We start from the raw sequence: 55764 nt of genomic DNA, 5'->3' as shown, positions 1-55764 counted from the left end.
GCAGAGCTCGGAGAATTCCCAGCACCTCACCGACTGGTACACGTTCTCGCACATCATCCACGGCTTCCTGTTCTACGCCGGCACGTGGCTGCTGCTGCCGCGCTGGTCGTGGGCAACGCGGTTGATCGTGGCGGTGCTGATCGAGGGCGCCTGGGAGCTGACCGAGAATTCCAGCTTCATCATCGAACGCTACCGCGCCGGCACGATCTCGCTCGATTACTACGGCGACAGCATCGTCAACTCGGTCGCCGACACGCTGGCGATGATCGTCGGCTTCGTGCTGGCCTGGCGGCTGCCGATCGTCGCGACCATCTTCATCGCGGTGCTGTTCGAATTGGCGGTCGGGCTGCACATCCGCGACAACCTGACGCTCAACGTCATCATGCTGATCCATCCGTTCGACGCCATCCGGCAGTGGCAGGCGGGACCGCCCATCATCTGACTGTTTGCATCTGACCGCTTGCATCTCACCGCTTGCTCCTCACTCCGACCGACCCTACGTAGGCCCCATGACCGACTTCTCCCCCCGCGAAATCGTCTCCGAACTCGACCGCTTCATCGTCGGCCAGGCCGATGCCAAGCGCGCCGTCGCCATCGCGCTGCGCAACCGCTGGCGGCGGCTGCAGCTCGAAGGGTCCTTGCGCGAAGAAGTGCTGCCGAAGAACATCCTGATGATCGGCCCGACCGGCGTCGGCAAGACCGAGATCGCGCGGCGGCTCGCCAAGCTCGCCGGCGCCCCGTTCCTCAAGGTCGAGGCCACCAAGTTCACCGAGGTCGGCTATGTCGGCCGCGACGTCGAACAGATCATCCGCGACCTCGTCGAAGTCGCGATCGCGCAGGTGCGCGAGAAGAAGCGCAAGGACGTCCAGGCGCGCGCGCAGATCGCCGCCGAGGAGCGCGTACTCGATGCGCTGGTCGGGCCCGGATCGAGCCCGGCAACGCGCGATTCCTTCCGTCGCAAGCTGCGCGCCGGCGAACTCAACGACAAGGAAATCGAGGTCGAGACCCAGGCCGGCGGCAGCGGTTCGCCGATGTTCGAGATTCCCGGCATGCCCGGCGCCCAGATCGGCGCAATCTCGCTCGGCGACATTTTCGGCAAGATGGGCGGCCGCACCAAGACGCGGCGGCTGACGGTCGCCGACTCGCACGAGATCCTGGTCAACGAAGAGGCTGACAAGCTGCTCGACAACGATCAGCTGGTGCAGGAGGCAATCAGCGCGGTCGAGAACAACGGCATCGTGTTTCTCGACGAGATCGACAAGATCTGCGTGCGCGACGGCCGCAGCGGCGGTGAGGTGTCGCGCGAGGGCGTGCAGCGCGACCTGCTGCCGCTGATCGAGGGCACCACCGTGTCGACCAAGCACGGCGCGGTGAAGACCGAGCACATCCTGTTCATCGCGTCCGGCGCCTTCCACATCGCCAAGCCGTCCGACCTGCTACCCGAACTGCAAGGCCGCCTGCCGATCCGCGTCGAACTCAACGCGCTGTCGCGCGACGACATGCGCCGCATCCTGACCGAGCCGGAGGCGTCGCTGCTGAAGCAGTATGTGGCGCTGATGCAGACCGAAGGCGTGACGCTGGAATTCGGTGACGACGCCATCGACGCGCTCGCCGACGTCGCGGTGGCGGTCAACTCCACGGTCGAGAACATCGGCGCGCGGCGCCTGCAGACGGTGATGGAGCGCGTCCTCGACGAGATCTCCTTCGTGGCCCCCGACCGCGGCGGCGAAACCATCCGGATCGACGCCGCCTACGTCCAGAAGAACGTCGGCGATTTGGCGAAGAACACGGATCTGAGCCGGTTTATTCTGTAAGCAGGCGTCGAGCGCTTAGTTAGGAATTCGGACTGACGAAGGCGCGAGGTAGAGCGCCTTCCCCGAATACAAGCGCCATGCGCTTTCGAAGATGATGGATTGCCGGGTCAAGCCCGGCAATGACGGACGTGGTCGACGTGGTGCTATGCGCGCCAGCTGACAACGGTTTAGCGACAACCTTACTTCACCCTCCGACATCATCGCCCGGCTTGACCGGGCGACCCAGTATTCCAGAGCCTCTACGGCGAAGTAACAGCCGCTTGGGGATACTGGATCACCCGCTTTCGCGGGTGATGACGGTCAGGGTTGTTACTTCGCGAAGTTAAAGAGGCGACCAGGGCGTCAACGCACTACCCGCGCGCACGTCGCACCCGCACATACAGGGCGCCTTCGCCGCCGTGGCCGATTGCAGCTTCGTCGAAGCCGACCACGTAGGCGCGGAATTCCGGCAGGCTCAACCAGTGCGGCACCTGACGGCGCAGCACGCCGCGTTCGGGATCGCCGCCGAGCCGCGCGCCCTTGCCGGTAATCACCAGCACGAACGACAGCCCGTCGTGACTCGCGCGCTGCAGGAAACGCAGTAGCGCGTGATGGGCGCGCGCCTGGGTCATGCCGTGCAGGTCGATCCGCGCGTCGATATCCTTGCGGCCGCGCGACAGATGCGACCGCTCGCGGCGGCCGAGGCTCGCCAGCGGCGGCGGACTCATCGGCGTCGCGAGTTTCACCGAGCGCTTGACCGGCTGCGGTGACGGCGCCGGCGCGGGCGGTTTCGTGGCGGCGTCAGGGGGCGAGACGACCAGCTCGATCCGGGTCAGCCGCGGACGGCCGCGCAGCGGTTTGACCTGCTTGGCGACGCTGTCCCACAACGCGCGCTCGTCCTCGCTGAGGTGGCGTTTGCGACGCGGGGCGGGCGGATCGAGCGGGGGAATGACACGCTTCATCGCGGTCAGTGTACGTGGCGATGATGGTGGCGCCAGTGATGGCGACGATATTTCCGCTTCACCACGGCAGGGCCGGTGTCCGGCCGAGCCTGTGGGGTCGGCACCGCCTGCGCGGCTGCGCTGGTGGTGTCGTCGGGCTTGGACGCCTGCTTTGATGCGGCCGTGTCCTTGGCTGGCGCCTGCGGAAATTGCTTGGCGATCTTCGCCGACGGCCGCGGCTCGGGCAGCGGCATGGTACGACCACGCGCCAGCGGGTCGAGGCTGTTGGGCAGCAGCATCACGAACCGGATGGGATGCCGCATCCGGCCGGCGACCGCGCCCGCTTCCGCACCGGCGCCGAAATACAAATCGGCCCGCGCCGGCCCGACGATCGCCGAGCCGGTGTCTTGCGCCACCATCAGGCGGCGAAACTCCGTCCTGGCATCGACCGCCGCCACCGGCAGTTCGCCGGTGATGAAGAACGGCGTGCCGTAGACATGCAGCGCCTTGTCGACCGCGATCGAACGGCCCGGGGTCAGCGGCACGCCCTGCGCGCCGATCGCCTCGTCGTCGTCCTTGAGCTTGACCTCGCGGAAGAACACGTAGGAACGGTTGGCGCGGCGCAGCTCCTTGGCCCCGTCCGGATTGGCATCCATCCATTCGCGGATGCGTTGCATCGACATCTGCTCCTTGGGGATGATGCCGCGGTCGATCAGGATGCGGCCGACCGGCGTGTAGGGATAGCCGTTATGGGCATCGTAGTTGATGCGGATGAAGCTGCCGTCCTCCAGCTTCACGCGCGCCGAACCCTGGATCTGTGAGAACAACAAATCGGTCTGGCTCTTCAGCCAGCAGATCTCCAGCCCGCGCCCGGCGACCGCGCCGTCCTCGATCTCGGCCCGGTCGTAGTAAGGCACCAGCTTGCGACGGCCGATCTTGCGATACACCGGCCCGCCATTCGGCAGACTGGCGGTCTGGCTGTAGCCGCGCACGAACAGGTTCGACGGGCGCCGATACACCGGCACGTTATAGACGTCGGTCTGTACCCGGGAGCCTTCGACCACGGGCTCGTAGTAGCCGGTGACGAAGCCGGCATCCTCGCCGACCCGCGAGATCTGCAGCGGCACGAAGTGACGTTCGAAGAAGTGGCGAGCCTGTTCGGCGCTGGTGACATCGGCGGCGCGCGCCGCGCGGCACGGCTCGGTCAGCGACGCGCCGAGCGGCTTGCCATCTGCGCCGGGTTGAGGCCGCGCCAGAATCGGCCGGCAGCTGGCTCGGAACGTCTTGAAGGCGGCGAGATGATCGTCGGCGTCCCAGCCGGTGATCTGGTCCCAGCTCACCGGCGCGTACTGACCACCAGGAATCTCGATCGGCCAGACTGGTGTGACGTGCCGCTTGTGCGCTGCGTGATGATGCTTCGAGCCATGGTGGCGGGGCGCGGCCTCCGCCGATGCTCCCATCGCGACGGGAGTCGTCAGCAGCAAGGCGGCGGCGGCAACGCCGCGCGCCCAGGCGGCGCCCGATGCGCCGCGCGCCTCACTGACCGGCGCCGGTGCCAACCAGCTTCCAGTTCGGATCGCGCGAGCTGACGTCGCGGGCGAAAGTCCAGACGTCGGTGATGTCCGCCACCTTGTCGGGCGTGCCGTCGACGACCGCACCGGCCTTGTCGCGGGTGACCGAGATCATCTGCGACACGAACTTCACGGTGATCTGCGCGGTGTGATCACGCACCTCGGCGCTGATCAGCTCGGCCTTCTCGATCGCGACGAAACGGGTCTCGGTCTTCAGCTCGTTCTTCTCGCGCTCCTTGATGGCGGCGTCGAAGCTGTCATAGACCTCGCTCGACAGCAGGTCTTTCAGGGCGCGGCGATCGCCATTGGCGAACGCCATCACGATCATCTCGTAGGCGCTCTTGGCGCCGGTGAGGAAGTGGTTGGCGTCGAACGACGAGTCCTGGATCACCACGGCGTTGAGGCCGTGGGCCAGCGGCGAATCCGGCTCGGCGATGCCCTTCCAGCGATCCGACGGCGGCACGACATCGGCGCTCGGCGCACTCGGCACCGGGTCGATTACCGTACCGGGCATCGGCACCACGCTGCCGTCCTGCTTGCCGGACAGCACGTCCCGCGCCGCCGCACGATCGAACGGCGGCCGCTCGTTGCCGGTCTTTTGACCCAGCACATTGCGCAGACGCAGGAAAATGAACACCGCAAGCGCAAGAAAGATGATGGTGTAGATATCCACGTCGCTTCACTTTCTCATCGGCGCCGGCCGGGCGCGCTTGCGCCGGCGACCGGGGCCCAGAATCACGATGGGCCGGCCCTCAGATGTAGTGAGGAACTTGGCCCGTCCAATGGCGCGTTTTGGCACAGCCGGGCCGGTTGGCAAATGCCTCCCCGCCGCGTCCAGGCGTCGATCCGGCCGAATGTAAGCCCTTCGTCGCAGCGGGGAAACCGCATCATTGTAAGAAAGTTCATCGCGCCAGTGATTTAGGCAGGTCCGGACGCCGTATCGCGGATTTGGGTCGTGCGGGCCGGCGTGGCGCCGGCGGTTGCCGCTTCGGTCGACCTTGTGGACGGCGGCGGGCCTATGATAGCCACTCGCCGACACTTTCACCCCGCCTCTTCGCGTGAATGCCGCCGCCCCGGCCGCACCTTCCCGCGCTCGCCCAGGAGAGATTTCGATGACCAACGGCAACGGCGCTCCCCCGGAGGGCGCTCCTCCGCAGCTCAACGTGCTGGCGCAGTACACCAAGGACCTGTCGTTCGAGAACCCGAACGCGCCGGCCTCGCTGGCGCCGCAGCAGAACCAGCCGGCAATCAACATCCAGATCAATGTCGGCGCCAACAAGCTCGCCGACACCGAATATGAAGTGACGCTGTCGATCGAAGGCAAGGCCGAGTCTGGCAGCAACCTGATGTTCAGCTTCGAGCTGGCCTATGCGGGCGTGTTCCGGATCGTCAACATTCCGGAAGAAAACCTGCATCCGCTGATCATGATCGAATGCCCGCGGCTGCTGTTTCCGTTCGCCCGCGAGATTATCGCATCTGCGGTGCGCGACGGCGGCTTCCCGCCCCTGATGCTCGATCCGGTCGACTTCGTCGGCCTCTATCGCCAGAATCTCGAGCGCGCTCAGCAGGGCCAGCCGAGCTGATTTCGGCTCCAGCGCACATCTGGATCGACGTCATGGCCGGGCTCGTCCCGGCCATTTTCGTTGGAGGCGTCGTTGCTTGATGGATGGGCCGGACCAGCCCCGGCCATGACGGCGAGGGCGCGTCCGCGTCGCTCAGGCGCCGGCCGTATACTCGTTCCAGATCGCCTTCTCGCCCATCAGTGCAATGAAGGCGCGGTGGGCTTCGAGGTCGGCATCGCTGACGCGCGGTGTCAGCGCGATCGGCCGCTGCCGGCGCGGCGTGTCGCCACCCACGCCGCCGCGCTCCGAGGGGACTTCGGCCAGAATCAGCTGCGACTGCCGGGCGCCGATCAGGTCGATATAGACCTCGGCCAACAGCTCGGCGTCGAGCAACGCGCCATGCTTGGTCCGGCGCGAATTGTCGATGGCGTAGCGCGAACACAGATCGTCGAGCCGGTTCGACACGCCCGGATGCTTGCGCCGCGCCAGCAGCAGCGTATCGACCAGCCGCTCGCGCGGGATCGCGATCCGCGACAGCCGCGCCAGCTCGGCATTGATGAAGCCGATGTCGAACGAGGCGTTGTGGATCACCAGCGGCGCGTCGCCGATGAATTCGATGAACTCGTCGGCGATCTCGGCGAACAGCGGCTTGTCGGCGAGAAACTCGGTCGACAGGCCGTGCACCGCGAAGGCCTCGGCCGGCATGTCCCGCTCGGGATTGATATATTGATGATAGACCTGCCCGGTCGGCATCCGGTTGAAGATCTCGACACAGCCGATCTCAACCAGCCGATCGCCGCGCAGCGGATCGAGGCCGGTGGTTTCGGTATCGAGGACGATCTCACGCATCGGATGCCGGACAGTTCGATGGGAATGGATGCCGGCGAATCAGGGCCGGCGACGCGGCATTTTAGCAGTCGCGGCGAGGATTTCCTGGATCCGCGCCCGCACCGGGTCGAGCCCGTGCGAGGTATCCACCACGAAATCGGCGCGCTTGCGCTTTTCGGCATCCGGCATCTGCCGGGCCAGGATGGCGTCGAGTTTTTCCGGCGTCATGTTCTCGCGCGCCAGGATCCGCTCGCGCTGCACGGTCGGCGAGGTGGTGACCACCACCACGGCATCGACGCGTTTCTCGCCGCCGGTTTCGAACAACAGCGGCACATCCACCACCGCGACCGCGGCGCCGGAGGATTCGGCGTCATCGAGAAAGGTCTGGTGATGCGAGCGTAGCATCGGATGGACGATCTGCTCGAGCCGCTTCATCGCCGCGGCGTCGTGCACGACCTTGGCGGACAGCAGCGCGCGGTCGACCTTGCCGTTGACCACGGTGCCGGGAAACGTCGCCTCGATGGCGGGCACCGCCTCGCCTTCGTAGATTTTATGCACAGTGGCGTCGGCGTCGTAGACCGGCACGCCGGCCTCTTCGAACAGCTTGGCGGTGGTCGATTTCCCCATTCCGATCGACCCGGTCAGCCCAAGCACCAGCATGCTTCGCCCGCTCCCCTAAAACGTCAGCAATTTCTGGCTACGCAGAAATGCCAGCAGAGGCAACAGCGGCAGGCCCAGAATGGTGAAGTGATCACCGTGGATGCCGTCGAACAGATGCACACCCAGACCCTCGACCTGATAGCCACCGACGCTGGAGGTGGCGTTGTCGCCAGCCTGATCCAGATAGGCCGAGATCTCGTCGTCGGTCAGCGGCCGCATCGTCATCCGTGCGATCGCAACGTCGGAGAACAGCACCAGTCCGTTGCGCACCAGCGCGATCGCCGAATGCAGTTCGTGGCGGCGGCCGGCGAGTTCGCGCAGTTGTTTGGCGGCTTCGGCGCGATCCGCCGGCTTGTTGAAACCGCGGGCGCCGAGCGCCAGCGTTTGATCGGCGCCGAGCACGAGGCGGCCGGGATGACGATTTGAGACGAAGGCGGCTTTCTCGCGCGCCAGCAGGCCGGCGATCTCACCTGGCGCCGAGAGGCCCGACGCCTTGGCGATGCCGCGCTCGTCGATATCGGCGGGAATCGCATCGAACGGAATGCCCGCGTTGCCCAGCAAGGTCTGGCGCGCACGGCTCTGCGACGCCAGCACCAGCGGATGCGGCCCGAGCCACAGCGTCATTCCGAAACCCTCTGGCGCTGCCGGTCGGCGAGCAGCTTCATAATCGCCGCGGCGGTTTCCTCGATCGAACGGCGCGTGACGTCGAGCAGCGCCCAGCCATATTTGGCGCTGAGCTTGCGGGCCAGCAGCACTTCGTCGGTCACCGCCTGTTTGTCGATATAGGAGTCGTTGCCGGCGCCGGCGCCGAGACTGAGCAACCGGTTCTGCCGGACCTGGATCAAGCGTTCGGGCGATGCGTGCAGGCTGACCACCAGCGGCTTCTTCAAGGTCTCGAGCTGATGTGGAATCGGAATGCCGGCGACCAGCGGCACGTTGGCGGTGCGGATGCCGCGATTCGCCAGATAGATCGAGGTCGGCGTCTTCGAGGTCCGGGAAACCCCGACCAGCACCACGTCAGCCTCTTCCAGGCCTTCGACGTGCTGACCGTCATCATGCATCATCGAATAGTTCAGCGCGTCGATGCGCTGGAAATATTCGGCGTTGAGGGTGTGCTGGGCACCGACGCGGCCGGTGGTCGAGGCGCCCAGATAGGCTTCGAACAACTGCATCACCGGGCCGATGATCGACAGGCTCGGGCTGTTGATCTCCTGGCACTTGGCTTCGAGCCGGTTGACCAGCTCGCTTTCCAGCAAGGTGAACAGCACGATGCCGGGCGATTCCTCGATCTCCTGCAGCACGCGATCCAGCTGCTTCTGGCTTCGCACCAGCGGATAGACATGCTCGACCGGGGTGACATTGGCGTATTGCGCCGCGACCGCGCGGGACACCGTGATCAGAGTCTCGCCGGTCGAATCCGACACCAGGTGAAGGTGAAAATAGCTGCCGTCGGTCAGCATCATGACCCTGTGTATCCTGTGAACAGCGGGGCGAAAGCCGCCGGATTGCGGCGCCGCGGCCGACGCGGGCGGGATAACCCGGCGTTTTCTTCACAGGCCTCGGGTGAGGAAAGTGTCTCGGGATGAAGCCGAGGTTAACGGGTGAATGTGGATTTGTCTCTTGATAATGCGACAGGCGAGCGGCCCAAACAGCCGACGCCACAAGGCCCGGCGAGCTTTGGACAGCCATCGCCAGGAACTGTGCAAATGTGAATCATGCACGAACAAGCCGGGACATCTTCTGTGCCGGCGCTATCCCCTGTCACTACGACTCAAACCCTAAGAATCTATAAATATTGTTTAGAGGGGTGGAGCTTGCGGAAAACTCCGTCATCGCGCATTCGAGTAACGCGTGGTGAGGACGGCGAGTTCCGGTCCGGCACGCGAATTCCACGTGGTGGGCGCCCGCATGTTCGACTGGTCCGATGTCTATCTCTGGGTGAAGGCGCTGCACGTGATCGCTGTGATCTCGTGGATGGCCGGGATGCTCTACATGCCCCGCCTGTTCGTCTATCACTGCTCGGCCGAAGTCGGATCGGTGCAGTCCGAGACCTTCAAGGTGATGGAGCGCCGGCTGTATCGCGCCATCATGAACCCGGCCATGATGGTCGCGTGGGTGGCGGGTCTGGTGATCGCCTGGGAGCAGGGCTATTTCACCGTCGGCTGGTTCCACGCCAAGCTGGCCGCCGTCGTGCTGATGACCGTGATCCACGTGATGCTGGGCCGCTACGTGCGCGATTTCGCCGCAGACCGGAACACGCGATCGCATAAATTCTATCGTATCATCAATGAGGTACCGACGCTGTTGATGATCGGGGCGGTGATCTTCGTGGTGGTGAAGCCGTTCTGATGCCGCAAAATCGGGCGGCTCGGCGAGATTCAACGCCTTGCGAAGCACCCGGCGATTTTCTATAGTTCGTTTGTCCCACCTAAGCAGGCGAATGTGGTTGCGATCCGGTTGTGTTTTGAACCGGCCGCCGCATCGGGTTTGAAGCCTCTTCGCACCTTCCTTGCTCAAGACGTCGTCGACCTGAAGACCTGCGGACCCCCCGTATTTCCAGTCGCCGCTCTTCCGCTGACGAATCTCCCCTCTTGCTTTTCCACAGGACTATCCCAATGCGGGAAATGAAACTTCAGGACCTCAAGGCCAAGACACCGGCCGAGCTCGTCTCGTTTGCGGAGGAGCTGGGGGTCGAGAACGCCAGCACGATGCGCAAGCAGGAGCTGATGTTCGCCTGCCTCAAGCAGCTTTCGGCGAAAGAGACCGACATCATCGGCGAAGGCGTCGTCGAGGTTTTGTCCGACGGCTTCGGCTTTTTGCGCTCGCCCGATGCGAACTATCTGCCTGGCCCGGACGATATTTACGTCTCGCCCTCGCAGATCCGCCGCTTCGGCCTGCGCACCGGCGACACCATCGAGGGCCATATCCGCAGCCCGAAGGAAGGCGAACGCTACTTCGCGCTGCTCAAGGTCAATACGCTGAACTTCGAGGATCCCGAGAAGTCCAAGCACAAGGTCAATTTTGACAATCTGACGCCGCTGTTTCCGGACGAGCGCTTCCGGCTCGAGATCGACGATCCGACCCGCAAGGATCTGTCGGCCCGTGTCATCGACATCGTGGCGCCGATCGGCAAGGGCCAGCGCGCCCTGATCGTCGCGCCGCCGCGCACCGGCAAGACCGTGCTGATGCAGAACATCGCACACTCAATTACCGCTAATCATCCCGAGTGCTATCTGATCGTGCTGCTGATCGACGAGCGGCCCGAAGAAGTCACCGACATGCAGCGCTCGGTGAAGGGCGAGGTCGTGTCCTCGACCTTCGACGAACCGGCGGTGCGCCATGTTCAGGTCGCAGAGATGGTGATCGAAAAGGCCAAGCGCCTGGTCGAACACGGCCGCGACGTCGTCATCCTGCTCGACTCGATTACCCGCCTCGGCCGCGCCTACAACACCGTCGTGCCGTCCTCCGGCAAGGTGCTGACCGGCGGTGTCGACGCCAACGCCCTGCAGCGGCCGAAGCGGTTCTTCGGCGCCGCGCGCAACATCGAAGAGGGTGGCTCACTCACCATCATCGCCACCGCGCTGGTCGATACCGGCTCGCGCATGGACGAAGTGATCTTCGAAGAGTTCAAGGGCACGGGTAACAGCGAACTGATTCTCGACCGCAAGGTCTCCGACAAGCGCACCTTCCCGGCCATCGACATCTCGCGTTCCGGCACCCGCAAGGAAGAGCTGATTACCGATCCGCAGGTGTTGAAGAAGATGTACGTGCTGCGCCGCATCCTCAACCCGATGGGGACGATGGACGCGATCGACTTCCTGCTCGACAAGCTGCGCAACACCAAGAGCAATGCCGAGTTCTTCGAGTCGATGAATACCTGATCGGCGTCGAGACTGATCGGATCGAAAAGGGCGCCCCGACCGGGCGCCCTTTTTGTTTGGCCGTTGCGCCGGACGACGGGTCCCGGCAAGACAGGGCATGCATCCGAACGATCAGACCATCTTCGCGCTCGCGACCGGGCTGTTGCCGTCGGCGATCGCGATCGTGCGGCTGTCAGGCTCGCGCGCCGGCGAGGTCGTGACCGCGCTCATTGGCGAATTGCCGCCGCCGCGGCTGGCGCGCCGCGCGACGATTCGCGATCGCGTCGGGGAGCCGATCGACGATGCGGTGGTGCTGTGGTTTCCGGCATCGGCCAGCGCGACCGGCGAGGACGTCGCCGAATTTCACATTCACGGTGGCCGGGCGGTTTTGGCGGCACTGACGGCGGCGCTTTCTTCGTTCGAAGATGTCCGGTCGGCCGAACCGGGCGAGTTCACCCGGCGCGCGTTCGAGAACGGTAAGCTCGATCTGACGGAAGCTGAGGGGCTCGACGACCTGATCCATGCCGACACCGAGATGCAGCGCCGCCAGGCGATGCGGCAGCTCGGCGGCCTGCTTGGCGATCGCGCGCGTCGGTGGCGCGCGCAGATCATCGAGGCGGCCGCGCTGATCGAAGCCGGGATCGACTTCTCCGACGAAGGTGACGTGCAGGGTGACCTGATGGCGCCGGCGCTGCGCACCATCGCGCAACTGCACGCCGAGATCAGCGATGTTCTGGCGCAGCAGGGTCGCGGCGAGCGGCTGCGCGATGGTCTGGTAGTCGCGATCGCCGGCGCGCCGAACGTCGGCAAATCGACGTTGCTGAACAGGCTCGCCCGCCGCGAGGTGGCGATCGTCTCGCCTTACGCCGGGACGACCCGCGACGTGATCGAGGTGCATCTCGATCTCGGCGGCTATCCGGTGACGCTGATTGACACGGCGGGCATCCGCGACAGCGATGATCCGGTCGAGCAGGAAGGGATCCGGCGGGCGCGAGCTCGCGCGACGGATGCAGATCTGGTGCTGTGGCTGGACGACGGTCGTGACGAAGCTGCGGCGCTGGCGAACGGGACGATTTGGCGGATTCGGACGAAGGCGGACTTGGCAGGTGCCGGTGCGAGCGAACAAAACGCAAGGTTCGCGATCTCGGCGGAAACTGGGGAGGGGATTGGGCCGCTCATTGCTGCAGTGCAGCAATTTTCCGCTGGGTATTTTGGCGCCGCGGAGGCGAGTCTGATCACGCGGCAGCGCCATCGTGCCATGTTGCAGGATGCTGTGGTTATGTTGCAATGCAGCATAGAGCCAGGGCTTGAACCGGAGCTGGTCGCGGAGGAACTGCGGTTAGCGGCGCGGACGATGGGGCGCCTGCTCGGACGGGTGGATGTCGAGGATGTGCTCGGCGAGATATTCGGCCGGTTCTGCATCGGTAAGTAGTGCGCTGCTGAGTAGAGGTCGTAGCCTCTGCCGTGCCTGGCACCGCGAATGTTTCACGTGAAACATCTCCGGACGGACCACTCGGCAATACCGCTTCAAAGCCGCCGGGTTGTGCGCTAGAAGCCGCGCCATGTGGACAACTTTTGATGTGATCGTCATTGGCGGAGGTCATGCCGGCTGCGAGGCCGCGGCCGCAGCCGCGCGCACTGGCGCCCGCACCGCGCTGGTGACCCACCGCTTCGCGACCGTCGGGGCGATGTCGTGCAATCCGGCGATCGGCGGATTGGGTAAAGGCCACCTTGTCCGCGAAGTCGATGCGCTCGACGGCCTGATGGGACGGGTGGCCGATGCTGGCGGGATCCAGTTTCGGATGTTGAACCGCCGCAAGGGGCCGGCGGTCCGGGGGCCTCGCACCCAGGCCGACCGCAAGCTCTATGCCGCCGCGATGCAGGCCGCGATCCGGGCGATTGCAAACCTCGAGGTCGTCGAAGGCGAAGCGGATGCGCTGCTGTCCGCGGATGGCCGTGTCACCGGAGTCCGTCTGGCCGATGGCCGGGAGCTGGCGACCGGCGCGCTGGTCATCACCACGGGTACCTTTCTCCGTGGCCTGATCCATCTCGGCGAGCAGAGCTGGCCGGCCGGCCGGATCGACGAAGCGCCGGCGCTCGGTCTGTCGGCCTCCTTCGAGGCGCTGGGTTTCAAGCTCGGCCGGCTCAAGACCGGCACGCCGCCGCGGCTCGACGGCCGGACGATCGATTGGGGCGCGGTCGAGATGCAGCCGGGCGACGATCCGCTCGAACCGTTCTCGGTGCTGACCTCGGCGATCACCACGCCCCAGATCGAATGCGGCATCACCCGGACGATGCCGGCCACCCATGAGGTGATCCGCGCCAATGTGCATCGCTCGCCGATGTATTCCGGGCAGATCCAGTCGACCGGCCCGCGCTATTGCCCGTCGATCGAGGACAAGATCGTCAAGTTCGGCGATCGCGACGGACACCAGATCTTCCTGGAGCCGGAAGGTCTCGAAGATCCGACCGTCTATCCCAACGGGATCTCGACGTCGCTGCCCGAAGAGGTGCAGCGCGCGATCCTGACCACGATTCCGGGTCTGGAGCGGACCGTGATGATCCGTCCCGGCTATGCGATCGAATACGACCATGTCGATCCGCGCGAGCTGGAGCCGACGCTGCAGACCAAGCGGCTGCGCGGGCTGTTTCTGGCCGGCCAGATCAACGGCACAACCGGCTATGAAGAAGCCGCCGCCCAGGGGCTGGTCGCCGGCCTGAATGCGGCGCTGCTCGCGGGAGGCGGCGAACTCGCGGTGTTCGACCGGGCCGACGGCTATCTCGGGGTGATGATCGACGATCTGGTGACCCGCGGCATTACCGAGCCGTACCGGATGTTTACCTCGCGGGCCGAATATCGCCTGACGCTGCGCGCCGACAATGCCGATCAGCGCCTGACCGACCGCGGCCTGGCGCTCGGCTGCGTCGGGACCGACCGGGCGGCGTTTCACCGGACCAAGATGGCGGCGCTGGCGGAAGCCAAGGCGTTGGCGCGGTCGCTGTCGATTACGCCGAACGAAGCCGCCCGGCATGGTCTGGCGCTCAATCGCGACGGTCAACGGCGCTCGGCGTTCGATCTGCTGTCCTATCCGGAGATCGGATGGGATCAGGTGCGTGCGATTTGGCCGGAACTGGGCGCTGTTCCGCCCATGATCGCCACCCATGTCGAGATCGACGCTAAATACGATGTGTATCTGGAGCGGCAGAAGGCGGACGTCGAAGCTTTCCGCCGCGACGAAAGCCTGTCGCTGGTCGAGATCGACTATGCGGAGGTGCCGGGCCTTTCGAACGAGGCGCGGACCCGATTGGAGCGGCATCGGCCACATACGGTGGGGCAGGCGGGTCGTCTAGACGGGATCACGCCCGCCGCGCTCGGCATTCTGGCTGCCTATATCCGCCGGGAAGCCCGGAAGCGTCGCTCATCCGCGGCATCATCCTAGCTTGTTTCACGTGAAACGTTGGCGGAACCCGTCTTGTTTCACGTGAAACACGCTCCGAGCCGAGAGTCATACCGCCTTCGGCTTCCGACGGGCCTTTGGTCTCGGCCGGGCGTGCTGCCACGCGAGTTCCAGCGCCGCCTTGAGGTCGTCGTCCGTCATGGCTGCGAGAACGCCGACCGTCCACCCTTGCGCGCCCCAGGCGTTGGCGACCGGCGAAAAAGCTGACGGCAGAAGCGTGCACTTCAGGGCCTGCTCGTCCGGCGTGAAACGGAAATTTGCCGACAGACCGTCCGCCGCCAGGGTCACATAGGTCCGGGCCACCTTGAAGGCCATTCGATCGAAGTGCGGTGCCTCGGTCGTGCCGTCCAATTGCAAAGCCAGCCGGCGCAATGTTCGGCCGTTCGTCATCCGGGCCCCTCTCAACTGTTGCGATTGCGCCGCCCGCGGCGCCAAAGGGCGTGGCCGGAATCGCTCATGAGGCTTATATGAGAGTGACGCGGAGCCGCCGCGCACGCAACTCAGCAAAGCCATGGCGAAAAGCCCTCCTTCTTCCCTCTCGGCCGCAACGGTCGATCTGGCGGCCGACAAGGCTGCCGCTCTGGCGCTCACTCCTGTTTCACGTGAAACAGAGGCGCGCCTCGATGCCTATCTGGACCTGTTGCAGCAGTGGCAGGCCAAAACCAACCTCGTCGCTGCCTCGACATTGCCTCAGCTCTGGACCCGGCATGTCGCCGACTCGCTCCAGCTCGTCAGCCTTGCGCCGGATGTTCGCCGATGGCTCGACTTCGGGAGTGGCGGCGGTTTTCCGGGTATCGTGCTGGCTTGCGCCATGGCTGAGGTCGGCGGTCATGTTACCCTGGTCGAGCGCATCGCCAAGAAGGCGGCATTTCTGCGCGAAGCGCTGCGTGTGACCGGGTCTCCGGGCACAGTCATCCTCGCGGACATCGGGGATAATGTGGATAGGTTTCCCCAGCGGCTCGATTGCATCACCGCGCGCGCGGTGGCTCCTCTAAACCAGCTTATCGGTTTCGCCGAACCTCTGATGGGCCCCGGGACGCGAGCGCTGTTCTTGAAGGGCCAAGATGTAGAGGCGGAATTGACGGAAGCCACCAAGTATTGGAAGATCGAGCCGCGTTTGCACGCAAGTCTGACAGGCGGTCAGGGTTGGGTGGTCGATCTCGATCGGATCGACCGACAGAATCTCACCGCCAGCAGAGAACCCGCGCATGACCGTCATTGATGAGATTTTTCAAGGGGATAGGGCCGTGACCGAGCCCGGACGTCCGCGCATTATCGCGCTCGCCAATCAGAAGGGCGGGGTGGGGAAAACCACCACCGCGATCAATCTCGGCACTGCGCTGGCCGCGATCGGCGAGCGCGTGCTGATCGTCGATCTCGATCCGCAAGGCAACGCCTCGACCGGCCTCGGCATCGACCGCCGCGACCGCAACACCTCGACCTATGACGTGCTGGCCGGCGAGGCGCCGCTGCGCGACGCGGTGGTGGCGACCGCGGTGCCGCGGCTGCACATTGCCGCCTCGACCATGGACCTGTCCGGCCTCGAACTCGAGCTTGGCCATTCGCGCGACCGCGCCTTCCGGCTGCGCGATGCGATCGGGATGCTCAACAAGGATATCGATCCGCCGCTGGACTATACCTACGTGCTGATCGACTGCCCGCCGTCGCTCAACCTGCTCACCGTCAACGCGATGGCGGCGGCGGACGCGATCCTGGTGCCGCTGCAGTGCGAGTTCTTCGCGCTCGAAGGTCTGTCGCAGCTGCTGCAGACCGTCGAGCAGGTGCGCTCGACGCTCAACCCGGATCTGACCATCCACGGCATCGTGCTGACGATGTTCGACAGCCGCAACAATCTGTCGAGCCAGGTGGTCGCCGACGTTCGTCAGTTCATGGGCAAGAAGGTCTACGACACCATGATCCCGCGCAACGTCCGGATCTCCGAAGCGCCGAGCTACGGCAAGCCGGTGCTGGTCTACGATCTGAAGTGCGTCGGCAGCGAAGCTTATTTGAAGCTCGCCACCGAAGTGATCCAGCGCGAGCGCGAACTCCGCACGACGCATTGAGGCGATGCCCGGTCGGGCGGTCGTTCGTCATTGCGAGCGAAGCGAAGCAATCCAGCTCCGCTCGCGAGGCATCTGGATTGCTTCGTCGCTTCGCTCCTCGCAATGACGACGGGGTTATCAACATCAAGTAATCGCGGAGTAACGACGTGAATCCAAGGGAGCTGGCGATGGCCGACGAGCACCGTTCGCGACTGGGGCGCGGGCTGGCGAGTCTGATCGGAGATGTCGGCGGCGAGGCCGCGCATGTCGAGCGGCCGCGCGGTCAGCGCAAGGTGCCGATCGAATTCATCAAGGCCAACCCGCGCAACCCGCGGCGCACCTTCACCGACGCCGAACTCAGCGAGTTGTCGGATTCGATCAAGCAGCACGGCGTGATCCAGCCGATCGTGGTGCGGCCCGTGAAGGGCGCGAACGATCGCTTCGAGATCATCGCCGGCGAGCGGCGCTGGCGCGCCGCGCAGCGCGCCGGTCTGCACGAAGTGCCGATCGTGCCGGTCGAGGTGTCGGACGCGCTCGCGCTCGAAATCGCGATCGTCGAGAACGTGCAGCGCGAGGACCTCAACCCGCTCGAAGAGGCGCTCGGCTATCACGCGCTCGCCAACGACTTCAAGCGCAGCCAGGACGAGATCGCCAAGATCGTCGGCAAGAGCCGCAGCCATGTCGCCAACATGATGCGGCTGACCAAGCTGCCCGAGGACGTCCAGGCGCTGATCGCCGCCGGAGATCTCAGCATGGGCCATGCCCGCGCGCTGATCGGCGTGCCGGATCCGTCGGCCGTAGCCAAGCGCATCGTCGCCGAAGGCCTCAACGTCCGGCAGACCGAAGCTCTCGCGCATGAGGAGGGCGTTCCCGAGCGCAAGCCGCAGAGGCCGCGCGCGGCCGCGAGTGCAAAGGCGCCGAAGGACACCGACACCTTGGCGCTCGAAAAGCGGATCAGCGACGCGCTCGGCATGAAGCTGACGATCGACGATCACGACGGCGCCGGCACGGTCCAGATCCGCTACGCCGATCTCGACCAGCTCGACGACATCATCCGCCGGCTCGAGGCGGGCGGTTAGTCGTCATTTGTTTGGGCTCTTGCTCAGTCGTCGCGTTCGTCATTCCGGGGCGCTTGCGTAGCAAGCGAACCCGGAATCCATAACCCCTACCGTCAATAGTTTATCGTTCAATGCCGTGCGCTCTCACGAATGCCGGGCGTATGGATTCCGGGTTCGCCGCTAAGCGGCGCCCCGGAATGACGAACGAGAGGTTTATCGTGTCGCGAGGCAAGCGTGGGCTTGCCGTGCTCAGCGGCACCGTACGGTTGATACCAACGACTGATACCAACTAACTCCGTCGACGCGCGCTCACCGCGATCGATAGCAGCGTGCGCTGGGCGATGGCGGCGCCGAGGGTGGCCTGGCGGCGTGTATCGAGCGCGGCGACCGCGAGTTGTTCGATGACCTGCGCGAGCCGGGCCGGGGAGAGATTGCGCAGCGCGGTCTCGGCTGCAGCCTTGCGCGAGAAGTGCAGGCGCGGAAAGCCGCTGTCGAGCGCCGTTGCGGCGGGCGTGCCGCCTTCGACCGTCAGGCTGGTCTTGTGCAGGAACGCCGCGTGGCGCTGCGCCGCCAGGATGATCTGGCCCGGATAGGTGCCGGCCACCATCGCCTTGGCGAATTCGCTCTCGACGATCTGCGGCTTGCCCGAGAACGCCGCGTCGACGATGACGTCGAGCTTGAGGTCGGATGCGTCCGACACACACGCCATCACGTCGTCGAGCGTGATCTCGCCTTGCCCGTGAGCGTAGAGCGTCAGCTTGCGAACTTCGTTGCGCGAGGCCTGGCGGTCGCCGCCGAGCAGCGTCATCAGCACCGCGCGGGCGTCGCGACCGATCTGCAGATTCGAGGCGCGGAGTTCGTCGTCGATCAGCTTGGCGAGGTCGGCCTCGGCGTCCGGGTAGCAGCCGATCGCCACCGCGCTCGGCGCTTTCTCGCAGGCCTTGCGCAGCGCGTTGTCGGGCTTGATGTCGCCGGCCTCGATGACGATGCGGCATTCTTTCGGCGGCGACGCCGCCAGCGCTTCGACGCCGGCAACGAAGCTGCGCGAGCCGGCGCGGACACGGATCGCGCGGCGGCCGCCGAACATCGGGATCGCCAGCGCCTCGTCGACCAGCCGCGACGGTTCGGCAGCGAGCTCGTCGCCGTCCAGCCGCACCAGGGCAAACGGATCTTTCGGATCGTCGAGCGCGGAGGCGATCAGCGCATCGGCGCGTTCACGCACCAGGCCGGCGTCCGGACCATACAGCAGGATGATCGGCCGTCCCGCATCCGGACGGCTGAGAAAAGCGGTGGCGTCTCGTCCGCGCAGCGCGACCATGGCGCGATCAACCCGACGCAGCGGCGCGGCATCCGCGCATCGCCCGTCTCAGATGCCGGCGTAGAAGAATGACGCGAGCCGGGTGTTGATGTTCTCGGCGATTTCATGCGCGGCCCGGTCCTCGGCATCGCGGCCGGCGCGAGTGCGGGCGAATCGCTGCGTCTGTCCCGGCACGTCGTATTCGACGCGCGAGAAGGTGTTGCCGGTTAGCACGACCTTGCCGGTGGCGATCTCGGTCAGGCGGAAGGTGGCGTCGATGCCGTAGTTCTCGATGGTCGGCAGCGCCGTGTTCGGGTCGACGATCAGCGACGAACGCTGCGTGTTGATGTTCAGCGCCAGCGTGTACAGCGGCGGTGCGCCGGTCGCGGCGCCGTACATCTTGAACATCAGCGCGTTGCGGATTTCGACGCCGAGTCGGGCGTTGCGCGAGCCGTTCGGCAGATTGAGCGGCGGGACTTCGACCGCCGAGATCTTGTCGCGCAAGGTCGGCGAGCCATCGCCGCGATCGGCATACATCGGCTGAAAGCACGCGCCGAGCGGCGCCGTCAGCACCGCGGCAAGCGCCAGCCTCGCGATCACCTTCGCCACAGCGGGCCTAACCGACGACATTCACGATCCTCTGCGGAACCACGATCACCTTGCGAACGGGCTTGCCGTCCAGCGCCTGTCTTACCGCATCGAGGGCCAAAACGGCAGCCTCAATTTCTGCAGTCGTAGCGGCCCGGGGCACCGTGACCTCGCCGCGCTTCTTGCCGTTGACCTGCACCGGCAATGTGATGCTGTCCTCGACCAGTAGATCGCGTTCGATCTGCGGCCAGACGGCCTCTGACACCAGGCCCGGCTGCCCCAGGACCGTCCAGCATTCCTCGGCCAGATGCGGCATCATCGGATGGAACAGCTGCACCAGAATGACGGTCGCTTCCCGGATGGCCCAGGCCATGTCGGGCGTCGGCGTGCCCGACTTGGCCAGGACGTCGCCGAGATTGTTGGAGAATTCGCGGATGTGGGCGAGGCTGACGTTGAAAGCCAGCCGCTCGATGCCGTTCAGCACCTTGTCGAGCGCGCTATGCGCGGCCTTGCGCACCGTCAGCGCGTCGGGGCCGAAGCTGTCGGGCCGTGACGCCGGCGCCGCCTGGGCAATCTCGGCGGCGTCGTTCACCATCCGCCACAACCGTTGCACGAAGCGCGACGCGCCCTTCACGCCTTCCTCGCTCCAGATCACGTCGCGATCGGGCGGGGAGTCGGACAGCATGAACCAGCGCGCCGTATCGGCCCCGTAGGTGCCGATGATCTCGTCGGGATCGACGGTGTTGCGCTTGGACTTCGACATCTTCTCGATCGGGCCGATCTCGACCGGCGTGCCGCCGTCGAGCAGCGTCGCCCGCCGCGAATCACCCTCGACCGTGATCGAGATCTCGGCCGGCGAGGCGAAGTGGCCATCGGCGGTGCGATAGGTCTCGTGCACCACCATGCCCTGGGTGAACATGCCCTTGAACGGCTCGTCCAGCGCCACATGGCCGGTGGCCTTCATGGCCCGGGTGAAGAACCGGCTGTACAGCAGATGCAAAATCGCGTGCTCGACGCCGCCGATATACTGATCGACCGGCAGCATGCGGTTGACCACGTCGGGCGTGGTCGGCGCGGTCTCGTTCCACGGATCGGTAAAGCGCGCGAAGTACCAGGACGAATCCACGAAGGTGTCCATGGTGTCGGTTTCGCGCTGTGCCTTGCCGCCGCATTGCGGGCAGGCAACGTGCTTCCAGGTCGGATGGTGATCGAGCGCGTTGCCCGGTTTCTCGAACGACACGTCCTCCGGCAGCGTCACCGGCAGGTCCTTGTCGGGCACCGGCACGACGCCGCAGACCTCGCAATGGATCACCGGGATCGGGCAGCCCCAATAACGCTGGCGCGAGATTCCCCAGTCGCGCAGGCGGAAATTGACCTTGCGCTCGCCGACCGGCGCGCCGCCGAGCTGCGCTGTTTCCAGCCGCTTGGCGACTTCTTCCTTGGCGTCGGCGATCGTCATGCCGTCGAGGAAGCGCGAATTGATCATCCGGCCTTCGCCGTCATAGGCGGTGTCGGTGATGACGAAGCTGGCCGGGTCCTGACCCTCGGGGCAGACCACCGGCGTGTTGCCGAGCTGGTACTTGTTGACGAAGTCGAGGTCGCGCTGGTCGTGCGCCGGGCAGCCGAAGATCGCGCCGGTGCCGTATTCCATCAGCACGAAGTTCGCGACGTAGACCGGGATCGACCAGGTCGGGTCGAACGGATGCACGGCACGGATGCCGGTGTCGATGCCCTGCTTCTCGGCGGTGTCGATCTCCGCCTGCGCGGTGCCGCGCTTCTTGCAGTCCTCGACGAACGCCGCGATCTTCGGATCCTTGGCGGCCGCCGCCAGCGCCAGCGGATGATCGCCGGCGATCGCCATGAACTTGGCGCCGAACAGCGTATCGGGCCGCGTCGTGAAGATCTTCAGCTCGGTCTCGCCGCCCGGCGTCGTTGCCGGATCGAGCGCGAAGCGGACCAGCAGGCCTTCGCTGCGGCCGATCCAGTTGCGCTGCATCAGCCGTACCTTGTCAGGCCAGCGGTCGAGCGTCCCCAGTGCGTCGAGCAGCTCCTGGGAGTACTTGGTGATCTTGAACACCCACTGGTTCATCTCGCGCAGCTCGACGACGGCGCCGGAGCGCCAGCCGCGGCCGTCGATCACCTGCTCGTTGGCCAGCACGGTCATATCGACCGGGTCCCAATTGAGCTTGCGGGTTTCCCGTTCGGCGAGGCCGGCCTTCAGGAAATCCAGAAACATCTTCTGCTGATGCTTGTAGTAGCGCGGGTCGCAGGTCGCGAATTCACGCGCCCAGTCCAGCGACAGACCCATGGTCTGCAGCTGCTTCTTCATCGCCGCGATGTTGTCGTAGGTCCATGCCTTGGGCGCGACCTTGCGCTCGATCGCGGCGTTCTCGGCCGGCAGGCCGAACGCGTCCCAGCCCATCGGATGCAGCACGTTGTAGCCGCGTGCCCGCATCGTCCGCGCCACCACGTCGCCCATGGTGTAGTTGCGCACGTGGCCCATGTGGATGCGGCCCGACGGATAGGGAAACATCTCCAGCACGTAATACTTTGGGCGCGGGTCGTCGTTCTGCGTGGCGAAAATCTTCGCCTCGTCCCACTTCGCCTGCCATTTGGGTTCGGATTCGCGGGCGTTGTAACGTTCGTTGCTCATGGAGATCAGTCGGGTGGCCGGTTCGAGCGCCGTTCAGGACGGATGGAAGCGCGAATGAGGTCGCAAACCGGTGCGGGCTCGGGGAAAATTCGCGCGCGAGGCGCGCGGAATAGGCCACGAAACACTGCGCCGGGTCAATGGGATGGCGCAGGCTCGGGGCTGCCGCGCAAGGCGGCGGCGCTGCTGGCGGGGAGAGCCGCCGTCAGCTCGCGATCGCCATCGAGACCGGGTCGGCGATTCGCGTGATGGCGTGTTCGACCACGGTATTCCGGCCGCGATGCTTGGCCGCATAGAGCGCGGCGTCGGCGGCTTCGACCAGTTCGCTCGGCGCATTGCTGTCGGTCGGCAACGCCGCGGCGACGCCGACACTGATCGTGACCCGCTGGAACACGCTGGTCCGGTGCGGCAGCGCCAGCCGTTCGACCGTGGCGCGGACCGTCTCGCCGACGGTCGCCGCGGTGGCGGCATCGCTCTCCGGCAGCAGCAGGCAGAATTCCTCGCCGCCATAGCGCGCGGCAAAACCGCCGGTGTCATTGGCGACGCCGGCCAGCGCCTCGCCAATCCGGGAGAGGCAGGCGTCGCCCTCCGGATGACCATAGCTGTCGTTGAACATCTTGAAGTGGTCGACGTCGAGCATCAGCAGCGCGACGCCGTGCCCGTTCTGCACGGCGCGCATCCATTCGAAGTCGAGCCGGCTCTGGAAGCCGCGCCGGTTGGCGAGGCCGCTCAGCAGATCCATCGATGCCATCACGGTGAGGCTGTTGTTGGTCGCCACCAGTTCGCGCTCGCGCTGGCCGAGCTGCGCCGCCATGGCGTTGAAGGCGCGCGCCAGCGGCTGAAATTCCGAGGGCAGGCGCGCCCGCTCGGCGCGCGCCGACCAGTCGCCAAGGGCGAATTGCCGGGCCGTCGAGGTCAGCATCGAAATCGGCTTCACGATCAGCCGTTCGGCCGCAATCAGCGCGCCGAGCAGGGCGATCAGGCAGACCAGCCCGAGCTCGAGATAAGCGGTCCGGATTTCCTGGTTGATCGTGGCGGAGACGACGTTCTCGTCCAGCGTGGTCACCAGGCGGGCGTTGGTGCCGGTAATCCGGGACACGGTGAGCAGCCGGCCGTCGTCATCATGCGCGGTCGCCAGTTCGCGGTCGCGCGGATTGGCGCCGAGCGCAAACGCCAGCGGGACGGCGTCGAGCTTGTGGCCGATCTGGCTGCGCTGATCCGGCGAGGCCGCCAGCACCGTGCCCTCGCCGTCGACCAATGCGACGCTCAGCCCGGCATGACCGGCCAGATTGCTCATGATGTCCGACAGCCAGTCGAGGTTGATGCCGGCGATCAGCACCGCCTCCTCGCCGGCGTCCACCGCCGACACCGGGTAGGCGGCGAGGATCGTGCCCTTGCCGCTCTGGGCGCCGACCAGGAAATCGCTGACGACGAAATCGTGGATCTCGAGGGCCTTGCGGAAGTACGCGCGCTGGCTGACGTCCGCGCCGACATACATCGCGGAGGTCGAGCAATGGATGGTGCCGTTGGCATCGGCGACCGAGAGCATCCGCACGGACGGCAAATCGACCCGCAGGCTGGCGCGCAGGATGCTGCAGCCGCGCCCGATCTGCGACGCGCCGGCATGGATATAGGCGGCCGATTTCAGCACAGCTTCGACCGAGGAAATCACCTCGCGCTGCGCGTCGGCGGCGCGTTGCGCCAGGGTCGCGACGTTGTTGGCGACGGCGGTCAGCTGGGTGGCGCGGGTGTGCTCGAGCAAGCGTACCCGGTCGAGCATCATCGGACACACCAGAATCAAGGCCAGGATCACCAGCCTTGCGCGGATTCCAAGCAGCCCCCTGAGCTTCGCTTTCTTGCGAATGATGGCGATGCGTGACATCGTTGCCCCTTCAGCCCCCGCAAACACCCTAGGTTGAAGGGTTCAAGAACCCTTTCTCGAACTCGTTACAATTTGAGTGAAGGCACGACCGTTGATTGAATATGATTCTCAGCTCGCGTCCTGTTGCGTCCACGATGGCTGCGCTGGCGTCGTCCGTCAGGGTGCGGTGGTCCGATGAGCGCGGCGGCAGTCGAGGGGCTCGCGGCGGTCGAGCGGGAGGTTGCGCAGGCGTGCCGCGACGCGCGTCGGGATCGTGATTCGGTGACCCTGATCGCGGTGTCGAAGACTTTCGACGCCGCCGCGATCGAACCGGTGCTGGCCGCCGGGCAGCGGGTGTTCGGCGAGAACCGCGTGCAGGAAGCCAAGGCGAAATGGCCCGCGCTGATCGCCGCGCATCCGGGCACGACGCTGCATCTGATCGGGCCGTTGCAGTCGAACAAGGTCAAGGAAGCGGTGGCGTTGTTCGACGCCATCCATTCGGTCGACCGCCCGAGTCTCGCCGAGGCGCTCGGCAAGGCCCTGCCGGCCTCCGGCCGCGTGGTCGAACTGTTCGTCCAGATCAACACCGGCGAGGAGCCGCAGAAGGCCGGCGTGGCGCCGCACGAGGCGGACGATTTCATCGCGGCCTGCCGCGAGCGCTGGGGGCTGACGATCAGCGGCCTGATGTGCATCCCGCCGGTCGATGAAGCGCCGGCGCCGCATTTCGCGCTGACGGCCAAGATCGCCAAGCGCAACGGATTGTCCAAACTGTCGATGGGCATGAGCGCCGACTTCGCCACGGCGATCGAATTCGGCGCCACCCACGTTCGAGTGGGGTCGGCGATCTTCGGGCATCGCTAGGCGAAGCCCATTTCGCCGTCGTTATCGCCCGGCTTGACCGGGCGACCCAGTATTCCAGAGCGTTTGCGCCCTAAACGTGCGCTCCAGGCTACTTGGCCACCCGCTTTCGCGGGTGGTGACGGCAATCCTGACCTTTTCCCGCCTACCCGATCACAATCCTCGTCCGTGGCCCGATCCGCGCCAGCAGCCGGAGCAAATTGCTGCGGGTCATGGCAACGCAGCCGGCCGTGGGGCCGAAATTGTCGCGGGCCAGATGCAGGAACACCGCGCTGCCGCGGCCGGCGACGCGGGGCCGGGTGTTGTGGTCGATCTCGATGATCAAGTCGTAGAGGTGATCGGCGCGCTGCAGGCGGTCGCCGGCTTCACCGGCGCCGCGCCGGAGCGGGCGGTTGTAGTGCCGGCTGGCGGGGTCCTCGCACCAGGCGTCCGCGGCGGTGATCGGGCGGACCGGCAGCAAGGTGCGCGGCCGCGGCCAGCGATCGGCCCGCCACCACAGCCGCAGCGGCCGGAACGTGCCGCGCGGCGTGCCGCCGTCGCCTTCGCGCTTGTTGGCCAGAATGCCCCCACGCCCCAGCGCCACCGGGATCGTCAGCCCCTCGGCGGTCAGCCAGCCGCGACTGCGCTCTCCCGCCGCGGCGCGGACCCGGATCGCCGCCACGGGCGCGCCCGTCGATTTCCCGCAGATGTCTGATTTGGTTTGGTTTTTCACATATCCCGCCGCGTTTTCGGGCTCTCGTTTCGGCAAATTTAGCATACCGCTGTTCAATTCCGCGGGAACGATCCCTATTTGCTGTTCTGCGATACAATCGCGCGTGATTTGAAGGGCGTCCGCCCGCATCGGCGGAGTTGCCTGCAAGACCGAAGGACACCGACCATGCCGAACGCCCGCAAGATCCTGATCGTGGATGACGACACCGATCTGCGCGACGCGCTGGTCGAGCAATTGTCGCTGCACGAGGAATTCGAAGCCTCGGCGGTCGATACCGGCGCCAAGGGCGTGCAGTCGGCGAAGGCCAATGCGCCGGATCTGGTGCTGATGGATGTCGGCCTGCCCGATACCGACGGCCGCGAAGTGGTGCGCAGCCTGCGCAAGGGCGGCTTCAAGGCGCCGATCATCATGCTGACCGGGCACGATACGGACTCTGATACCATTTTGGGCCTCGAGAGCGGCGCCAACGACTATGTGGCCAAGCCGTTCCGCTTCGCGGTGCTGCTCGCCCGGATCCGCGCCCAGCTGCGCCAGCACGAGGCCAGCGAGGACGCGGTGTTCACCGTCGGGCCGTACAGCTTCCGCCCCGGCTCCAAGATGCTGACCGGCGCCAACGCCAAGAAGGTTCGGCTCACCGAGAAGGAAACCGCGATCCTGCGTTTCCTCTACCGCGCCGGACAATCGGCGGTGTCGCGCGAGACGTTGCTGCAGGAAGTATGGGGCTACAATTCGGGCGTGACCACCCACACGCTCGAAACCCACATTTACCGACTTCGCCAAAAGATCGAGAAAGACGCCGCCAATCCGGAGATTCTGGTGACCGAGGCCGGTGGCTACAAACTCGTGCCGTGATACCAATAGGGGCCGAATCGACGCCAAGTGTTCGCTGATCGAGCGTTTGGCGCGTCCCGTTTTCTGACCGGTCCCTGATGTCGATCGAAGATGATGTTGCGCTGCTTGAACGTGTCCCGACGCTGCGGCTGTTGGGCGACACGTCGTTGCGCATGCTGGCGATCGGTTCCGAGCAGCGCGACTACGCACGCGGCGACGTGCTGTTCAACGCCGGCGATGCGTCGGACGCCGGCTACGTGGTGGCGAGCGGATCCTTCCAGGTGACGTCGTCGGAAGGCGGGCCGCACGAACTGATCGCGCGGCCCGGCGACCTGATCGGCGAACTGGCGCTGGTGCTGCCGATGCCGCGGCCGTCGAGCGCGGTGGCGCTGGAGTACTCGTCGGTGATCCGGATCGCCCGCAGCCTGTTCCAGCGCGTGCTCGAAAGCGATCCGCCCGCGGCCCGTCGCCTGCGCGACGAATTCGCCGCCCGCACCAGCCAGATCGCCAGCGACATCATGATGGCCGGCGCCAAGCTGGGTTCGTAGCCTTCTCCCTCTCCGCAGGCGGGAGAGGGCCGGGGTGAGGGCGAGCCGAGCCCAGCGCTCGCTACTCATTGAGGCTGATAGCATCGGCTTCAGAATATCTGGCCCGATCCGTTCATCATTCGAGAAGCTGGGTGCACGATCGCGGGCGCTCGGCTGCGCGGCGCCCTCACCCCAACCCTCTCCCGCAGGCGGGAGAGGGAGCCCGCTGTGCTTGGGGTTAGTTCTTGGATGAACGCCTACGACCTACAACTCCATCGTCATCGTCACCGGGACGTGGTCGCTCGGGCGTTCCCAGCTGCGCGCGTCGCGCAGGATCCTGAAGTCGGTGACGCGATCCTTCAGCGCTTCCGAGACCCAGATGTGGTCAAGCCGACGACCACGGTCGCCGACGGTCCAGTCGGCGGCGCGATAACTCCACCAGGTGTACACTTTCTCGGACAGCGGAATCCGCTCGCGCGCGACGTCGACCCAATTGCCGGCGCGTAGCACCGCGAGCAGCTTGTCGCATTCGATCGGGGTATGGGACACGACCTTAAGTAACTGCTTGTGCGACCAGACGTCGTGCTCGTGCGGCGCGACGTTGAGGTCGCCGACGAGGATGTGCCGCTGATCACCGGACGGATGCAGCGGCGCGCACGCCTTCATCTCGTCGAGGAAGGAGAGCTTGTGCTTGAACTTCGGATTGACCGCAGGATCAGGAATATCGCCGCCGGCGGGGACGTAGAAATTATGCACGACCAGCGGCGGATCCTGATCGGCCGTGTTGAGCGACACCGAGATGTGACGCGAGTCGACGATGTCGCAAAAAGTGCGGACGTCGCGCGCGACGAACGGGATCTTCGAGATGATCGCGACGCCGTGATAGCCCTTCTGGCCGTTGAGCGCGATGTGCTCGTAACCGAGCCGCTTGAACCGCTTCAGCGGAAAGGCGTCGTCCGGGCACTTGGTCTCCTGCAGGCACAGCACGTCCGGTCGCTGCGCTTTCAGAAACTTCGCCACCAGGTCGATGCGCAGCCGCACCGAATTGATGTTCCAGGTCGTCAGGGTGAAGCGCATGTTTCTCAACTCGGCATCATTGCGAGGAGCGAAGCGACGAAGCAATCCAGCGCAGTGCACGGAGCTTCTGGATTGCTTCGCCTCGCTCGCAATGACGAAGGGAAGTCGGTGTAGGACGTCGTCATATCGCGCATTTCGAACGCGGCCACCGACGCGCGGACAAACGACGACGGGCCGAGCTAAATGCGCATGGTTCGAGACGCGCGCCAAGGGCGCGGTCCTCACCATGAGGCCTAGCTTGTGGATGTCCTGAAGGCGCGGCCGCCTCTAGCCCGGCGGGGTCGAGTAGTCGGTGTAGTCGATCTTGAACATCGTCGGGTCGGGGCGGCGGGAGGTGTCGAGGTTGTAGATCGCCACCGTGGTGTCGTAGCCCTGCGGGTCGGTGACGGTCCACTGCTTGAGCTGGCCGTCCTTCACTCCCAGCATCAGCATCAGCCGGCTGGTGCCGATCACCGCGTTCTTCTCCTCGATGATGATCGAGATGTAGAGATCGTCGGAACTGATCGCCACCACATTGGTGTCGCGCAGCAGGTCGATCTTGTCGCTGAGCAGATAACGCAGCGGCGTCTGCGACAGCGGATAGACGTCCTGCGTGGCCAGCTTGCGGTCGCGCACCACCAGCGACTGGCCGTCGGCGATCATCGAGATCGGACTGGGGTTGTCGTATTCGAACCGGACCTTGCCGGGCTTCATGATGTAGAAATCGCCGGTCAGCTTGCTGCCGTCCGGACCGACCTGGACGAAATTCCCCACCAGCGTCGACAGTGACGACAGATAGCTGCTGACGCGTGCGGCGTCCGCCTTCTGCTTGGCGTCGAAGGTGGTGAAGATCGAGGCCGGGACGTTGCGCCGCGGGTCCGGGATGACCGGCTCCGGCGGCGTCGTCAGCTTGGTCATCGGCGCGGTCGGCTGCGGCGGCCGCGTCTGGCGGACCGGATCGGCCGCGCTGATCTGCCGCTCGCCCTTCGGGGACGGCTTGGGCATCGGGGTCGGCTCCGCCATCGCCTGCGGGGCGACCGCCAACAGCAGCCCGACGCCGGCCGCGATCATGCCGCGCAGCCCGGTGAAGATCGCCGGTCTCGGCGCCAAATCCTTGGAATCGTTCGTCAATGCAATGTCCTGCGCGGAAGCCGCGGATCCGGCGCGCCGTCCCTCAGCCGCTACCGTGGCGCTGTGGCGATTTCGCGACTCCCGCTGGGAGATTTGCATGCCGCTGCTCCCGCGTTTCAAAAGTTCGAGTCTTCTTCGGCGACGAGAATCTCGCGCTTGCCGGCGTGATTGGCCTGGCCAACGATGCCCTCGAGTTCCATCCGCTCCATCAGCGAGGCGGCGCGGTTGTAGCCGATCTGCAGGCGGCGCTGGATGTAGCTGGTCGAAGCCTTGCGGTCGCGTTTGACGATCGCCACGGCCTGCTGGAACAGATCGCCGCCGCCGTCGCCGCCCATCCCGGTAGCATCGAACACGGCGCCGTCCTCGCCTTCGGCCGGCTCCTCGGCGGTGACCGCTTCGAGATATTCGGGGGCGCCCTGCGCCTTGAGATGCTTGACGACCTTCTCGACTTCCTCGTCCGAGACGAACGGACCGTGGACGCGGCTGATGCGGCCGCCGCCGGCCATGTACAGCATGTCGCCCTGGCCGAGCAGCTGCTCGGCGCCCATCTCGCCCAGGATGGTGCGGCTGTCGATTTTCGACGTCACCTGGAAGGAGATGCGGGTCGGGAAGTTGGCCTTGATGGTGCCGGTGATGACGTCGACCGACGGACGCTGCGTGGCGAGGATCACGTGCAGGCCGGCGGCGCGCGCCATCTGGGCGAGGCGCTGCACCGCGCCTTCGATGTCCTTGCCGGCCACCATCATCAGGTCGGCCATTTCGTCGACGATGATGACGATGTAGGGCAGCGGTTCGAGGTCGAGCTTCTCTTCCTCGTAGATTGCCTTGCCGGTTTCCTTGTCGAAGCCGGTATGCACCGTGCGGGTCAGCTCTTCGCCCTTGGCTTTGGCTTCGCCGAGACGGGTGTTGTAGCCGTCGATGTTGCGGACGCCGAGCTTGGCCATGCGCTTGTAGCGCTCTTCCATCTCGCGCACCGCCCACTTCAGCGCGACGACGGCCTTCTTCGGGTCGGTGACGACCGGCGTCAGCAGATGCGGGATGCCGTCATAGACGGAGAGTTCGAGCATCTTCGGATCGACCATGATCAGCCGGCACTGATCCGGCCGCAGCCGGTACACCAGGCTAAGGATCATGGTGTTGATCGCGACCGACTTACCCGAACCAGTGGTACCTGCGATCAGCATATGCGGCGTGCGGGCGAGATCGATGATGATCGAATCGCCGCCGATGTTCTTGCCGAGACACAGTGGCAGCTTGTGCACGGTCTCGTTGTTGTCCTTCACGCTGAGCAGTTCGCGCAAGTACACCTTCTCGCGATGCGCATTCGGCAGCTCGATGCCGATCGCGTTGCGGCCGGGCACCACGGCGACGCGCGCCGACAGCGCGCTCATCGAGCGGGCGATGTCGTCCGCAAGGCCGATGACGCGCGAGGATTTGATGCCGGGGGCGGGCTCGAGTTCGTACAGCGTGACCACCGGGCCCGGGCTCGCCTTGACGATCTCGCCGCGCACACCGAAATCCTGCAGCACGCCTTCCAGGGCGCGCGAATTGGCTTCGAGCTCGGCCTTGTTGAGCGGCTGGCGATCGGATGCCTTCGGCGCCGTAAGGACGTTGACCGAGGGCAGGTCGAACCGGCTGGGTTTCTTGGCGGAGGGACGCGGCGCGGCCTTCTTGCGCGGCGCGCGCGCCGGAGGGGCATCGTCCTCGTCTTCCTCTTCTTCGTCGGGCTCGACCTCGTGGTCGGGCTCCTCGTCGTCGAAGTCGCGTTCATCCCGCGGCACGATCGGCGGCGAGCTGCGGCCGCTCCCGAGCTTCGGCTCCTGGCGTTCGAACGCTGATGCGTTGCGTGTCGTCGAGCCGCTGCTGACGAGGCCGCGATAGCTCAGCTTGATCAGGCGCCACAGCCGGGCCTTGGCGCTGAGCATCGCATGCGCCAGCCAGCCCAGCGACACCGAACCTTCGTCGCGCTCATCCTCTTCGTCGAGCGGCACGTCGTCGGCGATGCTGTCGTCGACCTCCGGCTCGCGCGAGCCATAGCCGCTGGCGATCAGGAAAGTTACAGCCGTGGCAGCCGCGAGCACGAGTGTGAGGATGATCCGGAAGATCAGTCCCGGTCCGAACACCAGCGAGGGCGCGCGCACCAGCGCATCACCGACGACGCCGCCGAGGCCGGTCGGCAGTGGCCAGGCGGTGTCGTGCGGGAACGAGCTGGCGAGGCCCGCCGCAAAGACGGTGCAGAGAATCCAGCCGGCGAAACGCAGCGCGCGGCGATCGAACGGACGATGATTGATCATCCGCCAGCCCCAGGTCGCCACCGGCATCAGCAGGCCGATCGCGCCGAGGCCGAGGATCTGCATCGACAGGTCGGCGCCAATCGCGCCCGGATAACCCATCAAATTATGGATCGTGCGCGATGTGGCGTGGCTCAGGCTGGGGTCCTGCACCGACCACGTCGCCAATGCGGCCGCGGCTGCGGCCGCGACGGCGATCAGCCCGAAGCCGGCGAGCTCGCGCAGCCGCCGCGCCAGCGCGTCGCGGAGCGACGTCGGCAAATGCCCGACCAGGGGAATGACACGTTCGATCGCCGGCATACTCACTGCTTTGCCCCGCGACTCACTCGAGAATCCGCACCAGACGGTGCAACGCTTCGGCGGTGGTCTCGCTGTCCTGGACCATCGCGACCCGGATATAACCGGCGCCCGGATTACTGCCGTCCGGCTGCGGTCGCGCCAGGTAACTGCCGGGAATGACGCGGACCCCGCCGTCGCGGAACAGCTTCACGGTCGCCGCCTCATCACCCCCATGGGCCGAGACGTCGAGCCACAGGCAGAAGCCACCGGCGGGACGCTGATAACCGTAGAGCGAACCGAGAACCTGGTCGGCGAGGTCGAATTTCAGCCGATACAGTCGGCGATTCTCGTCGACATGGGTTTCGTCCGCATAGGCGGCGATCGCCACATGCTGCAGCGGCACCGGCACCTGCGGCGCCGCGACGTTGCGCAACTCGTGATAGGCTTTGAGGAAGTTCGCGTCGCCGGCGACGAAGCCGACGCGCATGCCCGGCAGATTGGAGCGCTTGGACAGCGACTGGAACACCGCGACATTGCGGAAGTCGTCGCCTGCGGCCTGCAGCGCGCTGCCCGGCGCTTCCCGCGTGTAGATCTCGGAATAGCATTCGTCGCTGAGGATCAGAAAGCCGTAGCGATCGGCGAGCTGCTTCAGCTTCGCGTAGTAATCCCGCGACGCCACCGAACCCTGCGGATTCGCCGGCGAGGCGATGAAGATCGCAACCGTGCGGGCCAGCGTCGCGGCGTCGAGCGAATCCAGATCCGGCAGGAAGCCATTGGCGCGCGTCGTCGGCAGGAACACCGCCTCGCAGCCTGCCGCCCGCGTTCCGGCCGCGTAGGCCGGATAGAACGGGTTCGGCATCAGGATGGCCGGCGGGCCGCTGCGCGGAGCGACGTAGCGGGCAGCCGCGAGGGCGGCGAGAAACAGACCTTCGCGGCTGCCGTTCAGCACCAGCACCTCGGTCTCGGGATCGGGCGTGCGCGGCAAGGCGAATCGCCGCGTCAGCCAGTTCGCCGCCGCCTCGCGGAACGGCGCGATGCCCTTGGCCATCGGGTAGCGGCCGAAATCCGCGATGTGCCGCGCCAGCACCTCGCCGACGAAGCCGGGAATCGGATGCTGCGGCTCGCCGAGCGACAGGTTGATCAGCTTTTCGCCGGGCTGGTATGGCGCCAGCAATTCGGTCAGCCGCGCGAACGGCGAACGCTCGCTCTGTCCGGCAGCCTCAGGACTGCCGGCCGCACGCGCCGGGGAGGGAGAGGCGGACAAAACCATCGCAAACGCCAGCTTTCAGAAACACCCGACCGCCAGGATGGATCGAGCGCAAACAGATCAGCCACCATAGATACGGCGAGGTTAAGACGCGATTAACCATCGACGAGCGGGGGAGGCGTGCCTAGATTATGCCAGAGGCTGCGAGTTCGGTGGAGGTCGAGATGGCGAGCAAAGTTGCGAGCGACGGCCGTGTGACGATTCCGAAAGACATTTTGGAGACGCTCGGAGTCGCTCCGGGCGGAGAGGTCGATTTCAGGCTAGCGCCGGATGGAGCGGTGCTTGTTGAGAAGGTCGAACCGAAAGGCTTGCCTCGCGATTGGCAGAAAGTTCGGGGAAGCGCCGATGCGGGACTATCGAGCGACGAATTGATGCAGTTGCTGCGCGACGACGACTGAAGCCGTGACTCTCGTCGACTCAAATGTGCTGATCGACTTTCTTGCCGACGATCCTGTGTGGTCCGAGTGGTCAATCGAGCGGCTTCGTGAAGCCATCGATCGCGGGCCCTTGTTGATCAACGACGTGATCTACGCCGAAGTATCCGCGGGCTTCTTGAAGTTGGATGACTTCGAGGCCGCTCTGGCGACATTAGGCGTAACGGTCGTTGCGCTTCCTCGCGCTGCGTTGTTTCTGGCCGCCAAGGCGTTCGTTCAATACCGTCGCGCAGGTGGTTTTCGAACTGGCGTCTTGCCGGACTTCTTCATCGGCGCGCACGCGCAGGTGGAAGGTTTGGAGGTTCTGACGCGCGATCCAAGGAAGTATCGGGTCTATTTCCCCTCCGTTGCGCTGATCACGCCCCAGCAAAAATGAGTTTGACATCGCGCCTCAAAAAGAAAGGGGCCCCAGCCTGAGCTGGAGCCCCTCAACGGATCAAGCATTGCCGGGTATCTGCCTGACCCGTAGCTGGTCGCGCGGCCTTCCGGGGAAGGCCGCGCCCGGGATGACTTACATGTTGTAAGCGCGCTCGGTGTGCTCGACGAGGTCGAGGCCTTCGCGCTCGACTTCGACCGGGGCACGCAGGCCGACGATCACGTCGACGACCTTGTAGAGGATCGCCGAACCGATGCCGGACAGCAGCACGGTGGTGCCGACGCCCCAGCACTGCGAGATCATCTGGGCGCCGAAGTCGTAGTCGCCGACCTTGCCGGCGACGTAGTCGTACACGCCGGTGCCGCCAAGGGCCGGGTTCACCAGGATGCCGGTGCCGAGCGCGCCGACGATGCCGCCGACGCCATGGACGCCGAACACGTCGAGCGAGTCGTCATAGCCCAGCGCATTCTTCACCACGGTGCAGAAGAACAGGCAGACCACGCCGACCACGAGGCCGAGCACGATCGCGCCCATCGGACCCGCGAAGCCCGCCGCGGGAGTGACCGCGACCAGACCTGCCACCGCGCCCGACAGCGCGCCGAGCAGCGAGGGGTGACCCTTGAAGATCCACTCGGCGAACATCCAGGCCAGCGCCGCCGCGGCAGTCGCCACGAAGGTGTTGGTCATGGCGAGCGCAGCGCCGCCCGAGGCTTCGAGGTTCGAACCGGCGTTGAAGCCGAACCAGCCGACCCACAGCAGGGAGGCGCCGATCATCGTCATGGTCAGCGAGTGGGGGGCCATCAGTTCCTTGCCGTAGCCGGTGCGACGACCGACCAGCAGGGCGCCGACCAGGCCGGCGATGCCGGCGTTGATGTGCACCACGGTGCCGCCCGCGAAGTCGAGGGCGCCCTTCTTGAAGATGAAGCCGGCGTCGGCGTTGATCTCGTCGAGCTTGGCCTGCGCGGCCGCCTTGGCGGCATCGTCAGTCGCGGCAGCGAGCGCCTTGGCGGCGTCGGTGATCGCATCCGGGCCCGGCCAGTACCAGACCATGTGGGCGATCGGGAAGTAGATCAGCGTCACCCAGAGCGGCACGAACAGCGCCACTGCGGCGAAACGGGTCCGCTCCGCGAATGCGCCGACGATCAGCGCCGGAGTGATGGCCGCGAAGGTCATCTGGAAGCAGATATAGACCAGCTCCGAGATGTTGGCGTCGACCGTGAAGGTCGCGACCTTGGAGTCGGTGGTGACGCCGGCGAGGAACGCCTTCGAGAAGCCGCCGATGAAGTCCGAGCCGCCGGTGAAGGCGAGGCTGTAGCCGTAGACGACCCAGATCACCGTCACGATGCAGACGGTGTAGAACACCTGGGCCAGCACCGAGAGCATGTTCTTGGAACGAACCAGACCGCCGTAGAACAGCGCCAGACCCGGGATGGTCATCAGCAGGACGAGAACCGTGGAGGTCATCATCCAGGCATTGTCGCCCTTGTTGACCGTGGGCTCGGCATAGGCGGCCGTTGCGGCAAATACGCTCGCAGCAAGAACGGCCAGTCCCGCGCCGTAGGGACGTTTGAACGTCATTTGTGGTCTCCTGAGTGAAGAAATGAGGGTGAGCGCGAAATCAGAGGGCCGCGGCGTCGGCTTCGCCGGTGCGGATGCGCACCGCGTGGTCGAGGCCGATGACGAAGATCTTGCCGTCGCCGATCTGGCCGGTCTTGGCGGCGCTGGTGATCGCCTCGATGGTCTTCTCGACCTGCTCGGTGGCGATCGCGACCTCGATCTTGATCTTGGGCAGGAAGCTCACCGCGTATTCAGCGCCGCGGTAGATTTCCGTGTGGCCTTTCTGCCGGCCATATCCCTTGACTTCCGTCACCGTCAGGCCGTGAACGCCGATGGCGGTCAGGGCATCACGGACTTCTTCCAGTTTGAATGGCTTAATGATCGCCATAACAATTTTCATGGGTCTTATCCCCGCTAGGGCCCGGCCAACGTGGTCTGGGCTCGATCTCGACTGAAAATCCCCACGCGGAGAAACATCACTACGCGGGCACAGCCACGCCCCCTAGAATCAAATGCCGTGCCAGTCGGGTGCACCGCTGGAATCGTTCAGGAAATCGAAACTTTGACGCGCGCCCGCACCGCAGCACCTGCTGCGCTATTCCGTCGCGCTCGTTTTCTAGGCAAATATGGTGAAATGCTGAGCACGACAGCGTCTCGACACAATCGTGCTCAGCCGGCAGGCAGCCGATAAGGTACTATATTATGGGGCGTGGCTACTGAAGCGCCTCGCCATGCTGCGAAATGTCGAGACCTTCTATTTCGTGCTCACGGGACACGCGGAGCGCCACGAACAAGCCCACCAGCTTCAACAGAACGAAGGTCGCAACCGCGGTCCAGACGAAGGTTACCGCGATACCTGCGAGTTGGACCAGCGGCTGCATCCAGTTGCCCTCGAACGCGCCGGCCACACCGCCAATGGCGGCGGTGGCGAAAAACCCGCCAAGCAGTGTCCCGGTCAGTCCGCCAATGCCGTGGACGCCGAACACGTCGAGCGAATCGTCGTAGCGCAGCCGGTGCTTCAGCCAGATGCAGGCCCAGTAGCATACGCCGCCGGCGATCACGCCGATCACCACGCCATGCCATGGCTGAACGTAGCCGGACGCGGGCGTGATGGTGCCGAGGCCGGCGACGGCACCGGAAATCATGCCAAGCACCGAGGGCTTGCGTCGTCCGGCCCATTCGACCGCTCCCCAGGTCAGCGCGCCGGCGCAGGCCGCGAGGTGGGTTGCAGTGATGGCGAACACCGCGCGGGAATCCGCCGCCAGGGCCGATCCGCCATTGAAGCCGAACCAGCCCACCCAGAGCAGACCGGTGCCGATCACCGCGAGCGACAGATCGAACGGCGACAGGTTCTCCATGCCGTAGCCGTGACGACGGCCGATCACCAGCGCGGCGATCAGGCCGCCGGTGCCGGCCGACAAATGCACGACGAGACCGCCGGCGAAATCCAGCACGCCCCAGCCGGCGAGGAAGCCGCCACCCCAGATCCAGTGCGCCAGCGGCACATAGACGACCACGAACCAGGCGACCGAGAACAGCAGATAGGCCGAGAACCGCATGCGGTCGGCGACCGACCCCGCCACCAGCGCCACCGTGATGACCGCGAACGTCATCTGGTAGAGCATGAACAGCGCCTCGGGGATCGTCTTGGCCGCCGGATTGACGCTGTCCATCGTCATGCCGACCAGGAAGACGCGGTCGAACGAACCGATGAAGGCGCCGCCCCCGACAAAGGTCAGCGAATAGCCGAACGCGACCCACAGCAGCGAGATCATCGCGACCGCGGCCAGACTCTGCGCCATCGTGGCCAGCACGTTCTTCTTGCGCACCATCCCCGAGTAGAACAGCGCCAGGCCCGGGATGGTCATCATCAGCACGAAGGCGGTGGCGACGGTCATCCAGGCGGTATCGGCGGCATTGATGCCGGAGGCGGGCGCGGTCTGTGCCAGGGCCGGAGCCGCCAGGCAGGCGGCTCCGCCTGCGCCGAGAGTCATCGCAATAATACCGTTGACGGCCTTTGCCGTCCGGCGCGTCGAACCGATCATGATGGCTGCCCCGTCGGAATGTCGCGGCGCCCCCGCGCCGCCGTTGATTGCTGGCTGCGCGGCGTTTGTCAGAGCGCGTCGGCGTCAGTTTCGCCGGTGCGGATCCGCAGCGCGTGGTCGATCGGCGTCACGAAGATCTTGCCGTCGCCGATCTGACCGGTGCGGGCGCCGCGGGTGATCACCTCGACGGCCTTGTCCGCGAGCGGGCTGTCGACCGCGATCTCGATCCGCAGCTTGGGCAGGAAGTTCACGATGTACTCGGCGCCGCGATAGATCTCGGTGTGGCCGCGCTGACGGCCGTAACCCTTCACCTCGGTCACGGTCATGCCGTGGACCCCGATCTCGGTCAGCGCCTGACGCACCTCGTCGAGCTTGAAGGGTTTGATGATGGCGACGACGAGTTTCATACGGGAGCCCCAGATTTTCGCGCAACAACGTGCGGCACCGCGCCGCGCGGTACCTCCGGCCGTATATATGCCGTGTTTCACGGCAACGCGCGCAGAAAATAAGCGGATTGACGGCTAAGGAAGCGGCGATGAGCCTTTGCCAGAACATTCCGAGGCCAACACTGCGGAATCCTGCTGATTTCGGCAGAGCGGGCCGGGTGTCGTCGGACTGGACTGTGGTTTAGGCGGCGAGGTCGGCCACCACCGCGTCGAGCACCGGGAAGCCCGCTAGGGTCACCCGCAGGCGGCCGTCGGCGTCTACGGTGATCGCGCCCTCTTCGCGCAGCAGGGCGATGCGCGACGGGTCGAGCGAGCGCCCCGACAGCGCCTGATAGCGGCGCGGGTCGATGCCTTCGGCGAGCCGCAGCCCCATCAGCAGGAATTCGTCGGCGCGCTCTTCGCTGTTGAGGCGCTCGTCGGTGATGACGCCGTGGCCGTTGCCTTCGACCCGCATCAGCCAGCTCTCCGGCCGGCGCTCGGTGGCGGTGGCGTAGCGGATGTTGCCGATGTCCAGCCGGCCGTGCGCGCCGGGGCCGATCCCGGCATATTCCTGGCCGCGCCAGTACACCAGATTGTGCTGGCACTCGGCGCCCGGGCGGGCGTGGTTGGAGATCTCGTAGGCCGGCAGGCCGAGTTCGGCACAGACCGATTGGGTCACGTCGTAGAGGGCCCGCGCGGCGCCGTCATCGGGCGTCTGCAGCTTGCCGGCGCGATGCAGCGCGAAGAACGGCGTCTCGGCCTCGATCGTCAGCTGATACAGCGACAGGTGTTCGGCGGCTTCGCCGATCGCGCGGCGCAGCTCGGCTTCCCACATCGCCGGCGTCTGGCTGGGACGGGCGTAGATCAGGTCGAACGAGTAGCGGTCGAACACTGAGCGGGCGATCGCGACCGCGTCCATCGCCTCCTGAGCGGTGTGCAGCCGGCCCAGCGTCTTCAGCGAGGCATCGTCGAGCGCCTGCACGCCGAGCGAGACGCGGTTGACGCCGGCGGCGCGATAGCCGCGAAACCGCGTCGCCTCGACGCTGGTCGGATTGGCCTCGAGCGAGATCTCCGCATCCGGTGCGACGCGCCAGTATTTGCCGATCGCGTCGAGGATCGCCCCGACCGTCTGCGGCTGCATCAGCGACGGCGTGCCGCCGCCGAGGAAGATCGACGTCACCTCGCGCGGGCCGGTTCGGGCCGCGGTGGTTTCGATCTCGCGCGCAAACGCGCGGGCGAAGCGGTCCTCGTCGATCGCGGCGTGGCGGACGTGGCTGTTGAAGTCGCAATACGGGCACTTCGACAGGCAGAACGGCCAGTGCACATAGACGCCGAAGGCTTGGTCGGAGCTAGCCGGCAAGGCAGATCTCCGCCAGTTTGACGAACGCCTTGGCGCGATGCGACAGGCCGAGCCCGAGCGGCGGCAGGCCGTGCTTCTCGATGCTGGTCATCTCGCCGAAGGTGCGGTCGTGGCCGTCGGGCAGGAAGATCGGATCGTAGCCGAATCCGGCGGTGCCGCGCGGCGGCCAGACCAGCGTGCCGTCGGCCCGGGCCTCGACTTCCTCGACATGACCATCGGGCCAGGCGACGCACAGCGCCGAGACGAAATGCGCCGTGCGCTGCGCCGGGGCAGCGGCGCCACGCTCCTGCAGCAGGCGCTCGATCTGCGCCATCGCGGCGTTGAAGTCTTTGCTGTCGCCGGCCCAGCGGGCGGAATAAATTCCGGGCGCGCCATTGAGCGCATCCACCGCCAGCCCGGAATCGTCGGCGAAGGCCGGGAGCTGCGCGGCCTGCGCGGCCGCCTCGGCCTTGATGCGGGCATTGGCCTGGAAACTGTCGCCGGTTTCCTCCGGCTCGCCGAGGCCGAGCTCGCCGGCCGAGACTGCCTCGATCCCGTAAGGGGCCAGCAGCTCCCGCATCTCGGCCAGCTTGCCGGGATTATGGGTGGCGATCACGAGCTTGCCGGTGATTCGACGATGCATGGCGGCCTCAGCGTAGCTCAAGAGTGGCCGCGAATGGGTGGCAAGAATGACTCACGCCACCGCCATTTTCTGCAGATCGACCAGCCGGCCGACGCCCTTCTGGGCCAGAGCCATCAGCGCCAGGAACTCGTCCTGCGAGAACGGCGTCTTTTCGGCGGTGCCTTGCACTTCCACGATCCGGCCGTCGCCGGTCATGACGAAGTTGGCGTCGGTCTCGGCCTCGGAATCCTCGGCGTAGTCGAGGTCGAGCACCGGGGTGCCGTTGTAGATGCCGCAGGAGATCGCCGCGACGTTGTCGCGCAGCACCTGGCCCTTGGTCATGTTGCGGGCCTTCATCCAGTTCAGGCAGTCGGCCAGCGCCACCCAGGCGCCGGTGATCGACGCGGTCCGGGTGCCGCCGTCGGCCTGCAGCACGTCGCAATCGACCGTGATCTGGCGCTCGCCGAGCGCCTGCAGGTCGACGATCGTGCGCAGCGACCGGCCGATCAGGCGCTGAATTTCCACGGTGCGGCCGTTCTGCTTGCCGGCCGAAGCCTCGCGGCGGGTGCGCTCCAGCGTGGCGCGCGGCAGCATGCCGTATTCGGCGGTGACCCAGCCGCGTCCCTGCCCCTTCAGCCACGGCGGCAGCCGCTCTTCCAGCGTCGCCGTCACCAGCACATGGGTGTCGCCGAATTTCACCAGGCAGGAACCCTCGGCATATTTGACGACGCCGCGTTCGAGCGACACGGCGCGCAATTCGTCGGGCGCACGGCGGCTTGGCCGCATGGGAAATCCTCCGTCAATTTCGGGAAATGGCGATCCGGGCTGCTTTTAGGGGTGGAGCGCCGCAGCGGCAAGGGCGGCGCCCCTTCAACTCCCTGCCTTCTTGTAACCGGGCGCAAGCAACGACAAATTAGAGGCGTTACGGAGGAGAAGTTGGCTCACCACGATCCGATCGGCCTGATTGCACCCAATTCCGCCCTGGCGCAGCTCAACGAGCGCTCGCGGGACATTTTTCGTCAGATCGTCGAAAGCTACCTCGCCACCGGCGAGCCCGTGGGGTCGCGTAATATTTCCCGGCTGATTTCGGTGCCGCTGTCCCCCGCCTCAGTACGCAACGTGATGGCGGACCTGGAGCAGCTCGGCCTGATCTACGCGCCGCACACCTCCGCCGGGCGACTGCCGACCGAGCTGGGTCTGCGCTTCTTCGTCGATGCGCTGATGCAGGTCGGCGACCTTACCGAGCCGGAGCGGCAGTCGATTCAGGCGCAGCTGTCCTCGGTCGGCCGGGCGCAGACCGTCGAAGCCGCGCTCGGCGAGGCGCTGACCCGGCTGTCGGGGCTGACCCGGGCGGCCGCGGTGGTGCTGACGGCCAAGTCCAACGTCCGGCTGAAGCACATCGAATTCGTCCGGCTGGAGCCGGAGCGCGCGCTGGTGATCCTGGTCGCCGAGGATGGCCAGGTCGAAAACCGGGTGCTGGCGCTGCCGCCGGGCGTTCCGTCTTCGGCGCTGACCGAGGCCTCGAACTTCCTCAACGCCCGGATTCGCGGCCGGACGCTCGCCGAAGCAAGGGTGGAGCTCGAGACGCTGCTGACGCAGGACCGGGCCGAGCTCGATGCGCTGACCCAGAAGGTGATTTCCGCCGGGATCGCGAGCTGGTCCGGCGGCGAGGGCGAGGATCGCCAGCTGATCGTGCGCGGCCACGCCAATCTGCTCGAGGATCTGCACGCGCTGGAAGATCTCGAACGGGTGCGGCTGCTGTTCGACGATCTCGAAACCAAGCGCGGCGTGGTCGATCTGCTCGGCCGCGCCGAGCGCGCCGACGGCGTGCGGATCTTCATCGGCTCGGAGAACAAGCTGTTCTCGCTGTCCGGCTCCTCGACCATCATCGCGCCCTATAGCGACGGTGCCGGCCACATCGTCGGCGTGCTCGGCGTCATCGGGCCGACCCGGCTGAACTACGCGCGGGTGATTCCGATGGTCGATTACACGGCGCGCGTCGTCAGCCGGATGCTGGGCGGCTGACGCCGCCCCGCCTGCCCGCTCGCTTGATTTTCACCCGATAAACCACGATATCCCGGCCAGCCCATTCGCGGCCAATGCAGACGTTTTCTTCAAAAAGGTAGCGTGATGACCGATTCCAACGGACCCAAGGACAACAACCAGGACGAGGCGCAGTCCGCCGAGCCGGTCGTTTCCAAGCCGTACATCATGCCGGACGATCCGGAAGAAGGCGCCAACGAGGCGCTGGTGAAGGAAGCCGCCGAAGCGCGCGACAAGATGCTGCGCACGCTGGCCGAGATGGAGAATCTGCGTCGCCGGACCCAGAAGGAAGTCGCCGACGCGCGGACCTATGGGGTCACGGCCTTCGCGCGCGACGTGCTCGAGATCGCCGACAATCTGCAGCGCGCGCTCGACGCCGTGCCGGCCGAAGCCCGCGCCAATGCGGATGCGGGACTGAAGGGCCTGATCGAGGGCGTCGAGCTCACCGAGCGCTCGCTGCTCAACGCGCTGGAGAAGAACGGCGTCAAGAAGTTCGACCCGCAGGGCCAGAAGTTCGATCCGAATTTCCAGCAGGCGATGTACGAAGTGCCCGACCCGTCGGTGCCCGCCGGCACCGTGGTGCAGGTGGTGCAGGCCGGCTTTACGATCGGCGATCGGGTGTTGCGACCGGCCCTGGTCGGCGTGTCCAAGGGGGGTGCCAAGCCGGCGCCTGCGCCGAACGGCAGCGATTCCGGCAGCGCGGCGTAACGGCCGCGCCGACGCTACCTCGGCAGTTCAATCTTCGTCGAATGAAGCCGCGCCGATCAGCGCGGCTTCAGCCCGTCGCGGACCTTGCGGAAGCGCGGAAACGCTTCCGACCACTTGTCGCGGGGCGTGCTGCCGATCACCCGCAGCGCGACGTTCGAGCTGCCGAACCGCAGCCACTGCACCACCGTCACCGGCGTATTGTCCTTGCCGCTGATCGCCTCGATCCGGGTTTCGAAGCCTGGCTGGCCGTCGATCCGGATCGGCTCGGAATTGGTAATTCTTGCTTCGCGCAGCCCCGGAATGGTGGCGGCGGCCTGCTCGGCGAAGCGGGCGCGATCGTCGGTCTGCTCCGGCACCGAGCCGATCAGTCCAAGCACCATAAAGGGCGCCGCTTCGATCCCGGTGTCTTCATTGCCGTCCGCCAGCAGCATCGCCGCTCCCGGCGCCAGCGTTCGCACCGTCTTGAAATCGGCGAGCTCGCGGACGTTGAACGGCATCTGGGCGATCTGTTCGGAAACCGGCACTTCCTGCCGGACGGTGACCGAACTCAGCATCTTCTTCACGGCGTCTTCCGAATAAGTGCTGGCTTCGCTCTCGGCGACCTGCACGGCAACGTAGCCGGAGAACGCCTTGCTGCCGGGCACGATCAGCGAGTAGCGCCGCACCTTGTCGGTGCCGGCGACGCCGTCTTCGGCCGTGTAGTAGGCGGTCCCGGCGGCCGTCTCCAGGCTTTGCGGCTTGACCTTCACGGTCGCGTTGTCGGGCAGCGCCTTGAAGGCGGTTTCGACTTCGCCATAGGCCGGGCCGGGCAGTTCGGCCAGCAGCACCTTGACGCCGTGGCCGGGCGACTCGAAGCCCAGAAAGGCCTGCGACTCGGTCAGTCCCGGCATCGGGGTCACGCCGACCCGGATGCCCCGGGGGAAGATCGTGTCGGCCGCGACGGCGGGGCTGGCGGCGGCGACCGCAAGGGCGATCGCAAGGAGGCGCACTATCTGTTTCATCGGGGTGTCCTGAAATCGCAATGCGGCCGTTCGATGGTCTGTCACCGCCGCCGAAACCGGAATGCTGCGCTGCGGATGCTTCGGTGCGACGTCACCAGATCACGTCCTGCCGCGCCGTCAAGGCGTGACGGCGGCGTGAGACGAGGAGCCGCAAGCGTCCACCTCACCGCTGCCGTCGGACCTGCCGGAAGTGCCGTTCAGGATTCATTAAAGCCCATGTTTTCGTGATCGCGGCCCTGCGGCAGTCCTTGCGGCCACCACCCCCCCTCCTATATGAGGCTCACCGCCGCACAATCGCGAGCAATTGATATTTGGGGGTTTGGACTGGTGCGCCGCCAGGGCCCGCCCGACCCGCCGCAAAAGGAAGGAATGAGCACTATGGGAAAGGTCATCGGGATCGATCTCGGCACCACCAATTCGTGCGTCGCCGTCATGGACGGCAAGAATTCGAAAGTCATCGAAAACGCTGAGGGCATGCGCACCACCCCGTCGATCGTCGCGATCACCGACGACGGCGAGCGGCTGGTCGGTCAGCCGGCCAAGCGCCAGGCAGTCACCAATCCCGAGCGCACCTTCTTCGCAGTGAAGCGCCTGATCGGCCGCCGCTACGACGACCCGATGGTCGAGAAGGACAAGAAGCTCGTCCCCTACAAGATCGTCAAGGCCGGCAACGGCGACGCCTGGGTCGAGGCCGACGGTCAGACCTATTCGCCCTCGCAGGTCTCCGCTTTCATTCTGCAGAAAATGAAAGAGACCGCCGAAGCGCATCTCGGCCAGAAGGTCGATCAGGCGGTCATCACCGTCCCGGCTTACTTCAACGACGCCCAGCGCCAGGCCACCAAGGACGCCGGCAAGATCGCCGGCCTCGAAGTGCTGCGCATCATCAACGAGCCGACCGCGGCCGCGCTGGCCTACGGCCTCGACAAGACCAAGTCCGGCACCATCGCGGTGTACGACCTCGGCGGCGGCACCTTCGACGTCTCGATCCTGGAGATCGGCGACGGCGTGTTCGAGGTGAAGTCGACCAACGGCGACACCTTCCTGGGTGGTGAAGACTTCGACATGCGTCTGGTCAGCTACCTGGCCGACGAATTCCAGAAGGAGCAGGGCATCAACCTGCGCAACGACAAGCTGGCGCTGCAGCGGCTGAAGGAAGCCGCCGAAAAGGCCAAGATCGAGCTGTCGTCGACCACGCAGACCGAAGTCAACCTGCCCTTCATCACCGCGGACCAGACCGGTCCGAAGCATCTGACCATGAAGCTGACCCGCGCCAAGTTCGAAGCGCTGGTCGACGATCTGGTGCAGAAGACCATCGAGCCGTGCCGCAAGGCGCTGAAGGATGCCGGCCTGACCGCCGGCGAGATCAGCGAAGTGGTGCTGGTCGGCGGCATGACCCGCATGCCGAAGGTCCAGGAAGTGGTGAAGCAGCTGTTCGGCAAGGAGCCCCACAAGGGCGTCAACCCGGACGAAGTCGTTGCGATCGGCGCCGCGATCCAGGCCGGCGTGCTGCAGGGCGACGTCAAGGACGTGCTGCTGCTCGACGTGACGCCGCTGTCGCTGGGCATCGAGACGCTGGGTGGCGTGTTCACCCGCATCATCGATCGCAACACCACGATCCCGACCAAGAAGAGCCAGGTGTTCTCGACCGCCGAAGACAATCAGAACGCGGTCACCATCCGGGTCTTCCAGGGCGAGCGCGAAATGGCCGCCGACAACAAGATCCTCGGCCAGTTCGACCTGATGGGCATTCCGCCGGCGCCGCGCGGCATGCCGCAGATCGAAGTGACCTTCGACATCGACGCCAACGGCATCGTCAACGTCTCGGCCAAGGACAAGGCGACCGGCAAGGAGCAACAGATCCGCATCCAGGCCTCGGGCGGTCTGTCCGACTCCGACATCGACAAGATGGTCAAGGACGCCGAAGCCAACGCGGCCGAAGACAAGCGCCGCCGCGAAGCGGTCGACGCCAAGAACCATGCCGACGCGCTGGTGCATTCCACCGAGAAGGCGCTGGCCGAGCACGGTTCGAAGGTCGCCGAGCCGGAGCGCCGCGCCATCGAGGACGCGCTGGGTGACCTGCGCGAAGCCCTCAAGGGCGACGACGCCGAGGCCATCAAGGCCAAGACCAATACGCTGGCGCAGGCTTCGATGAAGCTCGGCGAGGCGATGTACACCCAGCAGGCGGAGTCCGACGCTGCCAAGCACGCCGCCAAGGACGACATCGTCGATGCCGACTTCACCGAAGTCGACGACGACAAGAACAACAAGAAATCCGCCTAAGACGTCGTAACGGAGACCGCGACCCCCATCTGACGAACGCAGCTTTGCGATCATCAGCTGGGGGTTGTTTTCGTTGGGCCGGACGCGGCATGAAAGCTGCAAGCTTTCACTTTCGCTGCAGGTTGCCGCAGCAATCGAACGTTTCGAGCAGGTTTGACGGATGTCCACGACCAAGCGTTGCTACTACGAAACCCTCGAAGTCGAGCGCAACGCCGACGAATCGACGCTGAAGAGCGCTTTCCGCAAGCTGGCGATGAAGTGGCACCCGGATCGCAATCCGGGCGATGCGTCGAGCGAGATCAAGTTCAAGGAAATCAACGAAGCCTACGAGGTGCTCAAGGACGGCGACAAGCGCGCCGCCTATGACCGCTACGGCCACGCGGCGTTCGAGCAGGGCATGGGCGGCGGGCCCGGCTTCGGCGCGGGCTTCGCGTCGTCATTCTCCGATATCTTCGAAGACCTGTTCGGCATGGCCGGGCAGCGTGGCCGCGGCACCGGTCGCGAGCGTGGCGCCGACCTGCGCTACAACATGGAAATCACCCTCGAGGATGCCTACAAGGGCAAGACCGCGCAGATCGAAATCCCGGTCTCGGTCACCTGCGATCCCTGCTCCGGCACCGGCGCCAAGGCCGGCACCAAGCCGAAGACCTGTTCGACCTGCGGCGGCGCCGGCCGCGTCCGTCAGGCCCAGGGCTTCTTCACGCTGGAGCGCACCTGCCCGAGCTGCCAGGGCCGCGGCCAGACCATCGAGGACCCCTGCCCGTCCTGCGCCGGCTCCGGCCGTGTCACCAAGGAGCGGACGCTGTCGGTCAACATTCCGCAGGGCGTCGAGGACGGCACCCGCATCCGCCTCGCCGGCGAAGGGGAAGCCGGCGTCCGCGGCGGGCCGCCCGGCGACCTCTACATTTTCCTGTCGCTCGCTCCGCACGATATCTTCCAGCGCGACGGCGCCGACCTGCACTGCCGCGTGCCGATCTCGATGGTCACAGCGGCGCTCGGCGGTGAGTTCGAAGTCCCGACGATCGAGCGTGGCAAGACCAAGGTGAAGGTGCCGTCCGGCACTCAGACCGGCCGCCGATTCCGCATCGCGGGAAAAGGCATGCCCGTGCTGCGCTCGCGGCAGGTCGGCGACATGTATGTTCAGGTTGCCGTCGAAACGCCGCAAAATCTGACCAAGAAGCAACAGGAGTTGCTGGCGGAATTCGAAAAGTTGTCGTCCGGTGCAACTCAACCCGAGGCCGCGGGTTTCTTCTCCAAGGTCAAGGACTTCTTCGGCTCCCGCGCGAGCACTCCCTAACCGTCTAACTTGACCGGCTGGGAAGTGCCCTATAGTTGTGATGTAACAATAATTTGACACTGGGCTAAATACCTCCCGGTTTGGTAGCGGAATGGCTTTGCAGTCCACGGCTCGTGCGTTGAAGAAGCCGCCCCGTCCTCTCGATGACGAGGTTCGCTTCCTTCGTTCCTGGATCGAAAAGCCGCTGCACATGGGTGCGGTGATGCCGTCGGGCAAACTGCTCGCCCGCACCATGGCCCAGTATGTCGATATCGACTCGACGGGGCCGGTCATCGAACTTGGACCCGGGACCGGCGCGATCACTAACGCGCTGGTAGAGCACGGCGTCGATCAGAAGCGCCTCGTGCTGGTCGAATACAATCCGAGCTTCTGCGCGCTGCTGCGCGAACGCTATCCGCAAGCCACCATCGTGCAGGGTGACGCTTATCGGCTGCGGGATACGCTGTGGCAGATCCTGCCCGAACCCGCGACCGCGGTGGTCTCCGGCCTGCCGCTGGTGACCAAGCCGATGCTGACCCGGATGAAGCTGATCCGGGATTCGTTCAATCTACTCGAGCCCGGCGCGCCCTTCGTGCAGTTCACCTACTCGGTGGCGCCGCCGATCCCCAAATCCCTCCCCGGCGTGGCGACCGAAGCCTCCGAGCGGATCTGGATGAACATCCCGCCCGCCCGGGTCTGGGTCTATCGCAAGGGCTGAGCCGTCCGCTCGTTGCCGCCCCCGTCTCTGACCTCCTCCGCTTCAGAATTTCGGTTTCCCTGCCGCTCAACTTCGCTAAACAAAGCGCGGCCACGCTGGTGCTGGCCGGCAGGAGATCGGCGTCATGTCCGCGGTCAAGATCCTCGTCATTCCCGGTTCGCTGCGCACCGGCTCGCACAATGTGCGGCTGACGGCGGCCGCGGCGCATGAGCTCGCCCGCGCCGATGTCGACGTCAGCCGCATCTCGCTCGCCGACTATCCACTGCCGATCTATGACGGCGACCTCGAAGCCAAGTCCGGCGTGCCGGCGAACGCGGTCAAGCTGAAGCGGATGATCGGCGCGCATCACGGCGTGCTGATCGTCACGCCGGAATACAATTCCGCCCCGCCCGCCTTGCTGAAGAATGCAATCGATTGGGTGTCGCGGGTCGAGGACCCGCACGAGACTCAGGGCCAGGTGTTTCGCGAACGCGCCTTCGCGCTTGCGGCGGCCTCCGAGGGCAAGCTCGGCGGTGCGCGCTGTCTGGCGGCGCTGCGGCTGATCCTGTCCGGCTGCCGCGCGCCGGTGATCCCCAATCAGCTCACGCTGTCCTTCGCGCACCAGGCCTATGACGAGACCGACCGCCTGAAGCTTCCCGCCGACATCGCCGCGATGGACGCGATGGTCCGGCAATTGATCGACTTCGCTCAGCAGATGATGAGGTAACCAGACATGGCGCAGGCCGACCCCGCAGATCGTGACCGGCTGATCGTCGCGCTCGACGTTCCGAGTGTCGACGCTGCCGAAGCGATGATCGCCCGGCTCGGCGACAGCGTCGGCTTCTACAAGATCGGCTATCAGCTCGCTTATGCGGGCGGCCTGCCGCTGGTCGAGAAGCTGGCGCGCGCCGGCAAGAAGGTGTTCGTCGATCTCAAGCTGCACGACATCGGCAACACGGTGGCGCGCGGTGTCGAGAGCCTCAGCTCGCTCGGCGCGACCTTCCTCACCGTTCATGCCTATCCGCAGACCATGAAGGCTGCCGTCGAGGCGCGCGGCACGTCGGGCCCGAAGATTCTCGCCGTCACCGTGCTGACGTCCTACGACGATCGCGACTTGGTCGATGCCGGCTACGCGCTCGGCGTCCGCGATCTGGTCGAAGCGCGGGCCCGGCAGGCGCAGGCGATCGGCGTCGATGGCCTGGTGTGCTCGCCCGAGGAAGCCGGCCATCTGCGTAGCCTGATCGGCCCCGACATGACGCTGGTGACGCCGGGGATCCGGCCGGCCGGCACCGCTGCTGGCGATCAGAAGCGGATCATGACGCCCGGCAAAGCGATCGCCGCCGGCGCCAGCTATCTGGTGGTCGGTCGCCCGGTGATGGAAGCGGCGGATCCGAAGCAGGCGGCCGACGCGATCGTCGCCGAGATCGCGGCTGCGAAATAACGACGGGAGAAAACCACGATGGCAAAAGGCTACTGGGTGGCGCGGGTCGATGTGCATGATATCGACGGCTACAAGCGTGACTACGTCGCTCACAATGGCGCGGTGTTCGCCAAATACGGCGCCCGATTCCTGGTCCGCGCCGGAACCTTCGAGACCGCCGAAGGCTCGTCGCGCAGCCGCAACGTGGTGATCGAGTTCAAGGACTACGCCACGGCACTCGCCTGCTTTCACTCTCCGGAATATCAGGCGCTGATCAAGGCACGTGCGCCGTATTCGGAGAGCGATTTGATCATCATCGAGGGCTATGACGGCCCGCAGCCTAGCTGACCGCGGAGCGGCTTTGCCGTCCGGTGAGTTGCCGGGTTGTCATCGCGCCGCTATACCGCGCCTAGAACAAGGATCGTGAGCCGATGTCCGAGATGCGCCTGATCGTTGCCGGAGCCGGTGGCCGCATGGGCCGCGCCCTGACGCGGGCGATCAGCGAGACCAAAGGCGTGGTGCTGACCGGGGCGCTGGAAGCGCCGGGCTCGGAGCTGCTCGGCCAGGACGCCGGCGTGCTCGCCGGCCTGCCGGCCAACGGCGTGCTGCTCTCGGGCGATTTGTGGAAGCTCTCGGCCAATGCCGACGGCATCCTCGACTTCACCGTGCCGGCCGCCACCCTCGCCAATGTGGCGATCGCGGCGCAGCGCGGCATCGTCCACGTGATCGGCACCACCGGCCTGTCGTCGTCCGACAATGCGGTGATCCAGAGCGTCACCCGTCAGGCGATCGTGGTGAAGTCCGGCAATATGAGCCTCGGCGTCAATCTGCTGGCGGCGCTCACCAAGCGCGTGGCGCAGTCGCTGGGCGACAATTTCGACATCGAGATCGTCGAGATGCACCACCGCGCTAAGATCGACGCGCCCTCGGGCACCGCGCTGCTGCTCGGCGAAGCGGCGGCGGCCGGCCGCAAGGTCGATCTGGAGACGCATTCGGCCCGCGGCCGCGACGGCCTCACCGGCGCGCGCAAGACCGGCGACATTGGCTTCGCCAGCCTGCGCGGCGGCACCGTCACGGGCGATCACAGCGTGATCTTCGCCGGTCCCTATGAGCGGATCGAACTCAGCCACAGGGCCGAGGACCGCATGATCTTCGCCCACGGCGCGCTCAAAGCGGCGATGTGGGCGCACGGCAAGACGCCGGGCCTGTATTCGATGATGGATGTGCTCGGGCTCGCCGACTTCTAGCAAACCCGATGATCGCGGCGGCAGAGGTCGCCGCGATCGGTGCTAACCGATCAGCGACTTGCCGGTCATCTCGACCGGCTGCGGCAGCTCCATCAGCTTCAGCAGCGTCGGCGCCAGATCGGACAGCTGGCCGTCGCTCAGCGGCCCGTTATCACCCACCAGCAGAACCGGCACCGGATTGGTGGTGTGCGCGGTGTGCGGTCCGCCGGTGACCGGATCGCGCATCATCTCGCAATTGCCGTGATCGGCGGTGACCAGCAGCGCGCCGCCGGCCTTGCGGATCGCCGCGACGATGCGGCCGAGCTGGGTATCGACCGTCTCGACCGCCTTGATCGCGGCCGGCAGGCTGCCGGTGTGGCCGACCATGTCGGGATTGGCGAAGTTCAGGACGATCAGGTCGTATTTGCCGGACTCGATCGCCTGCACGGCCTTGTCGCCGAGTTCGGGCGCCGACATTTCCGGCTGAAGATCGTAGGTCGCCACCTTGGGCGAGGGCACCATGATGCGATCTTCGCCCGGATACGGGACTTCCTCGCCGCCATTGAGGAAGTAGGTGACGTGCGGATATTTCTCGGTCTCCGCCATCCGCAGCTGATGCCGGCCTGTGGCGGCGACCACCTGACCGAGGCCGTTGACCAGGCTCTGCGGCGGGAAGATCGTGCCCATCAGCGCATCGAGCGCGGTCGAGTACTGCGTCATGCCGGCCGCGGCCGCGATCTTCAGCACGCGCTTGCGCGGGAAGCCGGCGAAACCCGGGTCGAGCAGCGCCGCGAGGATTTCGCGCACGCGGTCGGCGCGGAAGTTGAAGCACAGCACGCCGTCGCCGTCGCGCATGCCCTGATAATCGCCGACCACGGCCGGCACGATGAATTCGTCGTTCACCCCGGAGGCGTAGCCGGCCGCAACGACCGCATCGGCATCCGCAAACCGCGGTCCGTCGGCCTCGACGATCACGCCATAGGCCTTGCCGACGCGCTCCCAGCGATTGTCGCGGTCCATCGCATAATAGCGGCCGCTGACGGTGGCGATCGGCACGTTCGCGGGCAGTTCGGCACGCAGCCGGGCGATGTCGTCGACTGCGGATTTCGGCGGCGTATCGCGGCCGTCGGTGAAGGCGTGCAGCACCGTCGGGATCCCGGCCTTCGCCAGAATCTTCGCCAGCGCAACGGCGTGATCCTGCAGCGAATGCACGCCGCCCGGCGACACCAGGCCCATCAGGTGGCAGGTGCCGCCGCTGGCGCGCAGCTTTTCGATGAAGGCCAGCAGTTCCGGCGCGCGTTCGATCTCGCCGCTCGCGATGGCGTCGCTGATCCGCGGCAGATCCTGCATCACCACGCGGCCGGCGCCGATGTTGAGATGACCGACTTCGGAGTTGCCCATCTGGCCGTTCGGCAGCCCGACCGATTTGCCCGAGGTGCGCAGGAAGGCGTGCGGGCCGTTCGACCACAAGGCGTCGAAGGTCGGGGTCTTGGCCTGCAGCACGGCATTGTCTGCCGGGTCCTCGCGCCATCCCCAGCCATCGAGGATCACGAGCATCACGGGGCGACGGGACTGCATGGCAAACACTTTCCTGGGTGCGGGGACGCCGATGGCGCACCTCACACCTATGGTCGCAGCCCGGCCTCGTCAATCGTTCGGCTGGAGGGGCTGCCCGCCTCGATTCGCCCGGCTTCCCAGCCGATCATCGCCTGTTTGCGGGTCAGGCCCCAGTGATAGCCGGTGAGGGCGCCGCCTTTGCCGAGCGCGCGGTGGCACGGGACCACGAAAGAGATCGGGTTCTTGCCGACCGCCGCCCCGACCGCGCGCGAGGCTTTCGGAGACGCGATCCGATTGGCGATGTCCGAGTAGCATAGCGCCTTGCCCATCGGGATCCTGAGCAGCGTCTGCCACACCCGCACTTCGAAATCGGTGCCGATCAGCACCACGCGCAGCGGCTGCTCGGCGCGCCATTGCGACGGGTCGAACACGCGGCTGGCGAACGGTGCCGTGAAGGCCTGATCGGGGATACAGCTCGCGCGCGGCCAGCGCTGCTGCAGGTCGACGAACGCGGCCTGCTCCTCGCCAGGATCGGCGAAAGCCAAGCCGGCGAGGCCGCGGTCCGAGGCGATCACGACGGCGGTGCCGAACGGCGAGGGATGAAAGCCATAGCGCAGCGTCAGCCCGGCGCCGCCGCTCTTCCACTCGCCCGGCGACATCGCCTCATGGGTCACGAACAGATCGTGCAGCCGGCCGGAACCGGAAAGGCCGGATTCCAGCGCAGCGTCGAGCACGCTGGCGGAATCGCGCAGCAGGCCCTTGGCGTGGTCGAGCGTCAGCGCCTGCATGAAGGCTTTCGGCGTCAGCCCGGCCCAGCGGCGGAACAGATGGTGCAGTTCGTCGGGCGTCAGCCCGGCCGCGTCGGCGATCGACTCGACGGTCGGCTGCGCCTTCCACTTCTGCGAGATGAACGCGATGGCGCGGCGAACGCAGTCGTAGTCGGCCAGCGCCGCATCGCGCGGGCCGGGCTTGGCGAGGATGTGGTCGGAGACGACGAGGTTCATCATGGCGCCGATGATACAAGCCGCCGCGGTCGCAGCCACCCGCTTTCCGGCCTCAGTTGTACACGGGGCCGCGCCGCGCGACGTCGAGCGCGGCGCTCAACGCATTGGCGAAGCTGGCTTTCTCGTCGGCGCCGAGAAAATTCGCGATGCTGACGCGGCGGCCGGACGAGACCAGATACAGCCGCTCGATGCCGAATTCGGCGTGGACGATCTTTTCGAGTCGCACCCACAGCGGGTTGAGCACCCATTCGGCCACGTCGCCGCGATGCGACGTGCGGCGGATGCGTAACTCGTTGGGCGTGATGAGGATTTCCTCGCTGGCGCGGCCGCGCGCGAAGGTCACGCGGAACGCGATATAGATCGCCAGCAGGTCGAGGCCGAAGAAGCCGAACACCGGCCACGCGCCGATCATCCAGAAGCCGATTCCGACCGCGAAGCTGATCGTGCCGAGCGCCGCCATCAGGGTCAGAAATGCCTTGTGACTCAAGGCGCGATGCGGCTTGAGCAGCGCCGAAAACAGTTTCGGTTGGGCCCGATCCGGATCAAGATCGCTGTCTGTCGTCATCGCGGAATATTATACCTCATCCATGCCCAAAACCACTCGCCGCATTTCCGTTCCTGCCCCCCCGAAATCGGCGAAGAAGTCCGCCTCCGGTCTTGAGGCAAACCCAAGGCAGCCGAAATCGCTTGCGACAAAGTCGCGGCAGGCGCCGAAGAAGCCCAAAGCCCCCCGCCGCTGGACCGCGGCCGAGGTCCACGAGGCCTTCACCCGTTTCGCCAAGGCCAATCCGGAGCCGAAAGGCGAGCTCGAACACGTCAACCCCTTCACCTTGCTGGTCGCGGTGGTGTTGTCGGCGCAGGCGACCGACGCCGGCGTCAACAAGGCGACGCGGGCGCTGTTCGCGATCGCCGATACGCCGGCCAAGATGCTGGCGCTCGGCGAGGAGAGCGTGCGCGACTACATCAAGACCATCGGCTTGTTTCGCACCAAGGCGAAGAACGTGATTGCGCTGTCGCAAAAACTGATCTCCGACTTTGGTGGGCAAGTGCCAAGTACGCGCGCAGAGCTGGAGACGCTGCCGGGCGCCGGGCGCAAGACGGCAAATGTCGTGCTCAACATGGCGTTCGGCCAACCGACCATGGCGGTCGATACCCATGTGTTCCGCGTCGGCAACCGCACCGGGCTCGCGCCGGGCGAGACGCCACTGGCGGTCGAGCTCGGGCTCGAAAAGGTGATCCCGCCGGAGTTCATGCAGCACGCCCACCACTGGCTGATTCTGCACGGCCGCTACACCTGCCTGGCCCGCAAGCCGCGCTGTGAGGTGTGCCTGATCAACGATCTGTGCCGCTGGCCGGAGAAGACGGTGAGTTAGTGCGCTGGCCTCTCCGTCATTGCGAGGAGCACTCGGATCGGCGCTATGCGCCGTCCGAGTACAAGGCTCCGCGACGAAGCAATCCAGCATCGTGCGCGGCGCTGGATTGCTTGGCTTCGCTCGCAATGACGGATACGTCACGGAATAATTACTTCATCATCGCCTTGACGTCGTCGCGCAGCGCTTGCCGCGATGGGTCGTCGGCGTAGAACATGTGGCCGCCGGGATAGACGATCAGGCTGACGCGGTTCTGCGCCAGCGTCGGCGGGAGCTGATCGAGCACGATCTGGTTGCCGAAATACGGCGCGGCGAGATCGTACAGGCCGCCGGTGACCAGTACGCGCAGTTTCGGATCGACCGCGAGGATCTCGCGCAGCTGCGTGATCGACTCGACCGGATGCCGGCCGCGGCCGAAATCCCACTGGCCCGACACCGCGCCGTTGAGCAGCTGATACGAGCCGCTCGGCCGCCAATTGAGTTTGTTGCGGGTCAGGTCGACTGCGGCGCTGGTCAGCGGCGCGATCAGCGCATCGGCGGACGGATCGCCGAACTGGCCGTCGCTGGAATCCGGGAACGGGTCGAGCCCCTGCACCGAGCCGTCGAACCGGCCGGTCACCTTGCCGCTGGCGCGGGCGAATTCGCGCTGGAATTCGGAAGTATCAAATCGTCCGGCGAGCCGGCGGCTGACGGTCTTGTCGATGCCGGTGAGTGCGGCGACGCGATCCGACAGCCGCGTGGTGGCGTCCTGATCGGCTTCGCCCTTCACGAGATCGGCCAGATATTCGCCGCGCGCGTAAGCCTCGACGTCGGCCATCGCGGCGCGGGTCACCGGACCCTTCTGCTGCCGCGCCACCGCCGCCATGCTGGGCAGCCGGGTGACGTATTGCAGCAGGCTGGAGCCGGAGAGTTCGCGGAAATCCATCACCGGCGATACCAGGATCAGGCCCTTGATGCCGACGCCCTGCTTGGTCTGCAGGTCGCGCACCACGCGCGGGCCGCGGATGCCGCCATAGCTCTCGCCGGCGACGTATTTGGGCGACAGCAGCCGGTCGTGCTGTTCGAGCCAGCGGCGGATCACCAGCGACAGCGCCGCGACGTCTCCCTCGACCGAGTAGAACCGCTTGCGCACGTCCTCGCCGTCGGCGACGAAGCGGCTGTAGCCGGTGCCGACCGGGTCGATGAACACGAGGTCGGTGAAGTCGAGCCAGGTCTCGGCGTTCGGCAGCAGCGCCGGCGTCGCCGAGGCCGACGCCGCGTCGC

At 65.9% G+C, this 55764-nt stretch carries 54 protein-coding genes (2 of these 54 only partly in view); 25 read left to right on the top strand and 29 right to left on the bottom strand.

All coding sequences use genetic code 11. The features are described from left to right. On the top strand, positions 1–442 hold the 3' portion of the coding sequence (locus ACFFJ6_RS08595) for a DUF2585 domain-containing protein (protein ID WP_378386477.1). The gene continues 170 nt to the left of window position 1, outside the view; 442 of the gene's 612 nt are visible here — the last part of the coding sequence; its start codon lies off the left edge, out of view; it ends in the stop codon at positions 440–442. A gap of 67 nt (positions 443–509) precedes the next feature. Next, positions 510–1814: an ATP-dependent protease ATPase subunit HslU gene (hslU, locus tag ACFFJ6_RS08590; protein ID WP_378386475.1), complete on the top strand. Its 1305-nt coding sequence runs from the start codon at positions 510–512 to the stop codon at positions 1812–1814. A 350-nt stretch (positions 1815–2164) separates the two neighbouring features. Here the strand turns inward: hslU and ACFFJ6_RS08585 are convergent, their stop codons facing one another. Genes ACFFJ6_RS08585 through ACFFJ6_RS08575 form a run of 3 tightly spaced genes read right to left on the bottom strand, consistent with a single transcriptional unit; the run spans position 2165 to position 4978 of the window. Continuing rightward, positions 2165–2755, bottom strand: coding sequence for a Smr/MutS family protein (locus tag ACFFJ6_RS08585; RefSeq protein ID WP_378386473.1), 591 nt, complete (start codon positions 2753–2755; stop codon positions 2165–2167). Between the two features lie 5 nt (positions 2756–2760). Then, positions 2761–4293: a murein transglycosylase A gene (mltA, locus tag ACFFJ6_RS08580; protein ID WP_512700691.1), complete on the bottom strand. Its 1533-nt coding sequence runs from the start codon at positions 4291–4293 to the stop codon at positions 2761–2763. Next, on the bottom strand, positions 4271–4978 hold the full coding sequence (locus ACFFJ6_RS08575) for a Tim44/TimA family putative adaptor protein (RefSeq protein WP_378386471.1): 708 nt from the start codon (positions 4976–4978) through the stop codon (positions 4271–4273). Before ACFFJ6_RS08575 ends, mltA begins: the two co-directional genes overlap by 23 nt. 439 nt (positions 4979–5417) lie before the next feature. On the opposite strand from ACFFJ6_RS08575, the gene secB reads away from it, so the two are divergent. Continuing rightward, positions 5418–5888, top strand: a complete 471-nt coding sequence (secB, locus tag ACFFJ6_RS08570) for a protein-export chaperone SecB (protein ID WP_378386468.1) — start codon at positions 5418–5420, stop codon at positions 5886–5888. A 132-nt stretch (positions 5889–6020) separates the two neighbouring features. Here secB and dnaQ read toward each other — a convergent pair whose 3' ends face one another. From dnaQ to ACFFJ6_RS08550, 4 genes are read right to left on the bottom strand one after another with little or no spacing between them, the layout of a single operon-like run. Beyond that, on the bottom strand, positions 6021–6716 hold the full coding sequence (gene dnaQ, locus ACFFJ6_RS08565; protein ID WP_378386466.1) for a DNA polymerase III subunit epsilon: 696 nt from the start codon (positions 6714–6716) through the stop codon (positions 6021–6023). 39 nt (positions 6717–6755) lie between these two features. Beyond that, complete coding sequence (coaE, locus tag ACFFJ6_RS08560; RefSeq protein ID WP_378386464.1) at positions 6756–7355, bottom strand: dephospho-CoA kinase; 600 nt, start codon at positions 7353–7355, stop codon at positions 6756–6758. Between the two features lie 15 nt (positions 7356–7370). Then, positions 7371–7979, bottom strand: coding sequence for a Maf family protein (locus ACFFJ6_RS08555; RefSeq protein WP_378386462.1), 609 nt, complete (start codon positions 7977–7979; stop codon positions 7371–7373). Next, positions 7976–8815 carry a pyruvate, water dikinase regulatory protein gene (locus ACFFJ6_RS08550; protein WP_378387044.1) on the bottom strand — a complete coding sequence of 280 codons (840 nt, stop codon included), beginning with the start codon at positions 8813–8815 and terminating at the stop codon, positions 7976–7978. The genes ACFFJ6_RS08555 and ACFFJ6_RS08550 overlap by 4 nt, the downstream gene beginning before the upstream one ends. A gap of 448 nt (positions 8816–9263) precedes the next feature. Between ACFFJ6_RS08550 and hemJ the strand changes: the two genes are divergently transcribed. The 4 genes from hemJ (at position 9264) to mnmG (ending at position 14655) form a co-directional block, all read left to right on the top strand. Continuing rightward, the gene (gene hemJ, locus ACFFJ6_RS08545) at positions 9264–9704 is read left to right on the top strand and encodes a protoporphyrinogen oxidase HemJ (protein ID WP_378386460.1); all 441 of its coding nucleotides are present in this window, start codon (positions 9264–9266) and stop codon (positions 9702–9704) included. A 266-nt stretch (positions 9705–9970) separates the two neighbouring features. Beyond that, positions 9971–11236 carry a transcription termination factor Rho gene (rho, locus tag ACFFJ6_RS08540; protein ID WP_054162154.1) on the top strand — a complete coding sequence of 422 codons (1266 nt, stop codon included), beginning with the start codon at positions 9971–9973 and terminating at the stop codon, positions 11234–11236. Positions 11237–11333: 97 nt separating this feature from the next. Further along, entirely contained in the window at positions 11334–12647 is a 1314-nt protein-coding gene (mnmE, locus tag ACFFJ6_RS08535) for a tRNA uridine-5-carboxymethylaminomethyl(34) synthesis GTPase MnmE (protein ID WP_378386457.1), read from the top strand. Between the two features lie 130 nt (positions 12648–12777). Continuing rightward, the gene (mnmG, locus tag ACFFJ6_RS08530; RefSeq protein WP_378386455.1) at positions 12778–14655 is read left to right on the top strand and encodes a tRNA uridine-5-carboxymethylaminomethyl(34) synthesis enzyme MnmG; all 1878 of its coding nucleotides are present in this window, start codon (positions 12778–12780) and stop codon (positions 14653–14655) included. Between the two features lie 66 nt (positions 14656–14721). Here mnmG and ACFFJ6_RS08525 read toward each other — a convergent pair whose 3' ends face one another. Continuing rightward, positions 14722–15063: an MmcQ/YjbR family DNA-binding protein gene (locus ACFFJ6_RS08525; RefSeq protein WP_378386453.1), complete on the bottom strand. Its 342-nt coding sequence runs from the start codon at positions 15061–15063 to the stop codon at positions 14722–14724. 121 nt (positions 15064–15184) lie between these two features. On the opposite strand from ACFFJ6_RS08525, the gene rsmG reads away from it, so the two are divergent. The 3 genes from rsmG (at position 15185) to ACFFJ6_RS08510 (ending at position 17794) form a co-directional block, all read left to right on the top strand. After that, positions 15185–15895 carry a 16S rRNA (guanine(527)-N(7))-methyltransferase RsmG gene (gene rsmG, locus ACFFJ6_RS08520; RefSeq protein ID WP_378386451.1) on the top strand — a complete coding sequence of 237 codons (711 nt, stop codon included), beginning with the start codon at positions 15185–15187 and terminating at the stop codon, positions 15893–15895. Next, on the top strand, positions 15882–16736 hold the full coding sequence (locus ACFFJ6_RS08515) for a ParA family protein (RefSeq protein ID WP_378386449.1): 855 nt from the start codon (positions 15882–15884) through the stop codon (positions 16734–16736). Before rsmG ends, ACFFJ6_RS08515 begins: the two co-directional genes overlap by 14 nt. Before the next feature lie 167 nt (positions 16737–16903). Further along, positions 16904–17794: a ParB/RepB/Spo0J family partition protein gene (locus tag ACFFJ6_RS08510; protein WP_378386447.1), complete on the top strand. Its 891-nt coding sequence runs from the start codon at positions 16904–16906 to the stop codon at positions 17792–17794. Between the two features lie 268 nt (positions 17795–18062). Here ACFFJ6_RS08510 and holA read toward each other — a convergent pair whose 3' ends face one another. The 4 genes from holA to ACFFJ6_RS08490 all read right to left on the bottom strand — a co-directional run bounded on the left by holA (position 18063) and on the right by ACFFJ6_RS08490 (position 24190). After that, a complete protein-coding gene (gene holA / locus ACFFJ6_RS08505; protein WP_378386445.1) occupies positions 18063–19091 on the bottom strand; it encodes a DNA polymerase III subunit delta in 1029 nt (342 codons plus the stop codon). Between the two features lie 48 nt (positions 19092–19139). After that, positions 19140–19700, bottom strand: coding sequence for an LPS assembly lipoprotein LptE (gene lptE, locus ACFFJ6_RS08500; RefSeq protein ID WP_378386443.1), 561 nt, complete (start codon positions 19698–19700; stop codon positions 19140–19142). Continuing rightward, complete coding sequence (gene leuS / locus ACFFJ6_RS08495) at positions 19687–22311, bottom strand: leucine--tRNA ligase (RefSeq protein WP_378386441.1); 2625 nt, start codon at positions 22309–22311, stop codon at positions 19687–19689. Before leuS ends, lptE begins: the two co-directional genes overlap by 14 nt. 202 nt (positions 22312–22513) lie before the next feature. Further along, positions 22514–24190 carry a diguanylate cyclase domain-containing protein gene (locus tag ACFFJ6_RS08490; RefSeq protein ID WP_378386439.1) on the bottom strand — a complete coding sequence of 559 codons (1677 nt, stop codon included), beginning with the start codon at positions 24188–24190 and terminating at the stop codon, positions 22514–22516. A 174-nt stretch (positions 24191–24364) separates the two neighbouring features. On the opposite strand from ACFFJ6_RS08490, the gene ACFFJ6_RS08485 reads away from it, so the two are divergent. Beyond that, positions 24365–25030, top strand: coding sequence for a YggS family pyridoxal phosphate-dependent enzyme (locus ACFFJ6_RS08485; RefSeq protein ID WP_378386437.1), 666 nt, complete (start codon positions 24365–24367; stop codon positions 25028–25030). A gap of 142 nt (positions 25031–25172) precedes the next feature. On the opposite strand, the gene ACFFJ6_RS08480 is transcribed toward ACFFJ6_RS08485, so the two are convergent. Beyond that, a complete protein-coding gene (locus tag ACFFJ6_RS08480; RefSeq protein WP_378387042.1) occupies positions 25173–25739 on the bottom strand; it encodes a L,D-transpeptidase family protein in 567 nt (188 codons plus the stop codon). A 165-nt stretch (positions 25740–25904) separates the two neighbouring features. Between ACFFJ6_RS08480 and ACFFJ6_RS08475 the strand changes: the two genes are divergently transcribed. Both ACFFJ6_RS08475 and ACFFJ6_RS08470 read left to right on the top strand, forming a co-directional pair. Next, the gene (locus ACFFJ6_RS08475; RefSeq protein WP_054162166.1) at positions 25905–26591 is read left to right on the top strand and encodes a response regulator transcription factor; all 687 of its coding nucleotides are present in this window, start codon (positions 25905–25907) and stop codon (positions 26589–26591) included. A gap of 77 nt (positions 26592–26668) precedes the next feature. Continuing rightward, entirely contained in the window at positions 26669–27118 is a 450-nt protein-coding gene (locus ACFFJ6_RS08470) for a cyclic nucleotide-binding domain-containing protein (RefSeq protein ID WP_378386434.1), read from the top strand. 243 nt (positions 27119–27361) lie between these two features. On the opposite strand, the gene ACFFJ6_RS08465 is transcribed toward ACFFJ6_RS08470, so the two are convergent. From ACFFJ6_RS08465 to ACFFJ6_RS08450, 4 genes are all read right to left on the bottom strand, one after another. Continuing rightward, positions 27362–28174 carry an exodeoxyribonuclease III gene (locus tag ACFFJ6_RS08465; RefSeq protein WP_378386432.1) on the bottom strand — a complete coding sequence of 271 codons (813 nt, stop codon included), beginning with the start codon at positions 28172–28174 and terminating at the stop codon, positions 27362–27364. A 267-nt stretch (positions 28175–28441) separates the two neighbouring features. After that, positions 28442–29224, bottom strand: a complete 783-nt coding sequence (locus ACFFJ6_RS08460; protein WP_378387040.1) for an outer membrane lipoprotein carrier protein LolA — start codon at positions 29222–29224, stop codon at positions 28442–28444. A gap of 176 nt (positions 29225–29400) precedes the next feature. Beyond that, a complete protein-coding gene (locus ACFFJ6_RS08455; RefSeq protein ID WP_378386430.1) occupies positions 29401–31881 on the bottom strand; it encodes a DNA translocase FtsK in 2481 nt (826 codons plus the stop codon). Between the two features lie 16 nt (positions 31882–31897). Continuing rightward, positions 31898–33124, bottom strand: a complete 1227-nt coding sequence (locus ACFFJ6_RS08450) for an aminotransferase class I/II-fold pyridoxal phosphate-dependent enzyme (RefSeq protein WP_378386428.1) — start codon at positions 33122–33124, stop codon at positions 31898–31900. 161 nt (positions 33125–33285) lie between these two features. Here ACFFJ6_RS08450 and ACFFJ6_RS08445 point away from each other — a divergent pair, with 161 nt between their 5' ends. Together ACFFJ6_RS08445 and ACFFJ6_RS08440 are read left to right on the top strand one after the other, a co-directional pair. Then, positions 33286–33519 carry an AbrB/MazE/SpoVT family DNA-binding domain-containing protein gene (locus tag ACFFJ6_RS08445; protein WP_378386426.1) on the top strand — a complete coding sequence of 78 codons (234 nt, stop codon included), beginning with the start codon at positions 33286–33288 and terminating at the stop codon, positions 33517–33519. Between the two features lie 4 nt (positions 33520–33523). After that, positions 33524–33931, top strand: a complete 408-nt coding sequence (locus ACFFJ6_RS08440; RefSeq protein WP_378386424.1) for a type II toxin-antitoxin system VapC family toxin — start codon at positions 33524–33526, stop codon at positions 33929–33931. Between the two features lie 135 nt (positions 33932–34066). Here the strand turns inward: ACFFJ6_RS08440 and ACFFJ6_RS08435 are convergent, their stop codons facing one another. The 7 genes from ACFFJ6_RS08435 to rph all read right to left on the bottom strand — a co-directional run bounded on the left by ACFFJ6_RS08435 (position 34067) and on the right by rph (position 40705). After that, positions 34067–35509 (bottom strand): ammonium transporter, encoded by a 1443-nt coding sequence (locus tag ACFFJ6_RS08435; RefSeq protein ID WP_378386422.1) that lies wholly within the window; start codon positions 35507–35509, stop codon positions 34067–34069. A gap of 40 nt (positions 35510–35549) precedes the next feature. Continuing rightward, on the bottom strand, positions 35550–35888 hold the full coding sequence (locus tag ACFFJ6_RS08430) for a P-II family nitrogen regulator (RefSeq protein ID WP_031337443.1): 339 nt from the start codon (positions 35886–35888) through the stop codon (positions 35550–35552). 313 nt (positions 35889–36201) lie between these two features. Beyond that, a complete protein-coding gene (locus tag ACFFJ6_RS08425; protein ID WP_378386420.1) occupies positions 36202–37482 on the bottom strand; it encodes an ammonium transporter in 1281 nt (426 codons plus the stop codon). 119 nt (positions 37483–37601) lie between these two features. Continuing rightward, a complete protein-coding gene (locus tag ACFFJ6_RS08420; protein WP_378386418.1) occupies positions 37602–37940 on the bottom strand; it encodes a P-II family nitrogen regulator in 339 nt (112 codons plus the stop codon). Positions 37941–38160: 220 nt separating this feature from the next. Then, complete coding sequence (gene hemW / locus ACFFJ6_RS08415; protein WP_378386415.1) at positions 38161–39318, bottom strand: radical SAM family heme chaperone HemW; 1158 nt, start codon at positions 39316–39318, stop codon at positions 38161–38163. Beyond that, positions 39308–39940 (bottom strand): RdgB/HAM1 family non-canonical purine NTP pyrophosphatase, encoded by a 633-nt coding sequence (gene rdgB / locus ACFFJ6_RS08410; protein ID WP_378386413.1) that lies wholly within the window; start codon positions 39938–39940, stop codon positions 39308–39310. Before rdgB ends, hemW begins: the two co-directional genes overlap by 11 nt. A gap of 51 nt (positions 39941–39991) precedes the next feature. After that, complete coding sequence (gene rph / locus ACFFJ6_RS08405; protein ID WP_378386410.1) at positions 39992–40705, bottom strand: ribonuclease PH; 714 nt, start codon at positions 40703–40705, stop codon at positions 39992–39994. 150 nt (positions 40706–40855) lie between these two features. On the opposite strand from rph, the gene hrcA reads away from it, so the two are divergent. Together hrcA and grpE are read left to right on the top strand one after the other, a co-directional pair. Next, positions 40856–41944 (top strand): heat-inducible transcriptional repressor HrcA, encoded by a 1089-nt coding sequence (gene hrcA, locus ACFFJ6_RS08400; RefSeq protein ID WP_378386408.1) that lies wholly within the window; start codon positions 40856–40858, stop codon positions 41942–41944. Between the two features lie 105 nt (positions 41945–42049). Next, the gene (gene grpE, locus ACFFJ6_RS08395) at positions 42050–42670 is read left to right on the top strand and encodes a nucleotide exchange factor GrpE (protein WP_378386406.1); all 621 of its coding nucleotides are present in this window, start codon (positions 42050–42052) and stop codon (positions 42668–42670) included. A 56-nt stretch (positions 42671–42726) separates the two neighbouring features. Here the strand turns inward: grpE and ACFFJ6_RS08390 are convergent, their stop codons facing one another. Further along, the gene (locus ACFFJ6_RS08390; RefSeq protein ID WP_378386404.1) at positions 42727–43671 is read right to left on the bottom strand and encodes a hypothetical protein; all 945 of its coding nucleotides are present in this window, start codon (positions 43669–43671) and stop codon (positions 42727–42729) included. 378 nt (positions 43672–44049) lie between these two features. On the opposite strand from ACFFJ6_RS08390, the gene dnaK reads away from it, so the two are divergent. The 7 genes from dnaK (at position 44050) to dapB (ending at position 50591) form a co-directional block, all read left to right on the top strand. Continuing rightward, positions 44050–45951, top strand: a complete 1902-nt coding sequence (gene dnaK / locus ACFFJ6_RS08385) for a molecular chaperone DnaK (RefSeq protein WP_378386402.1) — start codon at positions 44050–44052, stop codon at positions 45949–45951. Positions 45952–46111: 160 nt separating this feature from the next. Beyond that, the gene (dnaJ, locus tag ACFFJ6_RS08380; RefSeq protein ID WP_378386400.1) at positions 46112–47248 is read left to right on the top strand and encodes a molecular chaperone DnaJ; all 1137 of its coding nucleotides are present in this window, start codon (positions 46112–46114) and stop codon (positions 47246–47248) included. A gap of 91 nt (positions 47249–47339) precedes the next feature. Next, positions 47340–47945, top strand: coding sequence for a class I SAM-dependent methyltransferase (locus ACFFJ6_RS08375; protein WP_378386398.1), 606 nt, complete (start codon positions 47340–47342; stop codon positions 47943–47945). A 124-nt stretch (positions 47946–48069) separates the two neighbouring features. Then, positions 48070–48651, top strand: a complete 582-nt coding sequence (locus ACFFJ6_RS08370) for an NADPH-dependent FMN reductase (RefSeq protein WP_378386396.1) — start codon at positions 48070–48072, stop codon at positions 48649–48651. Positions 48652–48657: 6 nt separating this feature from the next. Beyond that, positions 48658–49365: an orotidine-5'-phosphate decarboxylase gene (pyrF, locus tag ACFFJ6_RS08365; protein WP_378386394.1), complete on the top strand. Its 708-nt coding sequence runs from the start codon at positions 48658–48660 to the stop codon at positions 49363–49365. Positions 49366–49383: 18 nt separating this feature from the next. Continuing rightward, positions 49384–49692, top strand: coding sequence for a DUF1330 domain-containing protein (locus tag ACFFJ6_RS08360; protein ID WP_378386392.1), 309 nt, complete (start codon positions 49384–49386; stop codon positions 49690–49692). Positions 49693–49775: 83 nt separating this feature from the next. Next, the gene (dapB, locus tag ACFFJ6_RS08355; protein ID WP_378386390.1) at positions 49776–50591 is read left to right on the top strand and encodes a 4-hydroxy-tetrahydrodipicolinate reductase; all 816 of its coding nucleotides are present in this window, start codon (positions 49776–49778) and stop codon (positions 50589–50591) included. Between the two features lie 42 nt (positions 50592–50633). Here the strand turns inward: dapB and gpmI are convergent, their stop codons facing one another. From gpmI to ACFFJ6_RS08340, 3 genes are read right to left on the bottom strand one after another with little or no spacing between them, the layout of a single operon-like run. Continuing rightward, the gene (gene gpmI, locus ACFFJ6_RS08350) at positions 50634–52148 is read right to left on the bottom strand and encodes a 2,3-bisphosphoglycerate-independent phosphoglycerate mutase (RefSeq protein WP_378386387.1); all 1515 of its coding nucleotides are present in this window, start codon (positions 52146–52148) and stop codon (positions 50634–50636) included. Positions 52149–52195: 47 nt separating this feature from the next. After that, positions 52196–53134: a methylated-DNA--[protein]-cysteine S-methyltransferase gene (locus ACFFJ6_RS08345; protein WP_378387037.1), complete on the bottom strand. Its 939-nt coding sequence runs from the start codon at positions 53132–53134 to the stop codon at positions 52196–52198. Between the two features lie 49 nt (positions 53135–53183). Beyond that, complete coding sequence (locus ACFFJ6_RS08340) at positions 53184–53696, bottom strand: DUF2244 domain-containing protein (protein ID WP_378386385.1); 513 nt, start codon at positions 53694–53696, stop codon at positions 53184–53186. Between the two features lie 22 nt (positions 53697–53718). Between ACFFJ6_RS08340 and nth the strand changes: the two genes are divergently transcribed. Next, positions 53719–54504, top strand: a complete 786-nt coding sequence (gene nth, locus ACFFJ6_RS08335) for an endonuclease III (RefSeq protein ID WP_378386383.1) — start codon at positions 53719–53721, stop codon at positions 54502–54504. 148 nt (positions 54505–54652) lie between these two features. On the opposite strand, the gene ACFFJ6_RS08330 is transcribed toward nth, so the two are convergent. Then, positions 54653–55764 carry the 3' portion of a S10 family peptidase gene (locus tag ACFFJ6_RS08330; RefSeq protein WP_378386381.1) on the bottom strand. It continues 430 nt past the right edge of the window, so 1112 of the gene's 1542 nt are visible here — the last part of the coding sequence; its start codon lies beyond the right edge, outside the window; its stop codon occupies positions 54653–54655.

It is taken from the genome of Rhodopseudomonas telluris, from assembly GCF_042432815.1.
In the GTDB taxonomy this organism is placed as follows: domain Bacteria; phylum Pseudomonadota; class Alphaproteobacteria; order Rhizobiales; family Xanthobacteraceae; genus Rhodopseudomonas; species Rhodopseudomonas telluris.
Note: the sequence above shows the minus strand (reverse complement) of the source record. Positions and strands in the feature narration are given on the sequence as shown.

Excerpts from the sequence above, each read along its gene's own strand:
- hslU (WP_378386475.1), top strand. The coding sequence starts at position 510 with ATGACCGACTTCTCCCCCCGCGAAATCGTCTCCGAACTCGACCGCTTC.
- ACFFJ6_RS08585 (WP_378386473.1), bottom strand. The coding sequence starts at position 2,755 with ATGAAGCGTGTCATTCCCCCGCTCGATCCGCCCGCCCCGCGTCGCAAA.
- secB (WP_378386468.1), top strand. The coding sequence starts at position 5,418 with ATGACCAACGGCAACGGCGCTCCCCCGGAGGGCGCTCCTCCGCAGCTC.
- dnaQ (WP_378386466.1), bottom strand. The coding sequence starts at position 6,716 with ATGCGTGAGATCGTCCTCGATACCGAAACCACCGGCCTCGATCCGCTG.
- coaE (WP_378386464.1), bottom strand. The coding sequence starts at position 7,355 with ATGCTGGTGCTTGGGCTGACCGGGTCGATCGGAATGGGGAAATCGACC.
- ACFFJ6_RS08555 (WP_378386462.1), bottom strand. The coding sequence starts at position 7,979 with ATGACGCTGTGGCTCGGGCCGCATCCGCTGGTGCTGGCGTCGCAGAGC.
- ACFFJ6_RS08550 (WP_378387044.1), bottom strand. The coding sequence starts at position 8,815 with ATGCTGACCGACGGCAGCTATTTTCACCTTCACCTGGTGTCGGATTCG.
- hemJ (WP_378386460.1), top strand. The coding sequence starts at position 9,264 with ATGTTCGACTGGTCCGATGTCTATCTCTGGGTGAAGGCGCTGCACGTG.
- rho (WP_054162154.1), top strand. The coding sequence starts at position 9,971 with ATGCGGGAAATGAAACTTCAGGACCTCAAGGCCAAGACACCGGCCGAG.
- mnmE (WP_378386457.1), top strand. The coding sequence starts at position 11,334 with ATGCATCCGAACGATCAGACCATCTTCGCGCTCGCGACCGGGCTGTTG.
- mnmG (WP_378386455.1), top strand. The coding sequence starts at position 12,778 with ATGTGGACAACTTTTGATGTGATCGTCATTGGCGGAGGTCATGCCGGC.
- ACFFJ6_RS08525 (WP_378386453.1), bottom strand. The coding sequence starts at position 15,063 with ATGACGAACGGCCGAACATTGCGCCGGCTGGCTTTGCAATTGGACGGC.
- rsmG (WP_378386451.1), top strand. The coding sequence starts at position 15,185 with ATGGCGAAAAGCCCTCCTTCTTCCCTCTCGGCCGCAACGGTCGATCTG.
- ACFFJ6_RS08515 (WP_378386449.1), top strand. The coding sequence starts at position 15,882 with ATGACCGTCATTGATGAGATTTTTCAAGGGGATAGGGCCGTGACCGAG.
- ACFFJ6_RS08510 (WP_378386447.1), top strand. The coding sequence starts at position 16,904 with ATGGCCGACGAGCACCGTTCGCGACTGGGGCGCGGGCTGGCGAGTCTG.
- holA (WP_378386445.1), bottom strand. The coding sequence starts at position 19,091 with ATGGTCGCGCTGCGCGGACGAGACGCCACCGCTTTTCTCAGCCGTCCG.
- lptE (WP_378386443.1), bottom strand. The coding sequence starts at position 19,700 with ATGTCGTCGGTTAGGCCCGCTGTGGCGAAGGTGATCGCGAGGCTGGCG.
- leuS (WP_378386441.1), bottom strand. The coding sequence starts at position 22,311 with ATGAGCAACGAACGTTACAACGCCCGCGAATCCGAACCCAAATGGCAG.
- ACFFJ6_RS08490 (WP_378386439.1), bottom strand. The coding sequence starts at position 24,190 with ATGTCACGCATCGCCATCATTCGCAAGAAAGCGAAGCTCAGGGGGCTG.
- ACFFJ6_RS08485 (WP_378386437.1), top strand. The coding sequence starts at position 24,365 with ATGAGCGCGGCGGCAGTCGAGGGGCTCGCGGCGGTCGAGCGGGAGGTT.
- ACFFJ6_RS08475 (WP_054162166.1), top strand. The coding sequence starts at position 25,905 with ATGCCGAACGCCCGCAAGATCCTGATCGTGGATGACGACACCGATCTG.
- ACFFJ6_RS08470 (WP_378386434.1), top strand. The coding sequence starts at position 26,669 with ATGTCGATCGAAGATGATGTTGCGCTGCTTGAACGTGTCCCGACGCTG.
- ACFFJ6_RS08465 (WP_378386432.1), bottom strand. The coding sequence starts at position 28,174 with ATGCGCTTCACCCTGACGACCTGGAACATCAATTCGGTGCGGCTGCGC.
- ACFFJ6_RS08460 (WP_378387040.1), bottom strand. The coding sequence starts at position 29,224 with ATGATCGCGGCCGGCGTCGGGCTGCTGTTGGCGGTCGCCCCGCAGGCG.
- ACFFJ6_RS08450 (WP_378386428.1), bottom strand. The coding sequence starts at position 33,124 with ATGGTTTTGTCCGCCTCTCCCTCCCCGGCGCGTGCGGCCGGCAGTCCT.
- ACFFJ6_RS08445 (WP_378386426.1), top strand. The coding sequence starts at position 33,286 with ATGGCGAGCAAAGTTGCGAGCGACGGCCGTGTGACGATTCCGAAAGAC.
- ACFFJ6_RS08435 (WP_378386422.1), bottom strand. The coding sequence starts at position 35,509 with ATGACGTTCAAACGTCCCTACGGCGCGGGACTGGCCGTTCTTGCTGCG.
- ACFFJ6_RS08430 (WP_031337443.1), bottom strand. The coding sequence starts at position 35,888 with ATGAAAATTGTTATGGCGATCATTAAGCCATTCAAACTGGAAGAAGTC.
- ACFFJ6_RS08425 (WP_378386420.1), bottom strand. The coding sequence starts at position 37,482 with ATGACTCTCGGCGCAGGCGGAGCCGCCTGCCTGGCGGCTCCGGCCCTG.
- ACFFJ6_RS08420 (WP_378386418.1), bottom strand. The coding sequence starts at position 37,940 with ATGAAACTCGTCGTCGCCATCATCAAACCCTTCAAGCTCGACGAGGTG.
- rdgB (WP_378386413.1), bottom strand. The coding sequence starts at position 39,940 with ATGCATCGTCGAATCACCGGCAAGCTCGTGATCGCCACCCATAATCCC.
- rph (WP_378386410.1), bottom strand. The coding sequence starts at position 40,705 with ATGCGGCCAAGCCGCCGTGCGCCCGACGAATTGCGCGCCGTGTCGCTC.
- grpE (WP_378386406.1), top strand. The coding sequence starts at position 42,050 with ATGACCGATTCCAACGGACCCAAGGACAACAACCAGGACGAGGCGCAG.
- ACFFJ6_RS08390 (WP_378386404.1), bottom strand. The coding sequence starts at position 43,671 with ATGAAACAGATAGTGCGCCTCCTTGCGATCGCCCTTGCGGTCGCCGCC.
- dnaK (WP_378386402.1), top strand. The coding sequence starts at position 44,050 with ATGGGAAAGGTCATCGGGATCGATCTCGGCACCACCAATTCGTGCGTC.
- dnaJ (WP_378386400.1), top strand. The coding sequence starts at position 46,112 with ATGTCCACGACCAAGCGTTGCTACTACGAAACCCTCGAAGTCGAGCGC.
- ACFFJ6_RS08375 (WP_378386398.1), top strand. The coding sequence starts at position 47,340 with ATGGCTTTGCAGTCCACGGCTCGTGCGTTGAAGAAGCCGCCCCGTCCT.
- ACFFJ6_RS08370 (WP_378386396.1), top strand. The coding sequence starts at position 48,070 with ATGTCCGCGGTCAAGATCCTCGTCATTCCCGGTTCGCTGCGCACCGGC.
- pyrF (WP_378386394.1), top strand. The coding sequence starts at position 48,658 with ATGGCGCAGGCCGACCCCGCAGATCGTGACCGGCTGATCGTCGCGCTC.
- ACFFJ6_RS08360 (WP_378386392.1), top strand. The coding sequence starts at position 49,384 with ATGGCAAAAGGCTACTGGGTGGCGCGGGTCGATGTGCATGATATCGAC.
- dapB (WP_378386390.1), top strand. The coding sequence starts at position 49,776 with ATGTCCGAGATGCGCCTGATCGTTGCCGGAGCCGGTGGCCGCATGGGC.
- gpmI (WP_378386387.1), bottom strand. The coding sequence starts at position 52,148 with ATGCAGTCCCGTCGCCCCGTGATGCTCGTGATCCTCGATGGCTGGGGA.
- ACFFJ6_RS08345 (WP_378387037.1), bottom strand. The coding sequence starts at position 53,134 with ATGATGAACCTCGTCGTCTCCGACCACATCCTCGCCAAGCCCGGCCCG.
- ACFFJ6_RS08340 (WP_378386385.1), bottom strand. The coding sequence starts at position 53,696 with ATGACGACAGACAGCGATCTTGATCCGGATCGGGCCCAACCGAAACTG.
- nth (WP_378386383.1), top strand. The coding sequence starts at position 53,719 with ATGCCCAAAACCACTCGCCGCATTTCCGTTCCTGCCCCCCCGAAATCG.